Annotated in this window: 55 protein-coding genes (1 of these 55 running past the window's edge); 14 read left to right on the top strand and 41 right to left on the bottom strand. The window is 46.7% G+C overall.

Translation table 11 applies throughout. The annotated features are described in order from the left end of the window. The 13 genes from ACUTVW_RS22255 to ACUTVW_RS22195 all read right to left on the bottom strand — a co-directional run. On the bottom strand, positions 1 to 287 hold the 5' end (the start) of the coding sequence (locus ACUTVW_RS22255) for an ABC transporter substrate-binding protein (protein ID WP_445647841.1). 1,399 nt of this gene lie to the left of the window's left edge; only the first 287 of its 1,686 coding nucleotides appear in the window; its start codon is at positions 285 to 287; its stop codon lies off the left edge, out of view. Between the two features lie 162 nt (positions 288 to 449). After that, a complete protein-coding gene (locus ACUTVW_RS22250) occupies positions 450 to 2,147 on the bottom strand; it encodes an ABC transporter substrate-binding protein (RefSeq protein WP_445647770.1) in 1,698 nt (565 codons plus the stop codon). Between the two features lie 397 nt (positions 2,148 to 2,544). Then, on the bottom strand, positions 2,545 to 4,233 hold the full coding sequence (locus tag ACUTVW_RS22245; RefSeq protein ID WP_445647769.1) for an ABC transporter substrate-binding protein: 1,689 nt from the start codon (positions 4,231 to 4,233) through the stop codon (positions 2,545 to 2,547). A 209-nt stretch (positions 4,234 to 4,442) separates the two neighbouring features. Continuing rightward, positions 4,443 to 5,345 carry a carbohydrate ABC transporter permease gene (locus ACUTVW_RS22240; RefSeq protein ID WP_445647768.1) on the bottom strand — a complete coding sequence of 301 codons (903 nt, stop codon included), beginning with the start codon at positions 5,343 to 5,345 and terminating at the stop codon, positions 4,443 to 4,445. Positions 5,346 to 5,360: 15 nt separating this feature from the next. After that, positions 5,361 to 6,344 carry an ABC transporter permease gene (locus tag ACUTVW_RS22235; RefSeq protein ID WP_445647767.1) on the bottom strand — a complete coding sequence of 328 codons (984 nt, stop codon included), beginning with the start codon at positions 6,342 to 6,344 and terminating at the stop codon, positions 5,361 to 5,363. A gap of 291 nt (positions 6,345 to 6,635) precedes the next feature. After that, positions 6,636 to 9,644, bottom strand: coding sequence for a glycoside hydrolase family 2 protein (locus tag ACUTVW_RS22230; protein WP_445647766.1), 3,009 nt, complete (start codon positions 9,642 to 9,644; stop codon positions 6,636 to 6,638). A 170-nt stretch (positions 9,645 to 9,814) separates the two neighbouring features. Beyond that, positions 9,815 to 11,422 carry a response regulator gene (locus tag ACUTVW_RS22225; RefSeq protein WP_445647765.1) on the bottom strand — a complete coding sequence of 536 codons (1,608 nt, stop codon included), beginning with the start codon at positions 11,420 to 11,422 and terminating at the stop codon, positions 9,815 to 9,817. Further along, entirely contained in the window at positions 11,415 to 13,205 is a 1,791-nt protein-coding gene (locus ACUTVW_RS22220) for a sensor histidine kinase (protein ID WP_445647764.1), read from the bottom strand. The genes ACUTVW_RS22225 and ACUTVW_RS22220 overlap by 8 nt, the downstream gene beginning before the upstream one ends. Positions 13,206 to 13,463: 258 nt before the next feature. Next, complete coding sequence (locus tag ACUTVW_RS22215) at positions 13,464 to 13,886, bottom strand: OsmC family protein (protein WP_445647763.1); 423 nt, start codon at positions 13,884 to 13,886, stop codon at positions 13,464 to 13,466. A 75-nt stretch (positions 13,887 to 13,961) separates the two neighbouring features. Then, positions 13,962 to 14,708 (bottom strand): amino acid ABC transporter ATP-binding protein, encoded by a 747-nt coding sequence (locus ACUTVW_RS22210; RefSeq protein ID WP_445647762.1) that lies wholly within the window; start codon positions 14,706 to 14,708, stop codon positions 13,962 to 13,964. 16 nt (positions 14,709 to 14,724) lie between these two features. After that, positions 14,725 to 15,369 (bottom strand): amino acid ABC transporter permease, encoded by a 645-nt coding sequence (locus ACUTVW_RS22205; RefSeq protein WP_123065900.1) that lies wholly within the window; start codon positions 15,367 to 15,369, stop codon positions 14,725 to 14,727. 31 nt (positions 15,370 to 15,400) lie between these two features. Then, entirely contained in the window at positions 15,401 to 16,261 is an 861-nt protein-coding gene (locus ACUTVW_RS22200; RefSeq protein ID WP_445647761.1) for a transporter substrate-binding domain-containing protein, read from the bottom strand. 143 nt (positions 16,262 to 16,404) lie between these two features. Next, on the bottom strand, positions 16,405 to 17,037 hold the full coding sequence (locus tag ACUTVW_RS22195; RefSeq protein WP_445647760.1) for a TetR/AcrR family transcriptional regulator: 633 nt from the start codon (positions 17,035 to 17,037) through the stop codon (positions 16,405 to 16,407). Positions 17,038 to 17,281: 244 nt separating this feature from the next. On the opposite strand from ACUTVW_RS22195, the gene ACUTVW_RS22190 reads away from it, so the two are divergent. Continuing rightward, complete coding sequence (locus ACUTVW_RS22190; RefSeq protein WP_445647840.1) at positions 17,282 to 18,070, top strand: undecaprenyl-diphosphate phosphatase; 789 nt, start codon at positions 17,282 to 17,284, stop codon at positions 18,068 to 18,070. A gap of 624 nt (positions 18,071 to 18,694) precedes the next feature. Here ACUTVW_RS22190 and ACUTVW_RS22185 read toward each other — a convergent pair. The 5 genes from ACUTVW_RS22185 to ACUTVW_RS22165 form a co-directional block, all read right to left on the bottom strand. Next, positions 18,695 to 19,021 (bottom strand): thioredoxin family protein, encoded by a 327-nt coding sequence (locus tag ACUTVW_RS22185; RefSeq protein ID WP_445647759.1) that lies wholly within the window; start codon positions 19,019 to 19,021, stop codon positions 18,695 to 18,697. Positions 19,022 to 19,167: 146 nt separating this feature from the next. Continuing rightward, positions 19,168 to 20,076 carry an aldo/keto reductase gene (locus ACUTVW_RS22180; RefSeq protein WP_445647839.1) on the bottom strand — a complete coding sequence of 303 codons (909 nt, stop codon included), beginning with the start codon at positions 20,074 to 20,076 and terminating at the stop codon, positions 19,168 to 19,170. Between the two features lie 207 nt (positions 20,077 to 20,283). Beyond that, positions 20,284 to 20,463, bottom strand: a complete 180-nt coding sequence (locus tag ACUTVW_RS22175) for a hypothetical protein (RefSeq protein WP_434749363.1) — start codon at positions 20,461 to 20,463, stop codon at positions 20,284 to 20,286. A gap of 328 nt (positions 20,464 to 20,791) precedes the next feature. After that, a complete protein-coding gene (gpmA, locus tag ACUTVW_RS22170) occupies positions 20,792 to 21,535 on the bottom strand; it encodes a 2,3-diphosphoglycerate-dependent phosphoglycerate mutase (protein WP_445647758.1) in 744 nt (247 codons plus the stop codon). Between the two features lie 158 nt (positions 21,536 to 21,693). Beyond that, on the bottom strand, positions 21,694 to 22,251 hold the full coding sequence (locus ACUTVW_RS22165) for a DUF420 domain-containing protein (RefSeq protein WP_445647838.1): 558 nt from the start codon (positions 22,249 to 22,251) through the stop codon (positions 21,694 to 21,696). A gap of 408 nt (positions 22,252 to 22,659) precedes the next feature. Between ACUTVW_RS22165 and ACUTVW_RS22160 the strand changes: the two genes are divergently transcribed. From ACUTVW_RS22160 to ACUTVW_RS22150, 3 genes are all read left to right on the top strand, one after another. Next, entirely contained in the window at positions 22,660 to 23,850 is a 1,191-nt protein-coding gene (locus ACUTVW_RS22160) for a cation:proton antiporter (RefSeq protein WP_445647757.1), read from the top strand. A 283-nt stretch (positions 23,851 to 24,133) separates the two neighbouring features. After that, the gene (locus ACUTVW_RS22155) at positions 24,134 to 24,796 is read left to right on the top strand and encodes a transcriptional regulator (RefSeq protein ID WP_445647756.1); all 663 of its coding nucleotides are present in this window, start codon (positions 24,134 to 24,136) and stop codon (positions 24,794 to 24,796) included. Positions 24,797 to 24,903: 107 nt separating this feature from the next. Further along, complete coding sequence (locus ACUTVW_RS22150; RefSeq protein ID WP_445647755.1) at positions 24,904 to 25,179, top strand: hypothetical protein; 276 nt, start codon at positions 24,904 to 24,906, stop codon at positions 25,177 to 25,179. Positions 25,180 to 26,255: 1,076 nt separating this feature from the next. Here the strand turns inward: ACUTVW_RS22150 and ACUTVW_RS22145 are convergent. The 6 genes from ACUTVW_RS22145 to ACUTVW_RS22120 all read right to left on the bottom strand — a co-directional run bounded on the left by ACUTVW_RS22145 (position 26,256) and on the right by ACUTVW_RS22120 (position 31,887). After that, positions 26,256 to 26,741 (bottom strand): DedA family protein, encoded by a 486-nt coding sequence (locus ACUTVW_RS22145; RefSeq protein WP_445647754.1) that lies wholly within the window; start codon positions 26,739 to 26,741, stop codon positions 26,256 to 26,258. 14 nt (positions 26,742 to 26,755) lie between these two features. Further along, positions 26,756 to 27,301, bottom strand: coding sequence for a CDP-diacylglycerol--serine O-phosphatidyltransferase (gene pssA, locus ACUTVW_RS22140; protein ID WP_445647753.1), 546 nt, complete (start codon positions 27,299 to 27,301; stop codon positions 26,756 to 26,758). A gap of 21 nt (positions 27,302 to 27,322) precedes the next feature. Then, entirely contained in the window at positions 27,323 to 29,086 is a 1,764-nt protein-coding gene (locus ACUTVW_RS22135) for a sensor histidine kinase (protein WP_445647752.1), read from the bottom strand. Continuing rightward, positions 29,083 to 29,763: a response regulator transcription factor gene (locus tag ACUTVW_RS22130; RefSeq protein WP_434749356.1), complete on the bottom strand. Its 681-nt coding sequence runs from the start codon at positions 29,761 to 29,763 to the stop codon at positions 29,083 to 29,085. Before ACUTVW_RS22130 ends, ACUTVW_RS22135 begins: the two co-directional genes overlap by 4 nt. Before the next feature lie 259 nt (positions 29,764 to 30,022). Then, positions 30,023 to 30,835 (bottom strand): bifunctional hydroxymethylpyrimidine kinase/phosphomethylpyrimidine kinase, encoded by an 813-nt coding sequence (thiD, locus tag ACUTVW_RS22125; RefSeq protein WP_445647751.1) that lies wholly within the window; start codon positions 30,833 to 30,835, stop codon positions 30,023 to 30,025. Positions 30,836 to 31,044: 209 nt separating this feature from the next. Next, positions 31,045 to 31,887, bottom strand: coding sequence for a DegV family protein (locus tag ACUTVW_RS22120; RefSeq protein WP_445647750.1), 843 nt, complete (start codon positions 31,885 to 31,887; stop codon positions 31,045 to 31,047). A 304-nt stretch (positions 31,888 to 32,191) separates the two neighbouring features. Here ACUTVW_RS22120 and ACUTVW_RS22115 point away from each other — a divergent pair, with 304 nt between their 5' ends. The 4 genes from ACUTVW_RS22115 (at position 32,192) to ACUTVW_RS22100 (ending at position 35,715) form a co-directional block, all read left to right on the top strand. Beyond that, entirely contained in the window at positions 32,192 to 32,968 is a 777-nt protein-coding gene (locus ACUTVW_RS22115) for an ABC transporter permease (RefSeq protein WP_445647749.1), read from the top strand. Continuing rightward, entirely contained in the window at positions 32,965 to 33,765 is an 801-nt protein-coding gene (locus ACUTVW_RS22110) for an ABC transporter permease (RefSeq protein ID WP_445647748.1), read from the top strand. The genes ACUTVW_RS22115 and ACUTVW_RS22110 overlap by 4 nt, the downstream gene beginning before the upstream one ends. 34 nt (positions 33,766 to 33,799) lie before the next feature. After that, positions 33,800 to 34,768 (top strand): ABC transporter ATP-binding protein, encoded by a 969-nt coding sequence (locus ACUTVW_RS22105; protein ID WP_445647837.1) that lies wholly within the window; start codon positions 33,800 to 33,802, stop codon positions 34,766 to 34,768. A 269-nt stretch (positions 34,769 to 35,037) separates the two neighbouring features. Continuing rightward, positions 35,038 to 35,715, top strand: coding sequence for a deacylase (locus tag ACUTVW_RS22100; RefSeq protein ID WP_445647747.1), 678 nt, complete (start codon positions 35,038 to 35,040; stop codon positions 35,713 to 35,715). Between the two features lie 126 nt (positions 35,716 to 35,841). Here ACUTVW_RS22100 and ACUTVW_RS22095 read toward each other — a convergent pair whose 3' ends face one another. The 6 genes from ACUTVW_RS22095 to ACUTVW_RS22070 form a co-directional block, all read right to left on the bottom strand. Continuing rightward, positions 35,842 to 36,345, bottom strand: coding sequence for an SMI1/KNR4 family protein (locus ACUTVW_RS22095; protein WP_445647746.1), 504 nt, complete (start codon positions 36,343 to 36,345; stop codon positions 35,842 to 35,844). 110 nt (positions 36,346 to 36,455) lie between these two features. Next, the gene (locus ACUTVW_RS22090) at positions 36,456 to 36,857 is read right to left on the bottom strand and encodes a MerR family transcriptional regulator (RefSeq protein WP_445647745.1); all 402 of its coding nucleotides are present in this window, start codon (positions 36,855 to 36,857) and stop codon (positions 36,456 to 36,458) included. 24 nt (positions 36,858 to 36,881) lie between these two features. Continuing rightward, positions 36,882 to 38,378 carry an alpha/beta hydrolase family protein gene (locus tag ACUTVW_RS22085; protein WP_445647744.1) on the bottom strand — a complete coding sequence of 499 codons (1,497 nt, stop codon included), beginning with the start codon at positions 38,376 to 38,378 and terminating at the stop codon, positions 36,882 to 36,884. A gap of 88 nt (positions 38,379 to 38,466) precedes the next feature. Next, positions 38,467 to 38,910, bottom strand: a complete 444-nt coding sequence (locus ACUTVW_RS22080) for a FixH family protein (protein WP_445647743.1) — start codon at positions 38,908 to 38,910, stop codon at positions 38,467 to 38,469. A 68-nt stretch (positions 38,911 to 38,978) separates the two neighbouring features. Further along, a complete protein-coding gene (locus ACUTVW_RS22075; protein WP_434749347.1) occupies positions 38,979 to 39,431 on the bottom strand; it encodes a disulfide oxidoreductase in 453 nt (150 codons plus the stop codon). A gap of 238 nt (positions 39,432 to 39,669) precedes the next feature. Beyond that, a complete protein-coding gene (locus ACUTVW_RS22070) occupies positions 39,670 to 41,304 on the bottom strand; it encodes a copper amine oxidase N-terminal domain-containing protein (RefSeq protein WP_445647836.1) in 1,635 nt (544 codons plus the stop codon). A 395-nt stretch (positions 41,305 to 41,699) separates the two neighbouring features. Here ACUTVW_RS22070 and ACUTVW_RS22065 point away from each other — a divergent pair, with 395 nt between their 5' ends. After that, a complete protein-coding gene (locus ACUTVW_RS22065; protein WP_311278476.1) occupies positions 41,700 to 41,906 on the top strand; it encodes a hypothetical protein in 207 nt (68 codons plus the stop codon). A gap of 397 nt (positions 41,907 to 42,303) precedes the next feature. After that, positions 42,304 to 43,410, top strand: a complete 1,107-nt coding sequence (locus ACUTVW_RS22060; RefSeq protein ID WP_445647742.1) for a stalk domain-containing protein — start codon at positions 42,304 to 42,306, stop codon at positions 43,408 to 43,410. 144 nt (positions 43,411 to 43,554) lie between these two features. Here ACUTVW_RS22060 and ACUTVW_RS22055 read toward each other — a convergent pair whose 3' ends face one another. Together ACUTVW_RS22055 and ACUTVW_RS22050 are read right to left on the bottom strand one after the other, a co-directional pair. Further along, the gene (locus ACUTVW_RS22055) at positions 43,555 to 44,604 is read right to left on the bottom strand and encodes a hypothetical protein (protein ID WP_445647741.1); all 1,050 of its coding nucleotides are present in this window, start codon (positions 44,602 to 44,604) and stop codon (positions 43,555 to 43,557) included. 105 nt (positions 44,605 to 44,709) lie between these two features. Continuing rightward, entirely contained in the window at positions 44,710 to 46,458 is a 1,749-nt protein-coding gene (locus tag ACUTVW_RS22050) for a DUF6138 family protein (protein WP_445647740.1), read from the bottom strand. A gap of 452 nt (positions 46,459 to 46,910) precedes the next feature. On the opposite strand from ACUTVW_RS22050, the gene ACUTVW_RS22045 reads away from it, so the two are divergent. Further along, entirely contained in the window at positions 46,911 to 47,192 is a 282-nt protein-coding gene (locus ACUTVW_RS22045) for a hypothetical protein (protein WP_445647739.1), read from the top strand. Here ACUTVW_RS22045 and ACUTVW_RS22040 read toward each other — a convergent pair. The 6 genes from ACUTVW_RS22040 to ACUTVW_RS22015 all read right to left on the bottom strand — a co-directional run bounded on the left by ACUTVW_RS22040 (position 47,164) and on the right by ACUTVW_RS22015 (position 51,447). Next, entirely contained in the window at positions 47,164 to 47,352 is a 189-nt protein-coding gene (locus ACUTVW_RS22040) for a Spo0E family sporulation regulatory protein-aspartic acid phosphatase (RefSeq protein ID WP_445647738.1), read from the bottom strand. The genes ACUTVW_RS22045 and ACUTVW_RS22040 overlap by 29 nt on opposite strands. A gap of 245 nt (positions 47,353 to 47,597) precedes the next feature. Further along, positions 47,598 to 48,641, bottom strand: a complete 1,044-nt coding sequence (locus tag ACUTVW_RS22035) for a hypothetical protein (protein WP_445647737.1) — start codon at positions 48,639 to 48,641, stop codon at positions 47,598 to 47,600. 66 nt (positions 48,642 to 48,707) lie between these two features. Further along, entirely contained in the window at positions 48,708 to 49,706 is a 999-nt protein-coding gene (locus ACUTVW_RS22030; protein ID WP_445647736.1) for a hypothetical protein, read from the bottom strand. Continuing rightward, positions 49,699 to 50,616 (bottom strand): helix-turn-helix transcriptional regulator, encoded by a 918-nt coding sequence (locus ACUTVW_RS22025; protein ID WP_445647835.1) that lies wholly within the window; start codon positions 50,614 to 50,616, stop codon positions 49,699 to 49,701. Before ACUTVW_RS22025 ends, ACUTVW_RS22030 begins: the two co-directional genes overlap by 8 nt. Positions 50,617 to 50,752: 136 nt before the next feature. Next, a complete protein-coding gene (locus tag ACUTVW_RS22020; RefSeq protein WP_445647735.1) occupies positions 50,753 to 50,947 on the bottom strand; it encodes a hypothetical protein in 195 nt (64 codons plus the stop codon). Between the two features lie 173 nt (positions 50,948 to 51,120). Next, a complete protein-coding gene (locus tag ACUTVW_RS22015) occupies positions 51,121 to 51,447 on the bottom strand; it encodes an ArsR/SmtB family transcription factor (RefSeq protein WP_445647734.1) in 327 nt (108 codons plus the stop codon). A gap of 202 nt (positions 51,448 to 51,649) precedes the next feature. Here ACUTVW_RS22015 and ACUTVW_RS22010 point away from each other — a divergent pair, with 202 nt between their 5' ends. Next, on the top strand, positions 51,650 to 53,020 hold the full coding sequence (locus ACUTVW_RS22010; RefSeq protein ID WP_445647733.1) for an MFS transporter: 1,371 nt from the start codon (positions 51,650 to 51,652) through the stop codon (positions 53,018 to 53,020). 145 nt (positions 53,021 to 53,165) lie between these two features. Here the strand turns inward: ACUTVW_RS22010 and ACUTVW_RS22005 are convergent, their stop codons facing one another. The 3 genes from ACUTVW_RS22005 to ACUTVW_RS21995 all read right to left on the bottom strand — a co-directional run bounded on the left by ACUTVW_RS22005 (position 53,166) and on the right by ACUTVW_RS21995 (position 55,171). After that, positions 53,166 to 53,618 carry a nuclear transport factor 2 family protein gene (locus ACUTVW_RS22005; protein WP_445647732.1) on the bottom strand — a complete coding sequence of 151 codons (453 nt, stop codon included), beginning with the start codon at positions 53,616 to 53,618 and terminating at the stop codon, positions 53,166 to 53,168. Positions 53,619 to 53,789: 171 nt separating this feature from the next. Beyond that, positions 53,790 to 54,197: an Rrf2 family transcriptional regulator gene (locus ACUTVW_RS22000; protein WP_445647731.1), complete on the bottom strand. Its 408-nt coding sequence runs from the start codon at positions 54,195 to 54,197 to the stop codon at positions 53,790 to 53,792. A 134-nt stretch (positions 54,198 to 54,331) separates the two neighbouring features. Continuing rightward, positions 54,332 to 55,171, bottom strand: coding sequence for a helix-turn-helix domain-containing protein (locus ACUTVW_RS21995; RefSeq protein ID WP_445647730.1), 840 nt, complete (start codon positions 55,169 to 55,171; stop codon positions 54,332 to 54,334). Positions 55,172 to 55,288: 117 nt separating this feature from the next. Here ACUTVW_RS21995 and ACUTVW_RS21990 point away from each other — a divergent pair, with 117 nt between their 5' ends. Together ACUTVW_RS21990 and ACUTVW_RS21985 are read left to right on the top strand one after the other, a co-directional pair. Next, positions 55,289 to 56,293: a Gfo/Idh/MocA family protein gene (locus ACUTVW_RS21990; RefSeq protein WP_445647729.1), complete on the top strand. Its 1,005-nt coding sequence runs from the start codon at positions 55,289 to 55,291 to the stop codon at positions 56,291 to 56,293. A gap of 194 nt (positions 56,294 to 56,487) precedes the next feature. Beyond that, a complete protein-coding gene (locus ACUTVW_RS21985; protein WP_445647728.1) occupies positions 56,488 to 57,438 on the top strand; it encodes an aldo/keto reductase in 951 nt (316 codons plus the stop codon). Positions 57,439 to 57,671: the final 233 nt, after the last annotated feature.

Below are 57,671 nucleotides of genomic sequence, written 5' to 3'. Positions count from 1 at the left end.
TAATCGCCGCTGGCCGCCATCAGCGCAACCTTCTGGTCACCGCCATTGTTGACATCATACTCTGCTTCAATGGTAACGCCTGTTTGCTTCGTAATCTCTTTGCCCACTGTATCCTGCATGTTGTTCCAGGTTGGACTTGGGTCCGCACCAAAGAACGAGATCGTAATCGGGTCGGTACCACTGGATTCGGTAGTCTCTTTGCTACCGGAGTTACCGCATCCAGCCGTAACCAACATTGCACTAGCCAACATTAACATTGCAAACGTCTTAGGTGTCTTAGCTGTCATTCTGGCTTTCATTTTACCTCTCATTTGTCTATCTCCCCTATTTATGAAGGTTTTATCTGTATAACAGGCTCGGGGCCTGTGAATACCACGTCTTATTTAAGTGAAACTTATTCATGAATTTTGATCAGAATATATGCTTCAATCGATATATTGTACTGAAACTTATTTCACATCTTTACCTGTCCAGAGGGATACACGATCTTTGATCCAGACGGTATATTGTTTTTCCATCTCCACTGCGCCTGCTTTATCCAGTTCAGCAAGCAGTCCGTCATAGAGACTGTCAAATTGATCCGGCTTCGCCAAGATTGCTTCCGGAATACGTTTGCGAATAATATCCTGTGTTTTTTGGAAGGTTACGTTGTATTCGGTATCGGAAGGCACTGGCATGTTAAAGGCTGCCCCCCAATCCTTCAGTGTTAACTTATCCTCAGATGGGAAGAAATCTTTCCAAGTCGTAATGCCATATGCTTTCAACGTCTCTTTCTCCGCTGCTGTATATCCAGCCTGAATCTGTTCAGGGAAGTTCGTAGTGTAGTAGTTATCTGTGGAATCTTTCATACCATCACCATATCTGGCACTAAAAATGTTATACAGTCCAACTCCAGATTCTTTCATGAACGCGGAGTTATCGTTAATTTTACGCTCCTGCACATCATCTGGTACGATGCGTTTTCCATTCTCTACTTTGTAGTGCTGGTTCTCAACACCCCAGTACCGCAGGAGCTGACCTTCATCGGAGGCAAGCCAATCCATAAATTTGATGATTCGAACCGGATCTTTCGCAGTTTTTGTGATCCCGATGCCATAACCGTCAAAACCTGTGGGTTGGAACGTGTGATCCACAATATCCTTGTTTAGTGAAACAGAGAAGTGAGCATATGTGCTCTCGCCATTGTTTTTGGACTTCAAAGCATTCTCTGCTGCGCTGTAGTTCCATTCCTGGTCAATCAGACCGAGAACCCGGCCACTCGCAATTTTGGATTTATATTGGTCATCCTTCTGAACAAACGTATCTTTATCCAAGAGACCTTCGTTGTACATTTTGTTCAACCAACGGAAGTATTCTTTTTCCTCTGGACGTTTGTAATGCAGCTTTGCTTCATATGTTTCCGGATCAATATAGTATTCACCATCGTCCGGTGCACCTGTTGCCTGGAAGGCCGGGTTTGTAACCGTAATCATAATCTTCCAGTCATCCGCATTCAGCGTCAGCGGAATGGTAGGCTGTCCATCAATGGTTGGATGTTTTTCATAGTAAGTTCGCAGCACATTCTCATAATCTTCAAGGGTTTTCACTTCAGGGTAACCCAGTTCTTTCAACACTTTCTGCTGAATCTCAAATCCGCCGGTAGCATCGAATGCTACGTTACCTACACCCATATTAGTTGGAATCGTATAGATCTTCTGATCTTCCGTGCTGTATTTCAGACGGTTCATCTGGTCGCCATAGATTTTTTTCAAGTTGGGAGCATGCTCCTCAATCAGATCAGTCAGATCAAGCATTGCACCTGCATCCACCAGCTTCGACAGGTTTCCTTTAGGATAGATAATATCAGGGTAATCACCACTCGCAGCCATGAGAGGAATCTTCTGGTCGCCGCCGTTATTTACATCAAATTCAGCTTCAAGCGTAACACCCGTTGCCTTCGTGATCTCTTGCCCGACAGCATCCTTCATGTTGTTCCAGTTTGGACTCGCATCTGCTCCAAAGAATGTAAAGGTGATTGGCGTTGTTGTATCCCCCGTGTCCACCGGTTTTTCTTCAGCTGATTTTCCTCCGCTGCTGCATCCTGCTGTAACCGCAAGAGCGCTGGCTAACAAAAGCATTGCAAATGTTTTTGGTGTTCTGCCCTTCATGTATAATCCCCCTTTTGGATAAAATGAAGCTGTGTATTTGTACAACAGGGCTCGCCTGCTCATACCATGTTCGGGTGAATCCAATCTTCATGTCAGATCCAATGACATTAAAAGCGCTTACTTAATTCCCAGTTAATAAGGGATCCAAATCTGACCTAACCATACTTTGTTTACTCCCAAGTTGATTCCGTTTCTTCCCTTGAGATGAGCTGTTCAATAGTGTACAAGTTATTGTAAGTGCTTTCACAGTTGAATCATAATGGTTAAGAAAACCCTTGTCAATAGCTAATTACTAAAATCTAAAACGGTTTCTCTAAAACGTTTTCGGTATAAAACAAACCCGGTATTCCGGGTTCTATTTTATTTTTCAAATGGACATGTCTGTACGACTTCAACCCTAATCAGCGTTCCACAAACGAACACGATTTTGAATCAATATGCTATATTGTTTTTCCATTTTTTCTGCTCCTGCCTGGTTCAGTTCAGCGATCATGCCGTCATAAATGGCATCAAACTTCTCGGGTGAGCTTAAGACAGCTTCGGGAATCCGTTTGCGGATAATATCCTGTGTTTTCTGGAAAATAACATTATAGTCTGAGTCCCCTGGTGTAGGCATGTTATAAGCAACTCCCCAAGGTTTAACCGGGAATTCCTCTTCACTCGGGAACAGATCCTTCCATGTTAACGCCCCATATGCCTGAAGGGTCTCCTTCTCGGCTTGAGTATAGGAAGCTTCAATCTGCTCTGGGAAATTTGTCGTGTAATAATTGTCCGTAGAGTCTTTCACGCCATCTCCATAATGTCCGGACATATTTTTATATAGTCCGATGCCAGACTCTTTTTGGAACGCGGAAGCATGGTTTGTTTTCCGATCTTGAACCGCTGCCGAAATGACACGCTTGCCATTCTTGATCTCATAGTGCTTGCCTTCGATGCCCCAGTTCATCAGAATCTGACCTTCTTCGGAAGCTAAATAATCAAAGAACTGGATGGTACGCACCGGATCAGGGTTTGAAGTCGTAATTCCTACCCCCCAGCCGGATACAAATCCCGTGTCCTGAAAAGAATGATCTTTCAACTCCTCGGACAGTGTCACCGGGAAATGAGAATACGCGGCCTCCGCCCTGCCCGACGATTTCAATACGTCCTCTGCATCGGCATACCCCCAATCCTGATCAATGACGCCCAGTACGCGTCCGCTTGCAATCTTGGATTTATACTGATCCGATTTCTGCACAAAGCTTTCCTGATCCAGCAAATCTTCGTTGTACATATGATTCAACCAGCGGAAGTACTCTTTCTCCTCCGGGCGCTTGTAATGCAGCTTCGCTTCATAGGTTTCCGGGTGAATGTAGTACTCGCCGTCATCCGGCGCACCTGTCGCCAGAAAAGCTGGATTCGTGACCGTGATCATAATTCGCCAGTTGTCCGCATCCAGCGTTAACGGAATGGTCGGCTGGCCATCCGTCATTGGATGTTTATCACTGTATGTTCGTAGTACATTTTCATAGTCTTGAAGTGTACGAACCTCAGGGTATCCTAATTCCTTCAGCACACGATGCTGAATACCGAATCCGCCTCCAGCGTCAAAATACTTCTGATCCACCGCATAATACGTTGGCAGCACATAAATGGCCTGATCTTCGTTACTGTATTTCAAACGATCCATGTAATGGCCATATAGCTTCTTCAGGTTGGGAGCATGCTGTTCGATGAGGTCAGTCAGGTCCAGCATCGCCCCAGCATCCACCAGTTTGCTAAGCTCACCCTTCGGTGACACGATATCTGGATAATCCCGGCTTGCTGCCATCAGGGAAATTCTGTCCTGTCCCCCGCTAACGGCAAATTCACCGTTCAGGGTAATGCCTGTTTTGGCTGTAATAACCTTGCCTACTTCATCCTTCATGCTATTCCAGTTCAGACTCGGATCAACACTGAAAAAATCAAATGTAAGTGGTGATGGTGCATCCCGTACTCCGCTTTTATCCGTAAGTGACGTTTTACCGCCAACACCTCCATCGCAAGCTGTAAGCAAAAGTAAAGCCAGAACCGGCGCCAGTGTGACCTTCCATTTGAAACTGGACATAATGGTAATCCTCCCTATTTCATACGTCTGTCTTATACGGAACGATCTGTTCCTCTCTATAGCTTCACGAATGTCCTCTGCTGCCGCGACCGACACTCTTACCTGTGACCGTGTAGCAGCAGTATGGATATCCTGAGCTCATCTATATAAGCACTTTATTATAGGTGTACAATCCATTATTAAGCCAGTCTTTACCTCTGGATATAGGTCTATGCTTTTACGGCTCCAAGCGTCATCCCGCCAACAAAGTACTTTTGCAGGAACGGATATACAATCAGAATCGGAACTGTGACTACAATTGTAATTGCCATTTTGATCGATTCCGGAGAGATCTGTGTCATTTGCTGTGCCATATCATTCGCATTTCGTCCGGCTCCCGAACCTTGTTGTGTACTTTGCAGTACTTTCATCAACTCATATTGCAACGTCGTCAGGTGTGCTTTCGAACCGTTATACAGGTACGTATCAAACCACGCATTCCATTGACCCACTGCCAGAAACAAAGCAATTGTTGCGAGTACCGGCTTGCAAAGCGGCAAAATGATGCGGTAATAGATTTTAAAATCATTTGCACCGTCCAGCTTGGCTGATTCCTGCAAGGCATAAGGCAGACCGTCAATGAATGAACGGATGATAAATACGTTCCAGGCACTGATCATGCCAGGCAATACATACACCCAGAATGTACCGATCAGGTTCAGGTCACGCATCAGGATGTATACCGGAATCAGACCACCCGAGAAATACATCGTCAGCGCCAGAGTTGTAGATACAAATTTCCGAAGACCAAAATCGGGTCTGCTCAGCGTAAATGCAATCATGGATGAACTGATCAGTCCAAGCAGTGTACCTACAAGGGTACGCATAATGGAGATTTTCAAACCTTGGAGCAAACCTTCATACTGAAAGATCGTCTGATAGTTCTGTAATGTAAATTCACGAGGCCATAAGTAAATTCCGCCACGTACCGTATCCGCCGAGTTATTAAGCGAAATCGCCAGTACGTTAAGGAATGGATAGAGTGTTACAACCAGCACCAGGGTCATCGCGAGGATATTGAATATATCGAACACCTTATCGCCCCGTGTAGCATTGAATGCTTTGTTCGCCATAATGTCTCCCCCTCCCTACATGATGCTTTCTTTGGTGAATTTTTTGAACAAACCGTTGGCCGTAAACAGAAGGATGATACTGACAACAGAGTTGAATATACCTATCGCTGTACCATACGAGAATCGACCCATATTCAAACCGTAATTGAGTGCGTACAGATCAAGGACTTCCGAGTAATCCAGGACCAGACTGTTCTGTAGCAAAAATTGTTTCTCAAAACCGATGCTGATCAGATGTCCGATGGACATAATGAACAATACGGAGATGGTTGTGCGAATACCTGGCAGCGTAATATGCCACATCTGTCTGAAGCGGTTTGCACCGTCTACCCGGGATGCTTCATACAGCTCCTGGTCGATACCTGTGATTGCCGCCAGATAGATGATCGCATTCCAGCCCGTTTCCTTCCACATATCTGAAGCGGTTACAATGTACCAGAACAGATTACCCTTCGCCATAAATTGAATCGGCTGATCAATAATATTGAGACCGATTAACAAATCGTTGATAATTCCACCATCAGTGGACAGCATTTTGGTAATAATCCCTGCAACGACGACCCAGGATACAAAGTGAGGAAGGTACGATACGGTCTGCACAGCCCGCTTGAAGAACATACCTTTCATTTCGTTCAGAAGGATGGCGAAGAGAATAGGCACGATAAAACCAACAACTAGTCCCATCAAGCTCATTGCAAGTGTATTTCGAAGCACCAGATAGAACCGATCATCACTGAACAATTCTACAAAGTGTTTAAATCCAACCCAATCCTGTTCACCAAACGATCTGGCAGGTTTATAGTTTTGAAAAGCCATCGTCCATCCCCATAGCGGAAGATAGTTAAATACAAAAACCCAAGCAACGAATGGCAATGACATAAGATAAAGATACTTCTGCTGTTTCATTCTGTCCCAAACTCCGTTGCGCCTTGGCTTCAATGGCGGTTTGGAATCACTGCCTCTTTTCGCGGAAGCGGATTTCTTTGTTAGCGTTTCCATCTCCGTTCCCCCTCCTCTGTTTTTATAAAATAATCATAATCGATAGAGCGTTTTCAAAATACCATCTGGATTTTAGAGAAAATCATATAAAAATTAGATATATCCCGCTGAAATCAGACATTTAGCCGTTAAAATTAGAGATAATCTAAGCTTATTAACAATAAAAAATCTATATAAAGGTTTATTTTACTTTTTAAGGATAAATACGAAAACGTTTTTTAGAAATCGTTCACCTCACTTTTTACGCAGCAAAAAAGAGACCTTCACAGGTCTCTCGATGCATCCCATTGATCACAAAGTAAATTGAATGGGTTGAAGTTTGAAAATGCCTAACAGCTCGGCAGAAGTAACGGAGCTTTCTGGCTGAAATCGCTCTCCGCGGACATAAGACAACATCTCTTGAAAAAGAAAAGCAGCTTCCGGACGTTTCATTAAGGCTGTATCGGTAAAAGGAAAAGAGGTCACCAGCATGCGGCCCTTTCCAGCTCTCGCCTCAAAGGCATAAGCCAGCCGTTTCGCCCGGTGAAAATGATCTACCACCTCGATCAGCGGTGTAACTTCCTGCATGGTATCCAGGCATATGGCTGGCGTACCATTCACAAGATGATACCAGTGCCAGTCCGAAGCTCCATCCTGTGGAAAGGCTCCGAGAAGAGCCGTTTCTCTCTCCATGTGCATGCCCATCGTAGCGCCCGGCTGGGTAGCAAACATGAGATAATTCCAGAACACCGGCAGGTACTTCGTTTCCACCGAATCATACAGATCCGCTGCAGTTGGCATAAGCCAAACCCTACCGCCATTCAAGAGAACATCCAGCACATTGGAAGTTAGTGACTTCACGATCAACAGGTCATGCTGACCTTGATTTAACAACCGAAAGCCATCCACATGATCTGCACAATCATGATACGATTCGACCAACAGAGGCTCTAACTCCTTTACCGTATTCCAGATACGCTTCATATCTCCATGACGTTCGCTCTCCACCTGCATCAGCGGGAAAAACCAACCATGCCAACCATTCTGAGCCGCCGTAACGACTGCCTCACGATTAGATGATCGCGCGATGGAATGACCAGAGCTACCGGGATGAATCGAATCATTCACATTCTGGCAACGCAGCTCGGCCTCCACTCGAAAAGCAGATACACTCTCGACAGGTGCGTTGACCTTCACACTTCCAAGAGACATGACCGAACCACACGGGATATCCCCGCAGCTCCATCCTCCTTCAACAAGGACTACTTCATCCATAACCATTCTCCAGTGAATGGCAGCATTCTTTAAGACCGCTTTACCGTAATGGGATATACGCACATCGATTTCAATGGGTTCTCCCGCATAGTACGTGCGCTCTCGCGAACTCAGAAGAAGAACTATATCAGCGTTAAATTGTTTCACTTCATCCGGTGTAGTTATTCCTTTATCCTCCCAAAAGACATCCAGAAAACCTGTGGTCGCATGCCCCTGCCCCGGAAAATCACGAATATCCAGCAGCTGAATACCCGCTGCATCTGAAGTACGTCGCACTCGCTCCATCGCTTCTTTAAGCGATCGCATCAGATGTGTGGCCGTTGCCTGCTGATATTGTTCCAGCTTGGCTATCATGCCTTTACGTGTAAGCGACTCTTCGACAGAATCTAACCATGTGGGACGAAGGACACCCGTATACTTCTCTCGTTCCTGCGGACGTACATACATCGTAAATTGCGCATGTTCATGCCCGATCACCGGATGTGATGCAAGCCTTGTAACCGCATGATAATCCAGCGTAGTATCCGGCACAGCCGACAAAACGGATTCCAGCGGGGGATGCCAGTTAAATGACTGAATAAAATAATCGGCCTCTCTTCCTTGAGGTGGAAGCTGTCCAAATCCGGTATTATCCGTATACAGCCTGGACGGGTCTTTTTCCCGCGCTCTTGCGATCAGCATATTCAGTTCAGGGTGCCCGTTCGCACCAATCAACTCATTGCCCAGTGAGAATAGAACAAAGGAAGGATAACGATGCAATGCCTCCAGCAGCCGATCCAGTTCCTGTGTCAGATATGTCTGGATTTCAGGAGGAGCTGATACATCCCGCTTCTCATAAAAGCGTGACCAGTGCGGTAGCTCCGCCTGTACAAGCATCCCCTCTTCATCGGCAGCCTCCCAGAACGGTTCCGGTGGACTCCACCCGTGTAATCGCACATGGTTGAAGCCGTAAGACTTGGCCATGCGAAACTGCTTCTTATAATGCTCGTAATCCCAGACCGGATATCCCGTAAGCGGAAAAATGCAACAGTCCACATATCCACGCAGAAAGACCGGCGTTTCATTCAGGAGAAGCTGTTTTCCCATTGCTGCAAAAGATCGCATGCCAAACCGCTGCTCCACCCGGTCAAGCTCCTGTTCACCTTCCTGCAGTCGAATCACGGCCCGATATAAGGCCGGGTTCTCATCGCTCCACAAGACGACGGGGCTCGATGCACCCAGTGCAATGTGGCATGACGTAATAACCTGGTCTGCCTTCACCCTGTCACTCCCGATATGGTCATCACACCCTGCGCTTACACTGTTTCCCTCACAATAGATATGATGATGCTCGCGTTGGAGCCATGTGCCGTCTGGATGTTGGATATCAATCAGCAAGTGTAGCGATGCTGTTGAGACTGGAATAGGAGTTCTCACCGTGCACTGAACGGCTATCGTTCCATCGGCAAGATCAGGTTCAATACCCACAGTATGTATCCGTCTCACCGGTAGCCTTTCCAGATAAGCTCCTCCTGTGATACCTCCCCAGGCCGTAGCCGTATGCAAAGAATGGATGTGGCTGCCCGCGAGAGGAAGCTTCATCGAATTATCGACCCAAATCTCCACACGGTTGATCTTCCCTGGCTTTACCCAATCCGTTACATCCCACGTCTGTTCTGTAAGCAGACTGTCCCTTTCGCCTGCTTCATTCCCATTGAACCAGAGCCTTGATGTCCAGCGTACCCCTTGCAGTCTAAATACATAGTGCCCGTTCTGTGTATCAGGGGGGATATCCATATCCTGAGCATACCAGGCTGATCCCTCATACTCACGAGTTTTGGTCCATGTGTCGATTCTGGCATACTCTGGTGTTTCTCCGTACCCCTGCTCTTCCCATGACCCCGGAACCTGAATTGTATTCCATAAGGCATCATCCTGGTGTGGAGGGCTGCATGGCGCAGCGTTCCGTCGTTCTCTTGGTTCTCCAGTCGGCTCAGCTAATTGAAACTGCCAGGTACCGTTCAAATTCACCGTATAACGTACATCAGCTAGATCCGTCCGATTCATATCCTGCAGCCATCCCTTCATCTGGACTCTTGTACTTTGTACAGTCAGTCTAAGGTGTAAGGCATTCATAAAACATTGTTTATTCCAGGAAGTGCTTGGATTATATTAAGATCATCCCCGTAGATGGTTCGATAAATAATGTAGTCGGTAACTCCCCGGAACACCGTGGGTTATTCATCTTCGTTGTCATCATGATTCGTTTCCCTCGTAAGAGATTGCGTTCTGGATTGTTTATATGCCGAAGGGGATTCGCCTACGTATTTCTTGAATTTACCGTGAAAATAGTCCACATTGGCATAACCTACTCTGGATGCCACCTGATGAACCTTCAACCCTTCATCAAGTAATTCTTTTGCTTTTTCGATCCGAACTTTATCCAGAAAAGCATTAAAAGATTCGCCAGTATGATTCTTGAACAATTTTCCAAGATAGCTGCTGTTGTAATTAAATACCTCAGCCAGAACCTCTAACTTCAGATTCTCGCCCGGATTGCGCTGAATGAATTCAATCATCTGTTTCATCACCGTGTCCGTGCTGCCTCCGCCCATACGCTGAATCAGACGATTCAGGTGCTCCGTCGCCATTACTTTAAGATCAGCCATCGTCAACTGATGGTATACTTCATTAATCAGCACGGAGTGCTCCTGCATAATGGATTGCATATGTTGATTAGCTGCCGCGAGTTTGTTGAATGCGAGCGAAAACACCTGAGAGAATACGGTCTTGATTGCCTGCTCTGTCCAGTGATACGGAATCAGACGTTCCTGCATCTCTTCAAGTACACGCATGACCGATTCATTGCTGCGTATATCCAGGGCGTAATATAACTTGTCCGCCAACTCAACTTCGTCAGGCTCCTGTACTCCGTCTGCTTCGATTATCCTTCCGTCTCTTTCCGTACTTGTGGGAGAAAGACGCGCTTCATCCCAGCGTTTGATCCGTTGCTCTGTAAACAGAAAACGTTCTGCAAGCAGGCTGCTCGCCTGTGTGTAAGATCTGGCAATCTCCGCTGTAGACTGTACCGGTTCTCCAGCAGCAGCGTACATGTGCACATTCCATTCTGCAAGTAATGTTTGCAATTCACCATAGAGACTCTGTGCTGAGGAATTCTGGATAACCGCTTCTTTAATTAATAGCCCCAAACCGGAATGATATGAAAATACGATACCTCTTTCCTTCTGATCAAAGGTTTCAATCAGTTTGCGCTTCATCTCATTGCCCCGCTGCAGATCAAGCGCAGCATGAATCTCCAGCAAAATGACTTGATACTGCGGCCAGTGAAGTCCAAGACTGTCCTCTTCTTTGCTCCCTGTACCTTGCAAAGAGTCGTACAGTAGCGCTTCAATCTGATGTTCTCTGTATACTGTATCTTCACCCGCATAGCGAGTCTGCGTTTCACGTTCCTGATGAAGCTGCACCGCAATGCGTTCCAGTTCAGCGATAATCTCTTCTTCATCCACCGGTTTCAGCAGATAACCATCCACGCCGAAGCTGATCGCTTTTTTGGCGTAATCAAAGTCAGCATAACCACTCAAAATCAGAAAATGCGCCTCCGGTTCATGCTGACGGATCTCTTCGATGACTTCCAGGCCATTCATGCCTGGCATCCGTATATCAATAATGGTCAGGTCCGGCTTCATTTCGTTGAAACACGCGATCGCCTCGCGCCCACTTCCGGCTGTAGCCATGACCTGGAAGCGGTATTTTTCCCAATCGATAATCGTGGTCAGTCCCTCGCGAATGCTTGGTTCATCGTCTACCAACAATACTTTATACATGCTGGTTCCCTCCTGCTGGTAAGGTGAAAGAAACCTCCGTTCCTTCCCCATACACACTGTTGATCTGTAATCCCGCATTTTCTCCGTACGTCAAAGTCAAACGCTGATGCACATTCCGTATCCCAATCCGGCTCTTCTCCTGTTCTTCAGGGCCGCTGACAAATTGCATTACCTCTGCAAGCCGTTCCGGCGTGATGCCCGCCCCATCATCTTTCACTCGAACCTGAACCAGTCCGTCCTTCATAACAATGTGAATATGCACCTGCACAGTTCCTTCTTTATTTTCTAGTCCATGCACAATCGCATTCTCCACAATCGGCTGTATGATCAACGGCGGAATATACATCTTCTCCACCTCAGGATCGAGAAGTATCTCAAACGCCAGCCGATCTCCATACCTAAATTTCTGAATTTCGAGATAGGAACGTACCATCTCCAGTTCTGCCCGGAAGGTCGTTTTGCCGCTGCCAATCTCCAGACTTTTCCGCATCAGCTTGCCTAGCAGCCTGACAATATTCGCAATCTCGGCTTCTCCCTTGATATGTGCCTTCATGCGAATGGATTCAAGTGCATTAAACAAAAAGTGAGGATTAATCTGACTAGCCATCATTTTCAGTTTAATCTCTTTCTGGGCGATTTCCAATTGGTTGTTCTGTTCTGTTGTTTCGACCACCTGGGACATTAGCTCATTAATACTTTTCACCATGTAATTGAACTGGCGCGACAATTGTCCAATCTCATCGTTCCCGTCAATGCGCGAAGTGACATTCAAATCCCCAAGAGCCAGCTTGTTCAGATGTTTACTGAGCCGGAGCAGCCGGTTCGAGGTGAGGAAAGAAATGATATACACCAGCAGCAGCGCAATCACCAGCACCAAGGTAATAAAAATCATGCCGATCTGGCTAATCCGGTTGGCATCTTTGACAATATTTTTGGTAGCAAACACCGTGATGACCTTCAGTTTATTAAAGCTTGACCCCGGCCCCAGTTCATCAATCACAATATTGGAGGGTTCACCCTGAAAATCAGCTTCAATAGTGCCTTTGGGTTGACTCTGCAGGTCGACGCCGAAATCCAGTTCGTCCAGCGTTTTGCCGACCAGTTCGGTATTTTTTGCTGCCACAACATACCCTTGCTCATCCGTAATCAACGTCTCGAATTGCTCCTGTCGCAACAAACCGTTGAGTTCTTCCTGATTGATTACAATCATCAGTACCCCTTCGGTCTTATATTCGGCAAAAGGAACCTTGCGCACCAGACTTAACCGGTGAACCGGATTGTCTTCGTTGCCAGGGATATAAAACCAGCCAATGCTCGTTGTTTCGAGCGCTTTCTTGTACCAATAACTCTCCTTGGTTCGCTCATTGACCGGAATAAACTCCAAATTGTTGATTAATGTCGGGTTGGTTGAGTAAAAACGAATACCCGCAATTTCTCGGTATAGCCGCCTGTATTCCTGAAAATCTTTATACGCGAGGTAAGCTGAGGTCAGCTCCACCACACTCTTATACTGCCGATTTACGATCTCCTTGAGATCGGTATTAAACATAAGCAGATTAGATATGTCGGTAGGCACACGCAGCATGGTTGCCGTCTGGCTTTTGATTTTATCCACATTGATGATCGTCTGTCCAATGGCATTATCCAGCGCTTGCTGACGAAAATAACTGGTGACCGCCAAGCCGATAATCAGCACTGGAATCATGACAACAAGCACATAGGAAATAAGCAATTTATGCTTTAATTTCAGATCATTTGATATTCGAATCAGCCGTTTTAACATATCTGCACCTTCCGTCATCTGTATAAGCGCTTACAACTTTCGATCATCCAAAGCAGGTCATTCTCACCTGCGCATCCATCATACCATATAAATGCAGCGTACAATTTGACATTAAAAAGGAGATATAGAACGGAGTTGTTACAGGCGTCTAGGTTCCTAATCAAAAAAATATGCAGATGCCAAAAAGGCACTCCCCTGATTGGGAATGCCTTCATATTCGCTTTAACATGTTTTCGATGTAAAAGTTCACGTTGTATCTTAAGGACGAGGTGTGCTTGCGCCGTTAAGAATCAGCTTCGGATGGATATCTGCGCTGAGTGATGCAGAAACCGCGCAGTATTTCTCTTCGGCCATTTGGATGGCTTTCCAGATTCGGTAATCCGGGATATCGCCGTCTACTTTGAAAATCAAGTCGATGGACGTAAAACCTTTGGGCATCTCCTCGCTGCGTGTACCTTGCGCTTCAATCTCAATCGAATCGATCTTGTCCAGAAAAGCATCCAGAATCATCGTAATGTCGATTCCCATACAGCCGCCAAGCCCAGCGAGTAACAATTCCATCGGCGTAGCTCCTTGGCTGTCACCGCCATATGCCGCTGTGGCATCCATGCCTACCGCATACCCTGAAGGTCCTTCGGAGGTAAACGCGCGTTTTCCCTTCCATACTGTTGTTACATTCATGGTGTTTCCCTTCTTTCTATATAGTGTTTACACATACACTCCGATTACAGAATAACCTTCCCATCGCTGGGGAGCCTAAAATTCGGTAATCTGCCGCAGGAACTGGCGTGTGCGCTCTTGCTCCGGATGTTCGAAAAAAGCTACCGGGCTTGCTGTCTCCACAATGGAACCGTCCGCCATAAAGACAATTTTGTTCGCCACATTCCGGGCAAATTTCAGCTCATGTGTCACGACTAGCATCGTCATGCCTTCCTGCGCCAACTCCTTCATGACCGACAGCACCTCTCCGACCAGTTCGGGGTCAAGGGCTGAAGTCGGTTCGTCAAACAGCATCACTTCCGGCTCCATCGCCAGTGCCCGCGCAATCGCTACGCGCTGCTGCTGTCCACCTGATAAACGGGAAGGATAAGCGTCCTGCTTGTCCGACAGACCCACACGATCCAACAATAGCCGTCCGCGCTCGGCGGCTTCGTCCCGTTTTATTTTTTTCACCGTCACAAGACCTTCCATTACATTGCCAAGCACCGTCTTATGGGGATACAGGTTGAACTGCTGGAACACCATGCCGGTCTGACGACGAATCTCCAGCACCCTGGCACGCTGAACGCGCAGCGGATCTGCACTGTTCACCACAATGCCGTTCACTTCAATCTGTCCGCCGGACAACTGCTCTAACCCATTAAGACAGCGAAGCAGTGTACTTTTGCCTGAACCGCTAGGCCCTAGCAGGACAACAATATCTTTCGCATCAACGTGCATATCGATATTGGTGAGCACTTCATGATTTTGAAAACGTTTCGTTAATCCAGTTGTTGTAATCACCCGGTTCTCTCCCCCTTTAGTAAGCTCGGGCAAGCCGGCGCTCCACTTGTTCCAGAATGGCCGAGAAGCCGATACTCATAATCCAATAGATCACGCCGATTGCCAGATAAAATGGCATGTTCAGCGCATACTGCGACACCAGAAGCTGTGCAGAACGCAGCAACTCCGTAACGCCAATAGCCGCCACCAGTGATGTTTCCTTGAGCATACCAATAAAGGTATTGCCCATCGGTGGAATGGCAATGCGTACGGCTTGCGGGAAAATAATACGTCTCATCGCCTGAGCCGGCGTCATGCCCGTAGCGTATGCCGCTTCCGTTTGCCCTTTAGGCACCGCTTGAATCGCACCGCGGAACGTTTCCGATAGGAACGCCCCCGCGTTCAGACTGAGACCCAGACAAGCGGCCGTTAGTGACCCGAGAGTTACGCCGTAGTCTACAAGCCCGTAATAGATAACGAATAATTGCACGAGAAGCGGGGTTCCCCGCATGATGGATACATAAAATCTGGCGATCAGCCTTAACCACATCGGCCCTTTAAGCCGGGCAATAGCTACAAGCACCCCGATAATAAAGGCAAAAAACATGGAGATCACCGTAACATAAAGCGTATAATAAGCCCCCTTCAGAAAGAAGGGGATATTCTCGAATATCAGTTCCATGGATCAAACTTCCCTTCGCCTTGCTGGTTCATTATTGCGCAGGCTCTTCACCAAACCACTTTTTGAAAATGGTATTGTACGTGCCGTCATCCTTCATGCCTTTCAATGCATCGTTCAGTGCAGATACAAGCTCAGGGTTGTCCTTGCGTACTGCGATACCTGCCTGGTCACTCTTGATTGCTTCGCCAACAGCTTTAATTTTGAATCCATTGGCATCCACAATCGGTTTCAACGCATACAGGTTGTTGATCGTTGCATCGATCCGTCCTGCGTTCAGGTCTTTCAAGGATGAGATAACATCATCATACGTTTTGATTGTAAAATCTCCGACTTTGGGCAGCACTTCGTTACGCAGGTATGTTTCATCATTCGTGCCCAAACCTACACCGATCGTTTTGCCTTTGAAATCTTCCAGTTTCGTAATATCGTTGTTGTCTTCTTTGACAATGATTTTGACCTGGTTGGTGATGTACGGATCACTGAAATCCAGTACCTTTTTACGATCGTCCGTAATCGTCATTTGGCTGATAATCGCATCCAGCTTTTTCGCTTGCAAACTTGGTGTCAGACCCGAGAACTCCTGAGATACAAATTCAACCTTAACTCCGAGACGCTTCGCTACTTCACGTGCGATATCCGCATCAAATCCGTCCATTTCTTTCTTATCATTCAGGAAGTTATATGGACGATACGTACCCATCATACCGACTTTGATCACACCTGCTGATTTGATCTGTTCCAGTTCGTTGCCACCAGACTGTGCTGAATTGTTCGTATTGCCATTCTCTGCCGCTGGTTTGCTGCCGCAAGCACTTAGTACGAGCACAACCATGAGCAGAATTGCGGTGAAAGACCACCCTTTGCGAATTTTACTTCCATATGTGTTATTCATGACGTTAACTTCCTCTCATTCATCGTATGTTCTCTTGGTGATTCCATTATTCCCTGTGACTGGCTTAATCATGTGAAGAAGTGTGAATGTCTATCTATCTGCCTCTTTTGCCTGAAAAATAAAACCTTCGACCTTGCCGACTTTTATGTGCCGAGCAGGCCGTAAAACTCAAAACTCGCCGCTTCAGCTGCCAATTCAGCAGCATTCATCTCCGCGAACCGGCTGTGCAGTTCCTCTGAACCGAACAACCAGCGTGAGATCATACCCTCGATCATGCTAACAAGTAATGCCGCACGGAGGGGCACATTCATGTCTGCCGGCAACATCCCCAGTTCGATAGCTCGCTTCATGTTGTGGCGGAACGCTGTCTCCACCGCATTACGAGTCTCCTCAACCAGTCGCTGGACGGAATCTTCGGTCACAATACCTTTAAGTAACAACTCCATGAAATACCGGTTCTGTGCAGCAAAGGTGAACAAAGCAGTGAATAGCTTCTCCGATGCCCCTACCATATCCTCAACCGATCCGGCATCCTTACGGTATCCTTGCCCTATGGCTTCCAGTAGTTGCTCTCTACCTGTTAACAAAATCTCGGAGGCAATGGCTTCCTTACTTTTGAAGTGCCAATAAAAGGTTCCTTGGGCAACTCCGGCTTCGCGAACAATATCAGAGATTTTGGTCTGATGATACCCCTGGGTTGCGAAACGTTCCATCGCTATGCGAATAATTTGGTCCCGGCGTTCTTCTCCGGGTTCCAAACCGCTATGTTTAGCCATTCTTCAAACCCTCCCGATTGATCAGTCAGTCAGTTAATGTATATCCTATTGGATAACTCGGTTTTTGTCAATATAGTTTTAAACCATGGGTTACAAGCATAGAGTTGAAGTGAGGGACCATTCTGAGCATAATAGAGGATAGTCTTGTTCGAAAGAACAGACATCGTCATAGCAGGACAGGCCATATCGCTTGTCGTCTGCATCTCAAGGAGGAAGAGAATTGGACTTTATATCATCCATTATTATGGGCATCATCGAGGGTTTGACTGAGTTTTTGCCCGTGTCCTCTACCGGACACATGATTCTGACAGCTCACTTGCTGGGTCTATCAGAGGACAACGAGTCAGTCAAAACGTTTGAGGTGGTTGTCCAGCTTGGTGCTGTACTGGCTGTTGTTGTACTGTACTGGAACAAATTCATTGATATGTTTCGCTTCACTGGAGGCAAAAGGCCGTATTCCCGCCGCCTCAATCTGGGACATATTATTCTGGCGATGGTTCCTGCTGTCGTCATCGGACTCGTGTTCCGGGACTGGATCAAGGCTCACTTGTTTGGTCCGCAAACCGTACTGTACAGCCTTGTGATCGGTGGTATATTGATGATCGTAGCTGAACGCTGGAGCCATAAAGGCTCACGTATTACCACACATGACGTTGACGATATCACCTACAAACAGGCGTTTGCTGTGGGGATGTTTCAGATTTTGGCGTTGTGGCCAGGCTTCTCCCGTTCAGGCTCTACGATCTCGGGCGGCTTGTTTGCCGGAATCAGCCGGGTAGCTGCGGCAGAGTTCACCTTCCTCGTGTCCGTTCCAATCATGATTGGTGCCACGGGATATGACCTGTACAAAAGCATCGATCATCTGAATAGCGATGATTTTCTCATCTTTGCAATCGGCTTTATCGCTGCGTTCATCGTTGCCATGCTGGCAATCAAGACGTTCCTGTCCATTCTGAAAAGATTGAGTCTGACCGTCTTTGCTGTGTACCGTTTTGTTCTCGCAGCTGTATTTTTCGTGATCCTGATGATGTAATTCTTATCAACATCAAACAGATCAGTTGTATTAAACAGAAATAGCGGCTCTGCTTCCGTACGGAAGACAGTGCCGCTATTTTAGTATGTTTCATTATGTACATGTAATCATAGAAATTCTATAGCATATTTAAAAATTCGATGTTATTCCCATCGGCCAGCCTGTATGCTCCGCTGCCTTTTTCGCTCTTTAAGTCTCCCGAGCCATCGATATCTGTTCAACTTCTGTTTATGTAACATTTGCTTGACACCGATCATCAGTAAATGATATCTGCGGTCATTGTTATGGCTTAGCTGGTGCATTTCCTCCAAAATCTCTCTGCTCATGCGCCTCTTGTTCACTCCAATATTCAGTTTGTTCTATCAGTATAACGGAACAGTACTGAACAAATTCTAAACAAGATTTTTCCTGCTGCTGTCCAAACAATTGTAATGCCGTTTCCTCCTAGGAGAATCCATCACCATCAATCTGATTGCTGGACTGGTTGATTATTGCAAGCATTCTGCTTGTAAACCTCTAGTCAAAAAGAAGTAAACTTGTTAAACTGTAACGCCATCGAAGCGATTACAATTCAAAAACCCCTGCTTTGTCCTAAGACAGGCAGGGGTTTTGCTAAGCATCGGCTTACACTTTGGATTCAAGCGTCTCCAGATACTCAGAGATTTGTGCAGGTGTTTTTGCCCATTTGCTGTGAAGATGGGCAAGCTTTTGTCCATTTTGGAACACAAGCAGGCTTGGAATGCCACGTACACCGTTCTCTTCAGCAAATGGCTGGAACTTTTCCGCATCCAGTGCATAGAACGATTTGTCGCTATGCTGTTCCATAACGTCACCGATGAATCGATCCAGGTTTTTGCAGTCCGGACACCAGTTTGTATCAAATTTAATGACCGTTAAACCGTCGGAGTTAATCAGGTCGCGGTATTGCTGTTCACTTTGAATTCTTTCCATATAAGTTTCTCTCCTTATGTCGTTTTATTATTGGTTGTTCATTGGGGTAGAAATGGTTCATGGTTCAGGCTACTCATCTTGCTACAACTGTTGCCTGTCTTTATTGTACTTCAAATAGTTACATTTGAAAACAGGTAACCCTTCCTTCAGCGATGTTGCGTATAACGGTTGGCAGGACTCTGCTCCCTTATGGCCTGAATCTCGGCGGTAGTGAGCGGGGCTGACGAAGCAGCAGCAATGTTATGCAGCAATTGTGTTCTGGAGCTTGCCCCGGGCACGACAGCAGCAACAGCAGGGTGCGCAAGCGCATAACGGATTGCCGTCTGTGCCATACTGCGATCATCCGTGACCAGTCCGGCCAGACCTTGGCGAATATGATGCAACTGCTCTGGCGTATAGCCCAAATATCCTTTATCCGCCTTCGCTGTTCCTGATTCTGCCAGTACACCACTGGCAACCGGGCCGCGAGCGATGACGCTGATTTCTTTTTGCTCAAGTAAAGGTAATACGTCCTCTTCAGCCCGGCGATCCAACACACTGTATTGGTTCATCACGCTGACAATGGATGATTTCTCTACATACTCCCGAATCACGTTAGGACGAATGGAAGAGATGCCATAGTATCGGATAAGTCCTTCCTTCTTCAACTCCTCAAACGCTTCAATGGTCTCAGCGATTGGATCATCCAGCGTGCCTCCGTGCAATTGATACAGATCAATATAATCGGTCTGCAACCGTTTGAGGCTCTCCTGCACAGCCTGCTTGATATAGGCTTTGGACGGGTCCCATGACAGGCCTTCCTTGCCAGGAATACGGCGGTTCCCCACCTTCGTCGCCAGAATCACTTGATCCCGGCGCCCTTTGATCGCTTGTCCCACGATCTCTTCGTTCCGTCCAGCATCATACAGATCGGCTGTGTCCAGCAAGTTAACTCCCATATCCAGCGCTTCGTGAATCAGTTCCACCGCAGGTTTGACTTCCGTTCCAAGCGACATACAGCCCAGTCCGATCTCTCCCACCATTAATTCGGATGTGCCCAAACGATTGTTTCTCATGGTTATGTTCAAACGACCATTTTCCATAAGTGCATCTCCTCTCCATACGTTCTGCAAGTATCCATTGTATCATTCTTCCTGGAAAAAATCGCATAGGCGCTCAATGCCAATCACGTGCGGGCAGCATATCAGAAAAACCCGGAACAACCGTCCCAGGCTCTGTTAGTTATTTTATTACTTTTCACGATTACTTTTCACGGCCTTGCCTTAATTCTTCCACTCTCTGTTATTAACCTCCACCCGTGGGGTAGCGGTACGAGATGATGATCCGTTCTTTTTCACCATATTGGATACCGTGCTAATGACCTTGTCTCGGGCCTGCTTATTCCTCATTAAATACGTCACGCCAGCTCCAATCGCCGTCATGAGCAATTTGCGTTTCGACATGTAACTCTCCTCCTTCTGGATTCATGTACATCGTGTCTTGTTTGAGTTTTACCCGATCTAGCGCAAACGAAACGATCCCAAGGCTTGCCTTCGAAAAAATAAATCGTTTCCCCCATCAGGTACAACCCTGATGTCAGGTTCAGCAGTACAAAAAAGATGATTACCGAATGAACTAACATTCGGCAATCATCCTGATTCTTAAATATTGTGCTCCATTACGCGAACCTATATAAGCTATCTCATGATTTCTTTGACGCCATATAAACTTATTACGCATCATGTGATTTCCTACCGTTTAACGAGATGTTTGAGGTCTGCGGGTTCGTCATCAATCGGATGGTCGAGCTACGTGGCTCATCTCTTCGTGTTTGTAGGTGGAGCCATCGGCGGTCAGATAAAAATGACCGGTCGGGTGCAGATCTTCGTTCAACTCATAGACAAGCGGAATGCCGGTCGGGATGTTGAGCGCCATCACGTCTGCTTCGGACAATTGGTCCAGATGCATGACAAGTGAACGGAGCGTATTCCCATGCGCGGAGATCAGTACTCTTTTTCCCGCCGAAACCATCGGTTTAATCTCTGCATCCCAGTATTCCAGCACTCGTTTGGACGTATCCATCAAATTCTCGGTACGCGGGATCGTGCAGCCAAGGCGTTTGTACTTGTCCAGATCTTGCACATACCTGTCGTCATTCTCATCCAGAGGTGGTGGGGAAATGTTTATCGAACGTCTCCATTCATGAACCTGGTCTTCCCCGTATTTCAAAGCTGTTTGCTGCTTGTTCAGCCCTTGCAGCGCTCCATAGTGCCGCTCATTCAGCTTCCACGTCTTCTCAATGGGAATCCACATCAAGTCCATCTCATCCAGCGCAATATCCAGTGTACGAATGGAACGTTTTAATACCGAGGCATAGGCACAGTCAAAATCAAACCCCTGCTCTTTCAGGATTTTCCCGGCCTTGCGCGCTTCACCGTACCCATCCTCCGTCAGATCCACGTCCGTCCAACCGGTAAACCGGTTTTCCACGTTCCACATGCTCTGTCCATGGCGAATCAACACTATTCTGTACATCACGTGACCCTCCTTCCTTGGATACATTACCCTTAGAACCAGCGAACTTATACACCATTAGCCGCATGCATAATGAATGGATCCAGCTCATTCCAGGCCATTATCAGCTTAGTCAAAACAACATTCATCCCACGAAACATTGATGGTATGAAATGAAATCAATAATACGGTGCCATCATCAGGTAAACGACTACACCTGTAGAGCTGACATACAGCCAGATCGGCATAGTCCAGCGTGCAATTTTACGGTGCTTCTGCAACTGGTTTGTCCAGCCCCATACTAACGTAAATAGCGCAAGCGGCACGATCAGCGCAGCCAGAATACTGTGTGTAATCAAAATAAAGAAATAGATCGAACGAATGATACCCTCGCCGCCAAACTTGGACGTTTCCGGAGAAAGATAATGGAACGTCAGATACGTCACCAGGAACAGGAGCGTCGTTGAAAATGCCGCCAAAATAAAGCGCTTGTGCAGCTTGACGTTACGTTTAATGATCGCGATTAGCGCAGCAAGCAAAAAGATAAAGGTGAAGCTGTTAAACACGGCGTTAAAGCGCGGCAACACGGTAATGTCGAACGTCACCTCACCTTTGTAACCGATTGATGGTGCGAAGAACAATAACAAGATGATAACGTTAGCAAGAATGGAGATGGTAATAATAATACCTGCGAAATTTTTATTACTGGTCGGGGTCGCCCGATTGGACGTGTTCAGTTCCCCTGTATCCTTTTTAGCCAATGCAAAATCCTCCTCATATCCTAACTTTCTGTGTTCTATATCATTATATCGCGGCAATTCAGGGCTGTTAAGTGACAACACTCTGAACAAAAATAAGCTGCCTTTACGTATAAATGCCCGTTTAGAGCCTTTTTCATCCTTCTTCACCCCAGCCCTATTTTACCTGAGTCTGCAGATGTGGTATAATTAATTCACTTAATTACATACGCATCGACTATGGAGGAGCCTGTCACCAAGGGTCCCTCTTTGTCTTTTACAGGCATGGAACGGTAACTTGTTATCGTTGTTCCATGCCTTTTGTCTTTTCCAGGCTGGCTGGGACGGGTTGTTTCCCCCTGGAAAGGATATTCTAAGTACGTTGCGATCTGAGAGGAGAAATCGTCTGTGGAATTTATTTTAGCACTTGTCCTTATTTTGATTTTCACTAAACTGGCCGGTGATCTGTCTGTCCGGTTAGGTCAACCATCCGTGCTCGGAAAACTGATTGTGGGTGTTATTCTCGGGCCTGCCCTGCTGGGCTGGGTTGAAAAAACTGATTTTGTACATTACATGGCCGAGATCGGCGTATTGCTGCTCATGTTCATCGCCGGTCTGGAAACCGACCTGGAGCAATTAAAGAAGAACTGGAAGTCCGCTTTCGCTGTCGCGGTGGGCGGGGTTATTTTACCTTTTATCGGAGGATACGGTTCGGCTGTTGCCTTTGGCATGTCGCAGACACATGCGCTGTTCTTTGGTCTGTTATTCTGCGCCACATCCGTAAGCATTTCGGTGCAAACGTTGAAGGATATGGATCAGCTTAGTTCCCGTGAGGGCACAACCATTTTAGGGGCAGCCGTAGTCGATGATGTGCTCGTCGTTGTTCTGCTGGCGGTGATGATGAGTGTGCTTGGAACAGGTGGCGGAGACGTTTCGATTGGCTGGCTCATAGGTAAAAAGCTGTTGTTCTTTGTCATCATTATTGCAGCAAGCTGGCTGCTTGTACCACGGATTATGAAATGGATGGCTCCGCTGCGTGTAACGGAAACCGTGATTACGGCTGGACTCATCATCTGCTTTGGTTTCTCCTACTTCGCGGAATGGATGGGTGTTGCAGGGATTATCGGCGCATTTGCGGCGGGTATAGCCGTGTCTCAAACCGGCTTCAAACATGAGGTGGAGCAAAAGGTTGAACCGATTGCGTACAGCATCTTTGTGCCTGTCTTTTTCGTCAGCATCGGACTGAATGTAACCTTTGAGGGTGTTGGCTCACAGCTTGGTCTGATCGTTGTCATAAGCATCGTTGCCATTGTGACCAAGATTCTTGGCGGAGGAGTTGGTGCCCGGCTGACAGGTTTTGACCGTCCTTCTTCGATAGCTATTGGTGCGGGCATGATCTCCAGAGGCGAAGTTGCCCTTATTATTGCCTCGACTGGACTTGCGTCCGGTTTACTTGATGCTGAATATTTTACCAGCGTTGTGATCATGGTAATCGTCACCACACTGGTTACACCCCCACTGCTCAAAATCACGTTTGCCCGTAAGAAAGGGGAACAACGTGTGGAACAAGGGATTGAAGATTCACATCGGAACGAGTGAGCAGCAGACGCTAAGCGGGAGTAGCATCTAAACTGGGTCTGAGTTATACTTGGTTTAGTATTTGACCAGAACAGAATTGGTACAGAAACTTCAAAAAAATATACAAATCGAATGAAAATCTAATAAAATAAGTCACTACATCAGTGAATTATTAATCAGTTGAGTCGTGAAGCACACGCCGCTTTGTCCATTTTTCCAACCTCCCAATCATGGAGGCAGGAAAGATTGGGCAAAGCGGCTTTTTACATTTTTTTATCTAACTTGGTAAGGAGAATGTATCGTCATGAGCACAATAAATCAAAATTTTGATGAGGCATATGAAGAATGGATGAAAGCGCTGATCGCCAAGGAAACCAATCCAAGGGTTCGTTCGCGAATCGAACAGGGTCTTGAACACGGTACATTGGAGTTTTTGCGTTCCGTCTGGTTCCCCGTCATGAAAAATTTCAACCATCTGCATCCGGAATGGGAAGTTCGGGATTTTCACAACGGCTATCGCTACCTGGATCTTGCCTACTTACCAGGTAACGGTGTAAAGGGCGGTATTGAGATTCAGGGTTACGGGCCTCACGCCCGTGATCTGGATGTGAGACGTTTCAAAGATCTATGCTGGCGGCATTGTCTACTAACATTGGATGATTGGACTTTTCTTCCAATTGCTTATCTCTCCATCAAAGACGAGCCAAAACAGTGCCAGCAACTCGTGCTGGCTTTCATGGGGAAGTTTATGGCGGCAGATGCACCAGCATCCTTGAACTGGTTGGATGCTGAGGCCGTCCGGTATGCTAGACGTATAATTCGGCCGTTTACACCTCTGGAGCTCGCAACACATCTGCGTATCTCTGACGTCCACACAAGACGGGTTCTCCGCAGCCTGTTGGACCAACAAATAATATATGTCGCGAGCGGCAATCAGCGGTATCGAACTTATGCTCTACGAGCGTAAAACGAGTAAGTGTATGTGCCTCGGACGTGTCTCGAATGTGCAGTCTTAGTTCCTGAGTGCAGTGTTAGCACGTGTCCCACACATAGTGAATGTGATTCCGTGGTGCAGTGGTTGGACATACTTGGCAAACGTTGTCCCACGGCGTAGTAGTCGGAGGTGCTTGGCAAACGTTGTCCCACGGCGTAGTAGTCGGAGGTGCTTGGCAAACGTTGTCCCGCGGTGTAGTAGTCGGAGGTGCTTGGCAAACGTTGTCCCGCGGTGTAGTAGTCGGAGGTGCTTGGCAAACGTTGTCCCGCGGTGTAGTAGTCGGATGTGCTTGGCAAACGTTGTCCCGCGGTGTAATGATTGCATTTGATCCCGTAACCGTGGGTAGGTGGATGTAGCATCACAGTATTTATGTATTATATGATTACTTTCCCGTGGCTGATTTATGAGTGAATGTGGCTCCGATGTGTCACGTTACACGTGTCTTCTTAGGCGTGAACGTTTCTCCACAATGTTCTTAGGTACTCATACTCCCTATGTGCATTGCATATAACCAAATGTGACTCTCTGGTGGTACAGCCCGATCTGCCGCTGATGACTGAATATGGTCTCAAAGTGTTTTAGCTGTTGATTACGAAGCAGCCGCAGTCTTATGCGAAATTTATGAGCAGCAATTTTCTAACGATCACCAGAGACGCTATTTGGCGTATATTACACCTTTTTATTTTCTAACGATCTCAGGAGAGCTTATTTCGGTCATTTGGTGGGAAAACAGGTCTATTTCTTGTATTTTTGCTGAAATAAGCTCTCTGGTGATCGTTAGAATTCCAGACAGCTCAAAACCGTGCAAATAAGCTCATCTGTGATCGTTAGAATTATTGAGGAGGAGTTTTACATCTAATTGGTCTATTCCAGTGGCTCTCTCGTTGATTATTGAAATGGAATTGGCTTGTAATGGACTCGCTGTGAAGTTTGCTGATCTAGGGTGGGCTTAGCATAGAATAAAGACGGAATTGGTATAGTTCTGATGTGCTTTTGGTTTACTTCTTGGTTTGGTTCTAGTGTGCTTCTGGTTTGGTTCTTAGTGTGTTTCTTGGTGCGCTTATGGCGTACTTCCGATGTGCTTCTGATGCGCTGTTGATGTACTTTGGCGTGCTTGTAGATGGTTCTGGTTTGATTCTGGTTCGCATCTGATATGCTTCTGTCGTGCTTTGGCGTGATTCTAGTTGGGTTGCGGATTGGTTCTGGTGTGGTTCTTGCCTAGTTCTGGCTTGCTTGCTTCTGACATGCTGCTGATGTGCTTCTGGCCTAGTTCTGATGTGCTTCTGGTTTGGTTCTGGTGTGGCTCTGCTATTGCTGCTACTTTTCTCAGAAAATACACAGCAAAAAAAGACCATCTTAAACGTAAAGAGGTCTTCAATCCTAAGATGTATTTAGAAATTAGTCTGTCCGTCTGCCACTAAGGTTGTCCAATCTAGGTTAACACACCCACATAGAAACCAATCGAGATAAATACGACACACCAAGCAAAGGCACCAATACCGGATACAATAACATATCTGCTCATCGCCATACGGCTCATGCCGGAGAAGCAGCACATCAGATGACGAATACCTGGAATAAAATAACCGAGAATAATGGACCAGGATCCATATTTCAGAAACCATGTCTCCACCCTGCTGAATCGCTTGGCGTTTACGCCGATCCATTTGCCATATTTATCAAACAGAGGCCTGCCTGCTTTTCTGCCGATCGTATAACTCAACAGTCCTCCTGTAAACGCCCCGCCAAAGCTAACTAAAATGGACGCGGAATAATTCAGAACCGAGATGGAGGCGAGATAACCAACAAAGGTCATCAGCACCTCATCCGGAATTGGCATCCCAATGACACCAAGAGCGAGTATACCATATATTGCAAAATACCCATATTGACCAATAATCTCTTTAGCAATTTCCATAAGTGACTCGCTCCTTATTTCGGTTCCACAATATCCTTCTCATGAGAGGGCAGTATTTGCTTCAATGAAGGGAATCGGATTTGACTAACCATGAGACCGGATAACACAATAATAACGATATACGCTACACCTTGATTAAAATAAGGACTCCACAGGGCGAAGAAAGACATCAGCCCGCCTGCAAATGTAATTGGCATACCGACAAAACCGCTAACCGGTGTTTTCTGGCAGTTATAACGTGCAAGACGCAAAGCTCCACACACCGGGAATAGTGCCGTCAGTGCCATACCGATTATCCCAACTTCAGTCATCGAATTGAGGTACAAAATCAGCACGGGTGCTGTCCCGAAGGAGACTACATCGGCGAGGGAGTCTAGTGCCTTGCCAAATTCCCCTTCGCAATGTAGCTTGCGTGCTGCATATCCATCAAACAAATCAAAGAACATCGCAACCCATATCATGGTCACAGCCAAGGCAAACTCCCCATGAATCGCCATAATGACCGCAAGCATCCCCGAACTTAAATTCCCCAAGGTTAAAATGGATGGTAAAGACTTCATAAAATTTAACTTCCTTTCATACTAGGCTTTAGGAAATGTAATATAAAAACGTACGCCATCCGGTGTATTCTCCACACCATAACCACATCCGTGCAGATCCAGAATCTGTTTCGCAATGGCCAGGCCTAGCCCGGTCCCTCCCATTTTGCGATTGCGCGAGCGCTCTACACGATAGAATCTCTCCCATATATATTGACGTTCGTCCTCTGCTATGTGTTCGCCTTTATTTTCAATCGTGACGTGAACACAACCTTCGTGCCTGTTAATCTCAATCATTATATCGGTTTTCGGAACCGCGTGGCGTATAGCATTCATCATAATATTGTAAAATACTTGCTCCAGCTTGCTTCGATCCCCTTCAATGGTCTGCTCCGTTGTGGAGACCAGCACCACTTCAAGTCCTTTATCTTTCAACTGAGGCCCAAGACGCCCAGCAATATCTTCAATCATATCCGCCAGAGCAACCGCTCCGATATTCAGTTGAATCGCAGCAGATTCCAGTCTGACCAGATCCAGCATTTCCTCAACCATGGTTTCCATCTTGATGGCTTCGTCTACAATGACTTCAATATAGCGTTCCCGTTTGCTTTCGCTCACACCGTCTTTTAGCCCTTCGGAATAACCCTTGATAATACTGATCGGAGTCTTGAGTTCATGAGAAGCATCGGCAAAAAACTTACGCTGACGCTGTTCAATCTGCTGCTTCAATTCCATATCGGTACGCATCTGATCATTGGCCTGCTTAAGCTCTTCCAGCGTCTGCCCCAGTGTGCCTGATAAAGCATTCAGACTATCAGAAAGGCTTCCAATCTCATCCTTGCGCCGGATCGATGATCTCACCGTGAAATCCAGCGTGGACATCTTTTTCGCCACATGGTTCAAAGCGATTAAAGGCTTGGTTATGATTTTGGACAGTAACAGCGCGAGCAGCAGAATAAGTACAAAGGCACCTATACCAAAGTATCCATAAAATAAACGAGTAGCTTCATTCGCTTCCCGCACCTCCTGCAGGGAAGTGAGCGAGAAAATCAACTGCTGCTCCGCACCTGCACGGTGCACAGGAGCAATGGTAATGATATTACGCACTCCGCTCCAGCTTTCCGTCCATTCTTCATTAATCATTTTGCCATTAGACAGTTTTTGCTGATCTTCTGACGACAACGGGAATCGACTGTCCAGAGCCTGCACGAGCAGACCTTGTCTCTGACTCCAGGTAGAAAGGTCCGGCAGCACAACCTCCGTTAGAACTCCCGTCCATTCCTGCACAGGTAACAGCGATTCTTGAAAAGTTTCTGTGCCCCATGCAGCAGAAGCTGCATTTTGAATTTTGAAGGGATACACCGTAGGTTCTGTTTTTCCCTGATCGCTGGAAGACCCTTTTACGGTCAGCTTTTGTCCAAATTTGAGATGCGACCTGATCCAGCCTGCGTTTTCACTATTAATGAACAGCGACAACGATACCTTCACACGTTTGCCGTCTTCCTGAAGAAGCGTGATATGAAAGGGATCATCTACCAGCTTGCCTGTGTTCGTTAATATAATGAGATGGGACTGATTTTGTCGCATGAATCTACCCATTTCCTTCGCAAGCTGCATATCACTCCAGTGACTGTCAGAGTATTGCTGTTCAAACTTGGATAGCTTTTTTTTCATACTGGTAATCTTCTGATGCTGGTAAAAATCGGGGAACCAGATCAGCTGGGCAAGCACCGTTGTCCCATATAACAGGACCACAAATCCGGCCATGACCAGAAACAGCTTCATCGTTACGCCATTTCTTCTCATGCTTCTGCCTCAAAACGGTAGCCTGTGCCAATGACGGTACGAATGCACTTTGCTTCATCGCCCAGTTTACTACGGAGCTTCTTGATATGCGTATCTACCACACGGGAATCACCTTCAAAATCAAATCCCCATATCCGATTTAATATCGCTTCCCGGGATAAGACAATGCCAGCATTTCGAGCCAAATAGAGTAGCAGATCATACTCTTTTGGTGCAAGCTCTACCTCAATTCCGTTCCTCTCCAAACGTCTTGCCCAAGGATCGAGGGTAACTTCGCCAAAGCGAATGGCACCCTGCTCGCGCCCCACTGCACCTTCTACACGTTTCATCAGCGTCTCCGCTCGCGCAACCAGAACCCGGGGGCTGAACGGCTTGGTGACATAATCGTCTACGCCTAACTGGAATCCGTGAATCTTGTCATCATCCTCTGACCTTGCAGTGAGCATGATAATAGGTACGGCAGAAGTGGAGCGAATATGACCACATAATGTCCACCCATCCATTTCAGGCATTAATACATCCAGAATGACCAAATCCACCTGATGCAGAGCTAGCTGTTCCAGTGCCTGAACTCCATCCTCCGCTTCAATCACATTCCATTGTTCTTTTATAAAATAATCGGCCACAATCTCACGAATGCGGCTTTCGTCTTCTACCAGAAGCACGGTTCTGATCATGACCGACTCTCCTTCTCGATTTCTACACTTAATTTACCTGCCCCATGTGTCGTTCATGTGTCCTGGTATATCCAGATGAATCCAGTTTATACTCAGGAACCGGCTCCATCATATATACGATTAATATATACCAAAAGTTACTATTTTTTATCAAAATGAGCATAAAAAAAGCAGCCAACAGACAATATACGCTCTGTTGACCGCTCTTGAGATGTAATTCGGAATGTTTTTACCACAATCATATTCTGGTAACCTTTGATTAACGTTGATGCTCCAAACGATGTGCAACGTGCAGTGTAGGGCCAACAAAGCGGTTCAATGGGAACCCACCAGCAATCGCTTTGGTTACGAAAGCTTTACCTTCACGAACTGCCTCTTTCACGGAAAGACCACGAGCCAAACCGGCTGTAATTGCAGCAGATGTTGTGCATCCCGCACCATGTGTGTACCCGGAGCCGACAACATCAGCCTCGAACCACTCATAATTCGCCCCGTCATAGAGCAAGTCCATCGCTTTACCCGGGTTAATTACACCGCGATCCTTAATCAAAACATGTTTGGCACCATGAGCATGAATGGCGGCGGCTGCAGCTTCCATCTGTTCTTTGGAGCGAATCGGGCCACTCTTTGCCAATTGAGAAGCTTCGAACAGGTTTGGCGTTACGAGATCTGCACCTGGGAGCAAAAACTCAATCATGGCTTCCGTGTTTTCCGGCTGAAGTACTTCATCTGTACCTTTGCAAACCATAACCGGATCAATAACGATTTGTGGCAGACCACTGCGGCGAATATGTCTGGCAACAAGCTCGATGATATCCACTGAACCGAGCATGCCTGTCTTCATCGCATCAAAACCAATCCCGTCCAGAACGGTACGAAGCTGTGCTTCCACTACGTTCAACTCCACAGGAAAGACCTGGTGATCCCATGTCTCAGGTTCCATAGAAACAACCGTTGTAAGTACGGTCATCCCGTAGACACCCAATTCCTGGAATGTTTTCAAATCCGCTTGAATGCCTGCGCCACCGCTCGTATCCGAGCCAGCGATTGTTAATGTTTTTGGAATCGTCATGGTCTTTCTAATCTCCTTCGTGTCTCAGTTGACACTATCCTATCCCTTGTGGGTGCGGATGTCAATGGCATGTCAAGTCAAGCGGAGCATGGTTTTCAGCAAGAAACGAGTCATGTCTTCATTCCGATATTTGATCCGTAACAGATCTAGAAAAAAACTGACCAAGCAGACACTTGGACTTCAAGTGTGCTCCATCAGTTTTTAGGCGGTTATGCATGTTCACTGCGAATCCAGCACAATCCGATTGTACCCGATCCAGTATGAATGCTGACCACTGGAATAAACGGCATGATCTCTGTCTTCAAGCGAGGAAGCATTTCTGCGATCTGCTGTTTAATCGTATGGGCTTCATCATCATTGTTCGCATGCATAATACACACATGTTTAACCTTCTCCATGTCTTTCTTCAGCATATCGAGCATACGCTCTTTGGTACGTTTGAACGTCCGGATCTTCTCGTTTACCACCACTTTGCCTTCTTCAAACCGGAGCAACAGGTTTATTTTGAGCAGTTGGCTGATGATCAGCTGTGTTCCGCTCACACGTCCGCTACGGTGAAGATTCTGAAGACTGCCAGGGATCAGATAAAAAGACATGTTATCAATCATCTGTTCAATGCGGGTTTTAATCTCGGTAGCCGAGCATCCTTGCTTCTGCCATTCCAGGCCTTGCATAACCATCTCGCGAAGAGGATAGGCTCCTGCCTTTGAGTCAATTGCGGTAACCGTCACGCCTGCAATGTCCGCAGCCTGCATCGAGGTGTGGAGCGTTCCGCTAAGTTCCGTAGAGCAATGAATCGTAATAATCTCATCATACTTGTCCTTCAGTGACTCATACAGTTCAATAAATTCGCCAATCGGCGGCTGTGAACTGCTCGCGTGTGAAGAAGCTGCCAGTTTCTCATAAAAGGTATCCGACGAGATTTCCTCGGTTTCCCGGTAACATTCCTCGCCAAATACGATGCGCAGCGGCACGATATAGATATGATTTTGCTCCGCAAAAGCGGAATCGATTGTACTGGTGCTGTCGGTGACCCATGCAATTTTCTTCATGACATCCTTCTCTCTTGCCGGCTTTCGTGCTGGTATTCTACCAAACGTCAGGCACATGCCCGGCGGTTATTTTAAATTTGAATAAAAACAATTGTAAACGTTTGCGGTTTTACCTCTTGATTATAAAGGATTTGACCCCTACCTGTCTTGTGGCGCATTCATGAACAATCCTAAAATTCCAGTATTCTCTAAAAAAATGTCTTGCCTGTGAAGGGATAAATTGGTATGCTGTTGTCCTTCTCTCTTTTTCGCCTTGACTGAAGTGAACGGGTCCGCCGTTCAATCCACTTATCGGAGGTGTCATATGCTTTATTTTACGTTGGCTTCCAAAGCCTACGCCCGAAACCTGCACTACCGCGGGGCACACATGGTACATAACCTGGCAAGCGCCATGTTTGGTTACATGTACGCCTGTCTCTGGATCGGCATCGGGGCCGACCACCAGCTTGGAGAATACGGAGTTCAGGGGATGATCAGTTACATTGCGTTCACGCAAGCATCACTCTGGATTTCAGGCTTCCTGACCAATGGACTCGGCATTCCGCTTAGTGTCAGGACAGGGCAGATTGCACTGGATCTCATGCGTCCGGTACATCTGTTCACTCACCTGATGGCACGGGAATGGGGGCAGATCGCCTACCAGTTCGTGTACAAAAGCCTTCCAATTTATCTACTCTACTCCATCGTTTTTTCCCTGAAATGGCCTGCGGAGGCCGCCACAATAGGCTATGCCGTACTTGCACTTGCCGGCGCTGCATACTTGTCTATCTGCATGAACTATATCATCGGTGTCACATCCATGTGGACTACGGAGTCATCTTGGCTGCACTGGGCTAATCACGCCCTGATGAACTTATTGGCCGGTTTCTTCATCCCGCTGGAATGGCTGCCGGATTGGCTGGAACAACTAGCCTGGCTGTCCCCTTATCCTTTCTTGCTTTACGTCCCTACCCGAATTTACCTTGGTTTTGAAGATGGCTCCTTCCTGTGGGGAACCTTGCTTTGGTGTGTGTTCATGACCCTGCTCTGTCTTGCCATGACCAAAGTGTTACGTCGTAAAGTGGAGGTGCAGGGCGGATGAAGCCAATCTCATGGTTCCATTTATATAAAATACTCATTCGAACCAGCATCCGCAGCCGGATGCAGTACAAGTTCAATTTCGTGTTAGGGTCCATTCTCGCTGCACTCATTCAAATCTCCGAGTTTCTGATGGTTGCTCTAGTGCTCCACAAGTTCGGCGCAATCCAGGGTTGGTCGCTACATGAGATGGGTTATCTCTTTGCCATCATGACATTATCCAAAACGCTCTATCGTACATTCGGCAACGAGGTGCATCATCTGGAGAAATATTTGGTGGGTGGTGAGCTGGACCAACTGCTGACACGACCTATGCCTGTCCTGCTCGCACTGATGCCGCAGAATTTCCGCATCATGATTGGTGAAGTGCTTCAGGGCGGATCCATTCTTTGCTGGTCGCTGGCAGGTATGATGCACAGCGGGCAGATCGGCTGGACGGTTATTCCACTCTCCTTGTTCGTCATTGTGACCGGTGCCATCATTCTTTTTTCCATTGGACTCGCTACAGCGACTCTGGGTTTCTGGACAACACGTATTGAGGAACTACAGGTCATTACAGAAGATGCAGCCCGTACAGCAGCTCAATATCCGCTCACCCTCTATCCCAAATGGATGTCTGGTCTCCTGCTGACCGCCATCCCCGTCGGATTTGTAAACTATATTCCCTCTCTCTACCTGTTGCGCGGTGAAGGCGGCGCCTGGGTACTGGCAGTCATTGCTGCGGTGGCGGTGATATGTTTAGCCGCAAGTTTGCGGTTCTGGGCGTTCGGTATGACTAAATATCAAAGCACGGGTAGTTAAATGAATCAACGAAGGAGGCGAAATACACATGAATATGATTACAGCACGTAATCTGCAAAAACAATTCAAAACCCCTGTCGTGCGGGAAGGCCGCTTCTCAGGGGTACGCACCTTGTTTTCACGCCAGTATGTGACCAAAGAAGCGGTTCGTGATATCAGCTTTGATATCCGGCAAGGGGAATTTGTTGGTTACATCGGACCAAACGGGGCTGGCAAATCCACCACGATTAAAATGCTGACAGGCATTCTTCACCCCACCGAGGGTGAGGTACGACTTGGCGGAATGAATCCACATGAGGAACGACGCAGGACCGTCCGCAAGCTCGGCGTTGTCTTTGGTCAGCGAAGTCAGCTCTGGTGGGACTTACCTGTAAAAGATTCATATGATATTTTGGCAGAGATGTACTGTGTGAGTACGGAGGTCAAAAAGAAACGGCTGTCCCAGTTCGCTGAACTGCTGGATCTCGAATCCTTCTGGGCTACCCCGGTTCGCAAGCTCTCCCTAGGGCAACGCATGCGGGCAGATCTGGCGGCGGCCATGCTGCATGATCCTGAACTGCTTTTTCTCGATGAACCCACCATTGGACTCGACGTGAATGCAAAGCGAAATATTCGCCAGTTTTTGCGCACATTAAATGAAGAGTTTGGCAAAACCATTTTGCTCACCACCCACGACATGGATGATATCGAGCAGTTATGCAGCCGCGTCATGGTCATTAATCACGGACAGCTTACATATGACGGAACCATCGCCTCCCTTCGGGATACCATCGGTCTGCCTACACTGATCCGTGTCACCTTCCGTGGACGGGTTCAGCTGCCAGATGCATTGCCTTCCGCCATTCAGGTGACAAGTGTGGACAATCAGGTGCTCACTGCATTGGTGAACCGGAAGGAATGGCGTACGATGGACATTTTGAAGGAGCTGGAGCAGTGGGGAGAGATTGACGATATTGAGATGAAAGAACCGGACTTCGAGGATGTTATACACAAAGTCTATTGATTAGGGCGTGTCTGAAAACTCTGAAGAAAGCAGATTTTGCTGAATTTTCGCTCCAAGCAAGGAAGTTTTCTGCAGGTGTGCCGGGGCACGTCAAGGGAAACTGACGCAGCAGGGGGCGAAAAGGCGGTAAAAGATGCACTTCAGTAGGTTTCAAGACACGCCCTAGACCAGGGGTTGGCCTATTTTACGATGAAACGGGTTGCAAGGCTGTTCGAACGCCGTTACTGGAGAGAGGGACATGACGTACTCTAGTAACGGAGGTGAGGGTCATGCTTGTGACCAAACATATTCTTGCTGCACCCAGTCCCTATGCTACGCCTTATTACATCGTACGTGGAACGAATCCCGGGCCCATCATGATGATTACATCTGGAGTTCACGGCAATGAAACCGCCAGCATGGCCGCTGCACAGAAGCTTGCCGATGATTGTGCCTCGGGGCGGCATGTGATTCATCGCGGAACCTTGATTATTGTGCCGAGAGTCAACCAGCAGGCTTATGCGAAAAAAATCAGAGGCAAGCCCGACCTGAATCGTACTTTCCCTCGCCGCAAGTCCGGAAAAGCCAAGCATCCGCTGGCATCCGCCGTGTTCAAGCTTGCACGTGAGTATCAACCTGACTGGTGGCTTGATCTGCATGAAGCCAACGGTCTGTCACAGCTAAGTCCACGCGTGCTCGGACAAACGCTGATCACCAACCCCGGCAGCTCAAGCGTGCCGATCTGCCGCAGGGTTATTGAACGCATGAACCGTTCTATACCGGTGGGCAAGCATCATTTTAATCTGAAGCGGCATGAACTGCCGGGCTCTGCTCGGACAGCCGCTTCAAGGTTACTTCAAGCGAAGTCCGTTACCGTTGAAACATGCTGGAGCCTGAAGCGCGCTATGCGGATCAAGCATCAGACGGAGATTGTGCATCATTTTCTACGTGAAGCAGGCCTGACTTGAGCGAAAAAAACAAAAACCACCTCCAATGCAGAAACCCGATGATTGACATGGTGGTGTGCAATGGAGGTGGTTTTTTAGGTATCATCCATGCAGCATCACGGATTCAAGTATGTCCCGGACACCTTTTTAAAAAGTATATCGATCTGTTTTCCAATACCAGAATTTCTCTCCCTGAGAGATAATGAACCGCTCCAGCCATGTTTCGAAATTACTATTGAAAAGACCTGAAAACTCTACGGGATTCATACTTTCGCATAGTAATAAGTATTCTTCCTTGCCGGATTGCCACCGATCTAAATCGATCAATATTCGATCATCAAGAATGTTCGCCACAACAATCTTACGATCTGTTGGTTCGTTGTAATGTATGACATCTTGTACAGAGTACAAAAAAGTCTCTCCACCATATTCAGGATGCTCGAACAATGAGGCCCCATTACATATTTGTAGAAAGCTTATGTAGTCAGGAGGTAAGGAGACAGAAAAGAAATTTGAAATATCCTCAATCTTCTCCTGCGTTGCTCCAGGTTTCAGCCTATTTATAGACGTCATTTTCCCCGCAGAAGTAAATATTTCAATCTGGCCATCGTTTTGGTCAGACCATTCTTTGAACGCTTTGAATAACTCCATCCACACGGCTCCTTATCAGTAGATTGATTTGTGTTATCGATTTCGAAACAGAATTTCGGAAATCCTGTGCAACGTCTATCTCCAATAATAAATAGAAGAAGGAGCCGTGATTACGGCCCTTTCTTGTCCACTCTAAAAGACTGAATATAACTGTCGATATCGTCCTCTGGTGTAAGCAGCAGTACAGCCAGATGTTTCTGCATCTGCTCCAGATGATCGATGTGCTGTTGAATGTCGGCTATTCGTTCGCGGACCAGTGTTTTCAACGTATCTTTTTCCATATCTTCATTGCTCAGTAGCTCCAAGGTCTCCTGTATTTCCTTGAGAGAGTAACCGAGCATCTGCGCATCCTTGATGAATTTGATTTTGACCAGATAATCCTCGGTGTACACGCGATAGCCATTGGAGGATCGATGAGGAGTGGGAAGTATACCGCTGTCCTCATAATAACGAAGTGTTGCCATACTTACCCCCGTCTTTTTGGCAAGTTGACCTCTTGTCATAGTCCCCACACCCATCTCCCCCTTTTCTAAAAACTATTTCGTTTGTTCGTTACGTATCTTTGTATACTCATTATCATAAGCTGCTTCAGGGAATTTCTCCGAACTTCCATGTAGTAGCGGCTGTGGTTTTCCTTTCAGATAACGGTCAAAAAAGGCAAGTGCATAACTTCTCGTTATATCGATATTATGCTCCGCAGACATGTCTTTGGCAAACAAGCGTGGTGATATTAATGCAATATCGGTAAAGCTCTGATGGAAAAATCCATCCACGGTCAGATAATACGTATCATTCAGACTGTTATTCATAACATGTTTCAGATCGGGTTCAAATTCGGGATAGAATAACTTTTCATGCTCGGTAGGATTCGGTCCCAGACTTTTAGCTGTCTTGCCAGACATGATGTACATAAAAGGCTGTTTCAGCGACGACTTGGAGACACTGCCCCAGAATCCACCTTCCAGGCTGAGCCCTGCATGAAAACGTTCATCTTGTGCCAATGCTTCGGCTGTTGTCGCCCCGCCATACGAATGTCCCATAATGCCCGTGTGGCTCAGGTCAAGTCTGCCCTCCAGCACCTGATGCGGATCACTCACATTCCACTGTTCAAGCGTGTCGAGTACAAAACGTGCATCGGCTGCACGAATGCCCACTCCCTGTACATTATATTGATACAGTTCTTCCGAGGTTGCAAATTCTGGCCCGGCATCATAAGAAACCTTGTGACCATCCGGGAAAGTTACTCGAGCCGACGTATACGGATGATCCATCCCTACGACGATATAACCATGGCTGACCAGCTCCTCAACCGCAGTCATACTTTGAAAACGGGCAGACCGGACACCGGGAGAGAACAGGACAACTGGGTAAGAGTTGCTTGCATTAGACATCGCTGCACCTTTTACCACATGGGTCGGTATCGTATCCAGATAGCTGAATACTTGAGGCGGGATGCCAAACACCAGACTGATCGCTTCCCCCAATTCGGCAGGGTACGACTCCGGTTTAACCCCTTTTGCAGCCTCCGGATCAACCGGATACCATACATTAATCATCAGTTCCCGCTTGTCTCCAGCTTCAGGGGAAAGAGTCTCTTCACGGGATTCATCCACGATCCGCTGTGAAAATGTACCGATGGCGAATTGTCCCGTTGGTTCGGGCATTGTAAATGCCGGGAAATACCTCGTAAGCATTCCTGACCCAACACCGGAGAATGCAGCCAGAATGAGGATGAACAAGCTTCGAAGCCAAGTACGCCATGTTAACTTTTTCTTGTGTGGCGCCGAATCTATGCTTCCGACACTGCGAGTCCATTTAACCACTTGAATGATTAACAGGGTAAAGAGTACGAGCGCAACGATGTAAGATGGCAATAACATTACGCGCAGTGAATCCAAGATAGCGTGCAGCAGAAATGCGATGATCAAGGCAGTTAGCATACCTGTCGCAAGCTTCCGCCGTTTCGTATAAAACGGTAAACCTAGCGCCCCAGCTATCGTTACAAGTACGAAAATCCATTCGAATATTTTCATGATTTTCCCTCCAAATCTTGTTGTTACAACAAGAATAAACCTTGAAGTATACTTCAAGGTCAAGGATTAAGTTAACTCCATATGAAAATTATTCGACGGTTACCTTCGTACGTGGCATCGTATGCATTGCACCTGAAGTTACATGTGCCTGAACCACGTATACACCCGGCTCCTGAAATGTGTGTTTCACTTCATATATACCATCACCTACAGAGCTAGCCTTGACTGCTCCACGAGCCTCAAGCTCATCGGCACTCATCATGCCTTGTTCGATAGAAGGTGCTGCAGGTTCGTTCTGTTCGTTCCAGATTTGGAACTGTACATGATCTGCGTGATCTACAGGCTGGTCTCCCTGGGTCAGCTTGATCTGCAAAGCGACCTCTTCGTTCACCTTCGCCTGATCGGGTATCATCAGTTTCACTCGAATCATCTCTGGCATTTCACCTGAGGCGGACTGCTCCGTATAAGAGCAGCCAGAGAGGATGAAAATCAGTATGAGTAAAGGCGTAAACCAGCGAGCTTGTCCCTTCATCACCATTGGTCCTTTCTGCGTACGAGGATTTGGGAAGAACATTTAGATAAAAGATTTAAAAAGAACATTTAAATAGAAGATTTAGGTGTTTTACCGATTCCCCATAGCATCACGATAATGATGATAAATGCGATCAGAGCCAGCAGCGGAATCGTGATAAAACCAAACCAGTTCAAATAATCGGTGTAACATGGTACCTTGCCGCATGCCACCGCGTTGCCGGTAGCCGAGAAGATGCGCTGAATCGTTACGTGATACAAGGAAATGCCGCCCCCGATAAAGCTGAGCGGGAGCACGTACTTGGCAATTCCCACGTCATCCTTGAAGTACGCGATACCAAGCAGAATCGTTAACGGATACATAAAGATGCGCTGGAACCAGCACAGATCACATGGAAGAAACTGCTTAATTTCACTTAAATAAAGACTTCCCAAGGTTGCAATAACAGACACAGCCCAGGCGATAAACAATCGGGTATCTACGCTCCGTGCAGGCTTCTCTGAATTGGATGTTGCACTCATACCTCTGTCCTCCTCTTTCATTGTTCATTTTGAATGATTTTAGCATTACGTTGTATTCCTTGAGTTATTTGAATGCTTATGTAATTAACTACGCGATTAATTATACCAAATATTTGCTCTTTCAGGCGAATACAAAAAAGCTGCCACATGGGCAGCTTTTCAGTTTGAATGTGAGATTGATTATATCAACTTATCGAGTGTATTAGATCACAGGGTTGATTTTTTCGTTACGTTTCCCTTACATTGCTTTGGTCAGTGTAATAGAACCATCTTTCTGAGCCCATTTCACATCCCATTGCAGCAATTCAGCAATGAAACGCAGCGGTACTTGTGTACGTCCATCTTTGTTAACAAATACAGTGGAACCTACGTTTTTCTTCATACCGTTGACTTCCATGACCGTGTTGTTCACCCAGAATACGAGTGTATCATCACCAGCCATAACGGTAACTTGTTGCGCTTTTTTATCCCATTTCACCGTTGCGCCGATACCTTCACTCAGGAAACGCAGCGGGATGTATGTTGTGTTTTTCCAAAGCACAGGTGTGGTATCCATGTTCGTTGTTTTGTCGTTAATTTTCAGCATTTTGCTGTTCAGCTTCATCCATACGGTTGTCATGTCTGGCGCTGGTGCAGGCGTTGTTGGTGCTGTCTCTTGGAACTTGTCGTTGAACTGAGTCACAATCGCATTACCGAGCGCTTGACCTACCCCAAACATCACTTTGTAACCTTCGCGATTCGTGGTGTAAGAAGCATCATAGTTGCCTGCTGCATATTGATCCAGCACTTTTTGCACTTGATTTTCATGCGTTGTCAGCGCTTGTTGTCCTGCTTCTTTTGGCAGGTTGCCTGCTGTTGCGGAATCGAGGAATGTAGCAAACTCCGTTGTGAAGCCGTCGATCCGTTTTTGCACAGCTGCACGTGCGGTAGCATCATTATCTTTTACAGCTTTAACATAATCACTCTGAGCATTAACATGGTTAGTCACCCAGATTTTTTCGAACGCATTCGCTCCTTCATTACCATAAATAGAAGCAATCGCAGCTTTGAAGTCCGCTGTGTTTCCAGCTTCTGCGGTTACGAGGGCATTCGATGCCGCAGTGCGTCCATCATATTGCTCCTGCATTTGCAGAGCGGAAAGTGCAAAGTGTTCCGAAGCCAAATGGTTGAGTGCAGATCTCAGATCAGCTGCTTTGGTATCCGCTTTGGTGTTGTTGAACTTCTCGGGCATTTGTGTAGTGATTGCAGTGGAAAGTGCTTTACTTACGTCAAACATTTCCTTGAAACCTTCACGATAAGCTTTGTAAGCATCCGTGTAATCTCCGGCTACGTACTCATCAAATACTTTTTGCACGAGGTCTTCATGCACTTTCAATGCTTGTTTAGCAGCATTTTTAGGCAATTTGCCTTCTGTAGCCGTGCTCAGGAAGGTGGAGAATTCATCCACGAATCCGTTGATGTTATCCTGAGCTTGCTTGATGCCAGCCTGGTTACCCATCTTGGTTGCTTTCACCAGGTCATCGGTGTATTTGTTATGTGCACGGAAGATCCGTTCGAATTCTTTGGCACCCGCCTCACCGTAGAGGGAAGCAATCGCCGGTTGCATATCCAGTGCATTTTGGTCGAGTGCTTTGTAGGCTGCATCTGCATCTTTGGCTCCATCATAAGCTTTAGCCATAGCTGTCACCGCAAGAGCAAAGTGCTCGGACAACAGATGATCCAGATTCGCTCTCAGATCAGCTGCAGGTGTATTCACGGATGCTTTCATCATCGTCATGGAAGTGGAAGTCTGAGGTGCAGAAGCAGCTCCCGCGATTCCTGGCATTAACAGAGACAAGCTAAGTACTGGTGCAATAAATGTTTTCATTTTCATCTTCATTGTGTGTCACTCCTTAAGTATGTTTTTGGTTCCTTTGTTTCTTTGTCGTTGTCTTCATAGGGTGTAACGCACGGTTCTCCATTCTGGATCACTCCACAGACAAAAAAAATTACAGCTTTCAGTAAAGAAAGCCGCAAATGCTTGATACATCTATGTTTTTTCATTTAAAAAAAATTTAAAATTCTAGTGATCTGAGTCTAAAACATACACCTCAAACTGTAATATCGCGTATAGACTCAAGTCATTCTTCCATCTACATGTGCATGTAAATCCTTCAAATTCAGATCACACAAATTTCCTATATTTCTCAATAATAGCTTACATTGCGAGTAAACCTGAGATACAATAGAGTCAAACGCTCTCCATTGAATGGAAAAGGAGGTCAACTCATGACTTGGCTACCTTATGCATTGGTTATCGGCATCGCCTTATTCGGCGGAATTGCTACACTTATCATCGGGAATTCGAAAGCCAATCGCATCAGTAACCCCGAATATGATCGCCGTACACGGCAAAACCTGAGCAAGCTTACATATGTATACGTCGGCGCCGTGGTATTGGGCATAGGCGGGTTTGTCCTGTATTTGTACAATTGATTAGGTTCCGTGAACACTAAAGCAACATCTTCTTGAAAGTGGCAACTCTCCGCATGCCTTGCTGAATATACTCCACCATCGGGGAGGTAACTCCCCTCTCCCTGACTACGGTACCGTTTCTTCCACGTAGTACTGCAAATGATAAATCTCATGATTCAAATGAACATAAGACAACCCATTTCACGCAATTACCAGGTTGGAGAGATGCGTGCAGTGACTAGACGTGGAGCCTTTCTTCATTTACAGCCTGCTGCTTATTTCTTAGTTTTCGCAAAGATCGTTACATATGTTTACAAGTTGGAGATAATTCAGAATTATTCTGGATAAGTTCGGGGGGTAATATAAAGCCATAAGGAACAGCAAGACAACAAATAACCCCAACTTAAAGGAGAGATATATGATGAAAAAGAACATAAAGAAATCCGTAGCTACAATGATGGTACTTGGTATGACCTTAACAGGAGCAGCTGGTGTTTTTGCCGGTACACAACTGGAGAAAATTTCAGCCTACCTGAATCACGGAATCAGCTTTAACGTAGATGGTGCAGCATACACACCAACGGACGGCAATGGTAAAACACTTGCACCAATCACGTATAATAACTCGACTTATCTTCCAGTACGTGCGCTTGCCGATGCACTTCATGTGCCTGTAACGTACGATGGTGCAAAGAAACAAGTCATTATCGGTCAAACGAATAACAATCCATCTGCACTGACAAATGTAACCTATACCGCAGCACAGAAAGAAGCAATCCAAAAAGCTTTTGCTCAATTCGATGGCTTTGAGACAGCGTATGCTCCGCAACGGATGACTGCAGGTGATATGTTCAAAAGTGTTGCCGCTGGCGACGGTGTAAGCTTCATTTTCAACCATATGAAGGTGGATGTTTCTCCTAGAGACTATTCGGACGGTTACACGAGCAAAGAGGTTAAACTGTCCAACGGTGTTAGTGGAAAATGGTATACCCCAAGCGATATCGGCATGTTGACCTTCAAGCTGGATGATCGTTATGTCACCCTAAGCTCGCCAGATCATAAACTGTCCCAAGCACAGTTGCAACAAGTGGCTGTGTCTGTACAAAAAGTAAAAGGTGGTAACGATCAAGGCATTACTGCTTTTGAAAATGTAAACTACTCCAAACAGCAACTCGATAATATCCGTAAATCATTTGCTCAATTCGATGGCTTCACCACGGCTTATGCACCACAACATATGGTTGCGGGAGATGCATTCAAAAGTGTTGGTGCAGGCGGTGATGGTGTGAACTTTGTATTCAACCGCATGAATGTAACGGTATCTCCTAGAGACTATGCGTTCAGTTATGACGGCAACACGGTAAAACTGCCTAACGGCGTATCTGCGAAATGGTACACACCGGATAAAACCGACATGCTTACTTTCAAGCTGGATGATCGTTATGTCACACTTAGCTCGCCAAATAACCAATTGACGCGTACACAACTCGAGCAAATGGCTGTAGCTGTACAAAAAGTGAAATAACCTTTAGCTTCTATAGATAAGCACTAACCATACAACACATATCATCTCGGCTGATCCGTTCTCCAGACGTAAAAGCTGACCTGGTATGTGTTTTGTTTATGAAAAAGGCACAGCCGGGAGGCTGTACCTGGTGTTGAACGATTTTTATTCGCGATCTAATTCTACATCTGCCAGACGGATCACTCGGCGATAATACAGCGTGTCCATCAATTCCTCCCAATCCAGTTCATCTACACAAGCGTCCCGGAAAAATACCGAAGCAGAAGGAAGGAAACTAAGTAATGGCCCTGCTCCTCCACAGATCAGAGCCCCGCCATCTCCACCTTTTGGCATCACTTCTCCATCTGTACCCAGTGTAAGCTCATATTTGTATGGATCTCCGGCAAACTGTACACCGAAGAAGTTTGGCAGCTCCAGATCATAAAGGTGATGATCTTCTCCATCTGTTTCTGGTTCAACCGACGCTTGCTCAGACTGAACCGGTCTCTCCGGCTTACCCAAGTGCCTTAATCTCATCGTATAGTCAAAGCTATCCCCCCATGGGAATAACGTACGGCAGCCGCCTCCATATACGTACTCCCACTCATCTTCTGTCAACAAACTAAACCCGTCTGCTCTTTCTTCTCGTACAATGTCCTCCAACTCGATCCCTTCATTAAACCAGAGAATTCGCACCTCTCCTCTGTCTTGAATCAGTTTAAATTGCAGGTGAAGTTCGTATTCATTCAGCCCCGATTCCTTGAATTCGGCCAAGGCCTTAGGGAAATCTTCATGCTCCTGGGCAAACGCCTCTTCCTCGGTAACCTCAATCCACCCTAAGGGGATTGTCTTACATTCTACGAGCATGGGGCCGATGTTGACTTCTCTAACAGGTGACATCTGACTAGCCAAAAATGAATCGACATTCTGCACCCCATATTCACTAACGGTTTCATGTAGTTCCTCAGAAGTTTCCTCATCCATTCCGTTATGCCACTTTTCCCAGCCCAAAGTCACCTGATCACCTGGAACAAATACGAACCGCTCTTCATCGTGCATAAACACTCCGGTCTGAGTCCGCTGCCCATATCGTTCAAACGTTTGTAACCCCTCATACTTCATGCCTTCAGGCAACTGAGGCTCAATGCGGCGCATCCACTCCTGCTTGTCCTGTTCGGATAGACCTTGCCAGACATTTCTTGTTAATGCTTCCATCTCAATCCCACCTCTCATCACATCTCATCTCATCGTGTCTACTGCGTTATTTAATGGATCGCCAAGCTCGTTTATTTGAATGGGTTGAATTGGTAACAGAATCGTTTATTTGCCTGCGGCCTGTGACAATCCCAGTAATAATTCCTTTCGTTTCCCATCTGCTTTGCGGGCCAGCGCTACCAGCTTCTCCACCTTGCCAAAAATCGGGTAGAGCACACGCTGTGCATCATGCGATTCCAACTCCTCAACCTGTCCGAGCAGCCATTCAAGCTTCTCATCCTGCTCGAACTCCGGCAGCAACTTAAGCTTCAGTCCATCCGTTGAACGACGCAAGCCCTGTACAAGAACTGACACAGAGTTTACTGTCACCCCGTATTTTTCGGCAAACGCAGCGATAAACTTGTCCTGAATCATCTGATGTTCGTCATCGACCTGTCCCATGTAATCGTTAATCAGAGGGAAATACTGCTCACTCGAAAGTCCAAGCCCGAAGACAGCATAACTTCCCGGCATCCCACTTTTCTCCCCTTCTGTATCAGCATAAAACTCGAACTCCTGGATGGCAGCTCGTGCGTACTGCTCCAGAAGCGGATGCAGCTCAGGATATGCCAGAGCATTCGCAAAGAATCGATGTGTATCCGATTTGGCAAGTCCTTTAACTGGCAGGTACTGCTTTGCTTTGGATTTCAGTTTGATGTGATAGCTCTTGGGGAAACCCTGCTCGAGCAATCGAATAATAAAGGCTAGCGCCTGTTGATATGCTCCCGGTCCTTCCTGATGTATCTGAATCGTTATCCGTGCAAACACATCATTGGCCTGGCATTTCACCTGCTCCGTTTTTACATAAGTATCCTCCGGCTTATATGTACCGCTGCCCTCAGTCAACATACGTTCTGCCTGCTCACTGCCGAGCTGCTTGGCCAGTTCCAGAAATTTGAGCCCCCTTGGTTTGCTGTAACTGGGTTCGAAACGCAGAATCATCACCGCTGCATAGAGAAGCAGATCTATAGGGTGCGAATCCTCAGCCTGATCCTGATCCGGATCTATACCCATGTCCTTATCCTGATTTGTATCCTTAATCTGTCCACCCAGCTTCTGACCTGGCTTCAACGTATATTCATTTTCTCGATAATCTGAAACCTGCACGTCAAAAAACTGCGGTAAAAATTGCTTCTCTGCCCATAGCGTCAAAGCATAAATAATCGTATGGCGATGCTCTGCAAGAGCGTCCTTCCGCTCCCGATTTAACGTTTGAATCTGTTCATATTGTCTAATGATCCATGGCGAATCCAGAGATGGAAACAACACAGGATCAAGCAAATGTTTTGCCAAAAAAGTCGTTTCAAGTGGCTTGGTCGGGTGTACGCCTTGCTCCAGTCTTTGCTCCGTATACGTGCGAATTCGTTCCAAAAGCAGCTGTCTTTTCTCTTCATTGACGTACTCCAGCAGCGTTAACTTTAGCATGCCGTTACTTGTGGGGAACTTGCCTCGGAAGGTAAAGCGATAATCAATCAGCGGTGTATCTGCCCAGTCAGCTAATTTTTCCTGAATCACCTCAACCAGCCTCGGCTGAACTTCGGTGCGCACCATTTCTTCTGTAAACCGGATGGTTTGCGTGGATAGAGATCCCTCATCCCATCCCATATCCAGGCTATCTACAATCGTTCTTCCCGGCTTGTACAGAACAAAGATATCATCAAATATGCCCATCTGCAGTTTCGTTCGTTGGATCGTCTGCTCTAAATCGGTACGTGCCGCCTGCTCGTTAAACCATTCGTTTATGGCCTGAATCATTTCTTCCAAAGCCTGCTCCACTGCTTCTTTCACTTTATCTCCTGCCTTCCCGTAATCCATGTTGTATGTATTCCTGTTCTAAAACCCTGACGCTTCTATTCCAAACGGCTCAACAACCTGTTTATTACATGGTAAAAATACGGATTAACGTTCGTAATCCACCTATATTTTACACGTTCGACCACACTCGCAACAATAAGACTTATGCACGGTTGTTCCTCTCTTGATTCCGATTACGTGTCCCCTCTCTACCGTGAAACTTCGGAGAAAGCGCAAAAAAACACCGAAATGGGGTATTAGCAGCCTCGTTTCGGTGTATTTGTGAAATGGATTGTTTCCTTGTCGGACTTTTGTACGATTACATGAAGACTAAACGCCTATGATTTAGGAAAAGAGAAATCATTCATGATATAAAATATTTAGACCATGTATTATATATCTATCCCCAAATTTTAACAGGCGTTATATAATGTAAATAGATATTGCATGCCATACTTATGAAGGAGGATACAATGATGAAGTTGACAGAACAAGGTGTGTTAGTGCTTGAAGAAAAGGATATTGACTATATGCACTGCTACCGGGATCGAGATGGAATAAGGTTTGATGACTCATTTCTCTCTTTCTTAGAATCTCACAATATGACACTGTCTGAAGGTGATGTCCGAACGATTCACTTTCAGTTTGATGAAGAAGAGATGCCGCTCTACGAAGAACGCGAACGACTTGTTTCGGAGGTTCAGTCAGCCGTTCGTACACTTGACCCTAACTATGATGGTTCGTTTGTGAAATGAAGCGTTTGGCATCGTTATATTCATTAATTAATTCATCCAGCACCATCGACTGACGAATGACTTCTGGATGTTGCAGATTCGTATATTGGTTTGCTATCTGGTAAAGTCTCTGCCTTGCGTTTTCGATACATTCCTGAAGGGTTTCCGGGTTCCGTACCATCGTTCTGCCCCCATTCATTCCTTGAATTCAACATCCAAATAAGACCATATATTATAATATTCGGAATGAAGTAGGGTTCAGATTACCTTTATTTAAAATTTCATGTATTTTTTTATTAAAAACAAAAATTCACCCTGCCCACGAAGCAGCAAAATATATAAAAAAACACCAGATCGGCTCATCGCCATTCTGGTGTTTAACATGTCATTTGATCTATAGCAATGTTGATGTAAAGCGGCTTAGCATTATCTGAGCCCAATATCCGAGGAGCGATTGTTTATCGTTTCGGGAAAGGCTTGTTTAATTGCATCAATCGCTGTCTGTTCCGCATCCCCCGCACTTTGAATAAGTTCACTAACTCGCTGTACACTTTCCGGTTCTCGTACATCCCACGCCGTGGAATCATCCAGCACTTCAATAATCGATCTATAGATATCCGCAAGTTTTGTGTATCGCATGATCACTTGATTCATATACGGCGATAAATGCTCAAGTGTTTTGACATATAAAGCGATATCCCCTCTTGTATACGCATAATAGCGAAGCACCGTTGTCGCTTGATCGCTCTCATAATTTCCAGACTGCAAAACGTCCGCGATAGCGGTGTATGCGGCAGCACCGCAAGCGTAATCCTGCCCTGGCAGCATATAGTCGTGCGTTTCCCATTTGTATACGGCCTGTAATAACGATTCCTTGCATACCTCCCACATATCGATGGATTGGTGAGCTTCCAACACTTGATAATACCAGTATGGAGAACTGTTCCGGCCTACTAACGTATAGGGTAAACGAAGCACTTCAGGATCATCCCCTGTGCAAAAAAACAATACTTCCTCGTCATCATCGTATCCGACAACAACAACAAATTGATCATGCCACAGCACAGCCCCTGTCCCGCGGTCAATGGAAGCCTTAATATCAAGCACTGCTTGCTTCTGATAAAGGGGGAAGGTCGGTTCAAAGGAAAATCCGGCAGCCTGACTCGCTGTCACTCCGATGAAATCAGCAGCAACAAAATTTTCTGCCATCCAGTTATACGCCGAGATGGACTCTGTCGTCAGACGACGATCAACCACGAAACGAAAAAGACCTGCCGTCATGCCTGCAATCATATATCGCGGAAGATGTGTCCACTTTTTGTGTTGCAAAATAGCATATAACGCATCTACATAGGAGCCTGTTTGGTTTCGCCATATATCTGTGCTTGGATGACTTGGGTTATCCGAGTTACCATGAGGCGGCGGTTGAGTCGAATCAGCCAAATCAGCCAAGAATCTCATTCTCTTCATTTATAAACCCTCATCCCTGCTTCGATTCTGCCTGCCTTTCTTATCACCCATCCCTCTGCCCCACTTCTACCGTGCGGAGTGTGTGCCCCAGCGGGGTATAGTAAATCGTTTACGATCCGGATATCGAACGGATATCTGCCGAAAAGAATCAACCGCCTGCTCTTCTAGCAGCTTCGCATCCTGGAGCAACTGTGCAAGGCACTCATTGGCATCCGCTCGCAGCACAAGCCGTCTTTCATCCTGTACCAGATATTCTCTCATCTGTCCGATCAGATCAGCAAGCCGTTCATAACAAATCGATGCCTGTTCCAGTTCAGTCCACAATCCGCGAACATCATGTAAATACATTTGAATTTCAGTACGCGATTGACAATATGAATCCAGAAGATAGGCTGCTCCTGATGCATCGTAATCTCCAGAGTACAGTGCTTCAATCCAAACGTCATATGCCAGACGGCCGGAAGCTATATTTTGATCAGGTAACAAACGGTATGGAATATCCCAATCTTCAATCGCCAGCCGCAAAGACTCGAGCACCATCTCCTGCTCTGTACGCTGCACATGATCACCAAAGATCTGACAGTACCAGAAACCGGTGAAATTCAATCCGAAATTATCATACAGTAAAATATGCGGCTCTTTGCTCCAGCCATCCTGCACATAAAAGACCCGATCTGCATCATCGTATCCATAAATGACACCAAACTCGGGAATCCAGTAGATGACACCTTTGCCTTCATCCAGACTGCGTCTGACCCAGTTCACGGCATCTTGCTGATAATAAACAAATGTCGGATGGCGACTGCGTCCCCCATCATATATGGTAAATAGGCCGAGATTATCGATCCCTCCTTGATGCGACACTCCCCACTGTCCGTAAGCCGTTACGGACATCGGAAGTAATCTCTTATGAACCGATAATTTAAAGGCCATGCCGGTATAACCTGCAAGCATATACTTCTCACCCTTGAATTGACCTGTATGCGTCAAAATCGCATGTAAACTGTCCACATAGGATTTCGACTCCCGTTTCATGCCTAGGTGCTCCAGCATTTTTTCAGCCAAGATGTTCTCCCCCGTTCGTTCCCCTGCTCAGCCGTTGTGTAATATCTTCTGTCCGCTGCATAAGCTTACGTCTGAGCCAGCCCGGGGAAAGCAGTTCCTCCCATTCCGCTGCATACAGGTGTTGCAAGAATACGTCAGCATCATAAAATTCAATAAAACAAACTTGCCCTTTTTGTTCTCGAATTCGGTACCCTTGCCACAGTTCAGATCCTTGCACTTCCCGAAAACGAATCTCTGCCACGAACGGTTTGCGAACAGGCAGTGTATCCTCCCAATTGCTGATCCATGCATCCTGACGGCATTCGAAGTGTTCATCCAAGAGCGTCAGCTGCACGATGCTCTCCAGCCGAATCGCTGTCTGTTGCAGCGGGTCTGTCTCATACCCCACTACGTAGTCTGCATTGTACTGCGAGGTCATCTTTACAGGACAAAAGGTCATCTGGTGCTCCCCCTCGTGATCCTTGTAATAAATATGTACCTTTCTTGCATCATCGATGGCATGGTTCAACAATTCAAACCATTGAAGCTGCTTCGGCTGTGCTGTAAACACCGGGAACTGCTGTTGATCAGACGGATGCTCCTCCATTGTAAAACGTTCCAGCAAATGCGCTACCCGCTTCACCGCATCCGATTGATCATAGGTATAATGCCGATACCGATGAGCCAGATATTTCAGAACACGCTGCTCCTCATCCGTCATATATAAATGCGGCAGGCGGAATGTCTGGTCCTCGTAGCAATACCCGCGATACTTGGCTACATACATCAACGGAGCTCGAAGAGTATTCAACATATATTCAATATCACGCTGCGCCTGGCGCCGAGAGATTTCAAATTGACGCGCCAAACCACCGCTGTTCGGAAAACGCCCGCTTCGAATCTGTTCATCAAACCAATGAATCCGATGCATGTTGCTCAAGCGATTCTCCCCCTGACTGATTCCAACGTTTATTCCTGTATTATATCAAAAGGATAGCCTGTTCCGAAGAACAGGCTATATAGGCTTTCCGTATGACTTTTACTTACACGAATTGTCTGTCTCTGCTCTACACTTGCGCTTCTGCCAGATCCACTCTGGACTGCACCGCTTTGGAGCATTTTTTGCACACTTTCAGACTCGTACCATCTGTTTTCGTCTGCGTATACAACAATTTGATTCGTGTACTCTTGCATATTGGACATGTTCCCCGACCTCTGGACGGAAGACTCCATAGAACGCGACCTCTTTTCGTTTTAGCCAATGATTGTGAACCTCTTTTCGATAGGGTTTGTGTGTTCACCATCATTATAGGGGCGCTGGCACGACACAGAATGTCGCATCAGGAGCAATCTTTTATTAAGTGAATATGGAGTCATTCATATGCTTCTATCCAAAAATAAAAAATGCCCCTTCTTCATAAGGAAGAAAGGACATTCATTCGGACGAACCTGCACTTGTCTGCGCCGCAGCTTGGAGAAGAGGTTGTAGCAACCCTGGGAATCGCACTTCCAGATCCTCAGACCGCAGTGTAATAAAATGCTGTGTTCCCTGTACTCGGACTCGGATCACCCCCGCCTCCCGTAAGGTACGGATATGGTGCGACATCGTCGATTTCACAACGCGAGCATGAAAATGACTGCATGGCTGTTCCCCGCTTCTGGCGGCTTCGGCCACAATTCCCAGCCGGGTTGGATCGCTGAGCGCATATAGCACGGAGGAAAGCTCAATATCCGCCGCTTGCGGATGATGTAAAATTTTCATAAGGCAGTCTCCTTTTTAATACTATGCATTGTATTCTAACATACATCCATGATATATTTCTAATGTTCGACACCAATCGAACTTATAAATTTCGCATGTATCCCTTGTGTGAAGCACAGGGGCTGACATCATACACCATTTTGCAAATGTTACACACCGTTTCTGAAATGTTGCGAAATACACATCACGATAGGAGGTTTTTATGAACAACACGGCTACTACTGCAACTCCGATGGAACGGACAGGCATACAGGAAGGATTAATTGTGGCGTTGCTTGGATTCACCGTTGTGCTCGTTGTAATGAACACGATGATGTTTAATCTGGCTCTGCCCAAAATTGCGGCTGAATTCAAGCTGACCTCTGTTGCTTCTTCCTGGATTGTTACGGGTTATTCCATCGTATTTGCGATTTCATCGATTACGTTCTCCCGTTTATCCGATTTTGTGCCGATACGCACCCTGTTTACTACGGGACTTACCCTGCTTGGAGGCGCGTCTGTCTTGGGTTTCTTCAGTGACCATTTCATTGTGCTGCTCATTGCGCGTCTGGTTCAGGCGGCAGGTGCAGCTTCCGTTCCGGGACTTGCGATTGTGCTAATCACCCGATACATCCCGAATGATCGCCGGGGGAAATCCATGGCCGTTATTATGTCCGCCAGTTCGCTAGGTCTGGGACTCGGTCCGGTACTGGGCGGCAGCATTACACAGTTTTTAGGATGGCATGATCTGTTTATCGTCACAGGTTTAGCCCTATTTTTGATTCCTGTTTTTTATAAACTGTTACCACGAGAAACGCCGCAAAAAGGTTCCTTCGACCTGCTCGGCGCGTTCTTGCTTGCCATCGGTACAACCGGGATTCTGTTATTCCTGACTTCTCGTCAGGTCGCTACACTCATTATTGGGGTAACCGCACTGCTGCTGTTCTGGTTCCGCATTCGCCGCGCAGCTGATCCGTTTGTGCAACCTGCACTCTTCAAAGACAAAAAATATATGATTCTCAGCTCGCTCGGGATTGTATCGTACATTAATAACTTCGCTACATTGTTCCTGTTACCGCAGGTTTTGGCACATCTCTACGGACTGACACCCGCACATTCGGGACTTGTGATTTTCCCGGGTGCACTCATATCTATGCTGCTGTCCAACCGCATCGGGCGCATGATTGACCGTCACGGCAATACGTTGCTGCTGAAGTTTGCACCCTGGCTGCTCCTGGCGGCTGCCGGACTTTTCGCTCTGTTTGCAGATCAAAGCATCTATGCGATCATGGTTGTATACATGCTGCTCAGCGTTGGTTTCTCTTCCTTGACGACCAGCGTATCCAACGAATTGTCGGGCAATCTGTCCATGGATCAAGTCGGGGCAGGTATGGGACTGTTCCAGCTCAGTCAATTTTTCAGCGGTGCATTCAGCGTAGCCGTAACCGGGGTTGCTTTGACCGCGATGCAGAACATTCAGCTATCTTCGGCCTACAGCTTTATTTTCTGGGGCATGACCGCAGTCGGCCTCGCATCGGTTATCTTTTCGCAAATCTATCTGAGAATGCAGTCACGGAAACATAAGGTGGCCTAATTCTGATGTATTTCCCTAATCAGAAGATACTGTCGCAGGACAATACCTTCTGATTTTTTTATTTTTCGATACAAAATATTAAAAATAAAAGAAGAGCCCGATCATGATCAGGCTCTCCAAGAAAAAAATTTTAATATAGCGATGCTTATTCAAACAGATCCAGTCGCAGACGTTTCAAGCTGGTGTGCTTAATGCGCCACTGTCCATCGATTTTGACAAATGTTTCGTGATAATGGCCAAACCCATGAAAGGATTTGTTTTCATTGCCTTCAGGGAATGTCACCCAGTCCTCCATCGGAGAAATCACCTTTGCTTCGGTGTCGGATACAAACTCCACTTCTGCACTATGTACATGATGCACAGTTACTGCCGGATCTACAAGGTCACGGAACACTTGTACAATCGTTTCACGTCCATTCAAAACCGGAATCGGATTACCTTCCGTGCTGAAGTCCGCAACAGCATCGGGGGCAAATACATCACCCAGCTCATCCCATGCTTTCGTATCAATGTAGCGGCAGTAACGCGCCTTGGTATTTCTAATATTTTCGAGTGCCAGCAACTGCTCAAGTTCCGTCATCGTTGTCGTTTGGCTCATGTGCATTCCCTCCAGAGATGTAAATGTGATTAAGTATGTATATGTAGTATCTTCCTTATTGTAACATCGCCCTTCTGTCAGGCACAACGCCACCCCAAGTGAGAAATCCAATATTATTACCCAATCTTACTGGAATAGAAGCAGACCAGAGCCACACTAGAACGATAAAGACTATAGCGAATGAGCTTCCCTCATCTGGGATGCCAGCTCGGACATTTTTTTATGATGCAGGAAACGTTCCATCTCTTCCTCCGCCTGAACCATAACCTGCTGGATCAGACACGATGCATTATGATTTTGCGAGCATTCAAATAAAGAAGCCTTGCCTTCGATGGCATGAATGATTTCCAGAAAAGAAGGATCAGGATTCCTGCGGCTCAACCGATAACCGCCATTGGCACCGGATGTGGATTCAATCATGCCAGCCTTGACCAGTTTGGTTAATATTTTCGATAAATAAGTTGGGGATACTTTCTGAAACTCAGCCAGTTGATGCACGCTGATCAGCTGTTCTGGCGCGGTGCTAACCAGATATAACATCGTATGCAGAGCATAGTTGGTCGCTTTGGAATACTTCATGAGTGGACACCTCATATATACGGATTTAATTTATCCATAATAGACCTGATTGATGGCTCTGTCAAACAAATGCACAGGAGAGAGTCGGCAAGGCAGATCGTTAGTTGGAAGTTTGCTTCATCGATTTTTCTTCCTTATTTATGGTATAGCCCCCGGTAATCCGTAGGTGTCATGCCCTCATGTGCCATGAACTGGCGGTTAAAATAGCTGGCATTGGGATAACCTGCTTCCTCTGCAATCTGCCCGATGTTCGCCGACGGACGTTCAAGAAGCCATTGCTTCGCCATCTGCAACCGTGAACGGGTGATAAACTCCATCGGAGTCATCTCGACGGCATTTTTGAATATTTTGCAAAAATAATACGTACTCACCCCTGCGCGATTGGCCCAGTCCTGTAATAGAAAAGGCTCACACGCCTCTTGCTGCATTTGTGGTAAAAGAGAAAGCACCCGGCTCTCCGTTTTGCTCGTGTTACGTGTGTTCTTAAGCGGCACGGCATGTTGTACGAATTCCGCCAGCAAAGCATAGGTCAACGTGGATAACTGGGCTGGACGAAGCATCCGGTTCTGTTCCGCCTCTTCAAGCAGCGCCAGATGAGCTTCTTCCCAGGAAGTGCGCTGTCTCAGGGTCCATAACAGATTGCGGTGCAAGCCCCGCTCCAGCATATAATCATGCAGCCGTTCCCCGTAAAAATGAACCCAGCGTACGTCCCACGGCTCATCTTCGCTACTATAATAATGCTGCCGCTGATGTGGAAAATAGAGCACCGCTTGACCCGCCCGAAGCTCGTGCACCACACCATCCGCCTCCACATACCCTTTACCTGCTGCAACATAGTGAATGTTGAAATTATTAAGCACCCCTGCCTCACGTAATACAGCGTGCTGGGTATGATCCGTATAATGTCCGACAGATTCCGGGTAACAGAAATAAGGGATATCCTGCAGGGTCAGCAATACCGTTTGTCTCATCATGTTGATTCACCCCATTAAACAATATTGTGTTAAACATATTCAATATATTATCATTTTAATTCACTCACCTATTTATTATAATCACAATATACATTCAAACACAGGAGGAAACAAGTTATGAATTCTGTTCAAAAGTTACGCTGGGGTATCCTTGGCAGCGCCAACATTGCAATAGGTTCCGTCATTCCTGGCTTACAGCAATCGGAATTAAACGAAGTTACCGCTATTGCCAGCCGGGACCTCGATAAAGCACAGCAAACGGCTGATAAACTTGGTATTGAAAAGGCTTACGGTAGCTATGAAGCAATCTTGGAAGATGATTCAATTGATGCCGTTTACATTCCACTGCCGAATCATCTGCACCGGGAATGGACGATCCGCGCAGCACAGGCTGGAAAACATATTTTATGCGAAAAGCCACTTGCTCTGACGGAAAAAGAAGCACTAGAGATGGTTCAGGCGTGTGCGGATGCGGGTGTGCATCTGGCCGAAGCATTTATGTATCGCCATCACCCGCGTTATGACCAGATTCGGGAAATTATCGCTAGTGGCGAGATTGGTGAAATCCGCGGCATTCACAGTACGTTTTCGTTTAACAATTCCGGTTCGTCCGGCAACGTACGTTTCCGCAAAGAATGGGGCGGCGGCGCCCTGTACGATATCGGCTGTTACTCCATCAGTGCTGCCCGTCTCCTGCTGGGACAGGAACCGAAAGCGGCAACTGTCATTGGCATGTTCTCCCCAGAGCATGATCAGGTAGATATGATGGCTTCCGGATTACTTGAATTCGACAACCATGTCGGCGTTACATTCGACAGCAGCATGTGGGCCGCTTTTCGTAATACGCTAGAGGTGCTTGGATCTGACGGTATTATTGAAGTACCTTCGGCTTACATTGCTAATCTGGACAACAGCTCTAACTTCTACGTTACTGCAGGCGGTGAACGCCGTGAGGTTGAGGTGCAGCAGGTGAACCATTATGCGTTGCAGGGAGATGATATGGCTCGTGCGGCGCTTCAGGGTAAAGAGTTACGTTTCGCTCCTTCCGATGCGGCAGCCAACATGAAAGTACTCGAAGCTTGTCTTCGCTCCGCAGAAGAACGTACACGAATTACGCTATAAGGCGAGAATTAGGTACCATGTGCTCAACAAGGTTGAGCGCGGTAGCACAAAGCGCTGTAGAACAATTCAAGACACTGAGATGTACTACTAGATCCAACATGTAGCAGTTAATCGTGATTCTACATTCTGACTCTTTATTTCGAATGAACACTCCCAAATGAATTTCACCTTATATATGAGAGGATGGTTTATCTATGGAATATATTGAAATCGCCGGTGCTGGCAAAAAAGTCTCCCGATTAATCAAAGGAACAGACTATTTCTTCCATGATACCTATGAGAAAGCTGCGACAAATCTGGATGCATTCCTGGCTATTGGCGGCAACACGGTAGATACAGCGCACATCTATTGCGGCGGACAGAGCGAAGAGGTTCTCGGACGTTACATGAAGGAACGTGGCAATCGCGACCAGATGGTCATCCTCACGAAAGGGGCACACCATGACCAAAACGGCCCTCGCGTGAATGCCGACGCCATTCGCAGTGACCTGACCGATAGTCTGGAGCGGTTGCAGACGGATCATGTTGAACTTTATGCATTACATCGGGATGATCCCAACATGCCTGTGGCTGCCATTCTGGAGGCACTGAACGAACATATCGAGTCTGGCAAAATCGGCGCCATCGGCGCCTCCAACTGGACCTGGCAGCGGTTAGAAGAAGCTAACGCTTATGCCGCCTCCCACGGTCTCAAAGGATTCACGTTCAGCAGCCCGAACCTCAGTCTCGCCAAAGCGAACGAGCCATTCTGGGCAGGCTGTGTGTCGGCGGACGCCGAAACGCTCGCATGGCATGAGCAGAGCGGGCTGCCGCTCCTGTCCTGGTCTTCCCAGGCTCGCGGTTTCTTCACCGGACGTTTCACGCCTGAAGTACGCGACAATGCTGACCTGGTGCGTGTATTCTACAGTGATGGCAACTGGGAACGACTGCGTCGTGCCGGGGAATTGGCGGAATCGAAGAAAACAACGGCGATTCAGATTGCGTTAGCCTATGTATTGAATCAGTCCTTCCCGACCTGCGCATTGATCGGGGCACAAAATCAGGCAGAATTGCTTTCCTGTGACGAAGGTTCACGCATTACGCTGACTTCGGAAGAGATTGCCTGGATCGATCTGGCGAGTGAGGTTAAACCGGCAGGTGTATAAGTTTTAGTTCTGAAATTTTAAAAGCTTTACATTCGCTAAACATAAAATACACACAGTTCTTTGCATAATAGAATAAACCATAAACGACCAAATCAAAATAACGGGATCGAGGCAGAGAAACTTCTACCTTGGTCCCTTTTTGGGGATAGCTATATGTAGCGGAACATTAGCTCGGGTCTGCTGTATTGGCAATATTACCCCGCACCCGCACCCGCACCCGCACCCGCACCCGC

The sequence above is a fragment of the Paenibacillus sp. TSA_86.1 genome, assembly GCF_052691815.1.
Note: the sequence above shows the minus strand (reverse complement) of the source record. Positions and strands in the feature narration are given on the sequence as shown.

What these genes read in the sequence shown, in the direction of transcription:
- ACUTVW_RS22220 (WP_445647764.1), bottom strand. Translation starts at nt 13,205, where the DNA reads ATGTTAAAACGGCTGATTCGAATATCAAATGATCTGAAATTAAAGCAT.
- ACUTVW_RS22205 (WP_123065900.1), bottom strand. Translation starts at nt 15,369, where the DNA reads ATGGAACTGATATTCGAGAATATCCCCTTCTTTCTGAAGGGGGCTTAT.
- ACUTVW_RS22120 (WP_445647750.1), bottom strand. Translation starts at nt 31,887, where the DNA reads ATGAAGAAAATTGCATGGGTCACCGACAGCACCAGTACAATCGATTCC.
- ACUTVW_RS22100 (WP_445647747.1), top strand. Translation starts at nt 35,038, where the DNA reads ATGCTTGTGACCAAACATATTCTTGCTGCACCCAGTCCCTATGCTACG.
- ACUTVW_RS22065 (WP_311278476.1), top strand. Translation starts at nt 41,700, where the DNA reads ATGACTTGGCTACCTTATGCATTGGTTATCGGCATCGCCTTATTCGGC.
- ACUTVW_RS22135 (WP_445647752.1), bottom strand. Translation starts at nt 29,086, where the DNA reads ATGAGAAGAAATGGCGTAACGATGAAGCTGTTTCTGGTCATGGCCGGA.
- pssA (WP_445647753.1), bottom strand. Translation starts at nt 27,301, where the DNA reads ATGAAGTCTTTACCATCCATTTTAACCTTGGGGAATTTAAGTTCGGGG.
- ACUTVW_RS22235 (WP_445647767.1), bottom strand. Translation starts at nt 6,344, where the DNA reads ATGGAAACGCTAACAAAGAAATCCGCTTCCGCGAAAAGAGGCAGTGAT.
- ACUTVW_RS22215 (WP_445647763.1), bottom strand. Translation starts at nt 13,886, where the DNA reads ATGAATGTAACAACAGTATGGAAGGGAAAACGCGCGTTTACCTCCGAA.
- ACUTVW_RS22070 (WP_445647836.1), bottom strand. Translation starts at nt 41,304, where the DNA reads ATGAAAATGAAAACATTTATTGCACCAGTACTTAGCTTGTCTCTGTTA.
- ACUTVW_RS22000 (WP_445647731.1), bottom strand. Translation starts at nt 54,197, where the DNA reads ATGAAGTATTCCAAAGCGACCAACTATGCTCTGCATACGATGTTATAT.
- ACUTVW_RS21985 (WP_445647728.1), top strand. Translation starts at nt 56,488, where the DNA reads ATGGAATATATTGAAATCGCCGGTGCTGGCAAAAAAGTCTCCCGATTA.
- ACUTVW_RS22115 (WP_445647749.1), top strand. Translation starts at nt 32,192, where the DNA reads ATGCTTTATTTTACGTTGGCTTCCAAAGCCTACGCCCGAAACCTGCAC.
- ACUTVW_RS22060 (WP_445647742.1), top strand. Translation starts at nt 42,304, where the DNA reads ATGATGAAAAAGAACATAAAGAAATCCGTAGCTACAATGATGGTACTT.
- ACUTVW_RS22040 (WP_445647738.1), bottom strand. Translation starts at nt 47,352, where the DNA reads ATGGTACGGAACCCGGAAACCCTTCAGGAATGTATCGAAAACGCAAGG.
- ACUTVW_RS22225 (WP_445647765.1), bottom strand. Translation starts at nt 11,422, where the DNA reads ATGTATAAAGTATTGTTGGTAGACGATGAACCAAGCATTCGCGAGGGA.
- ACUTVW_RS21995 (WP_445647730.1), bottom strand. Translation starts at nt 55,171, where the DNA reads ATGATGAGACAAACGGTATTGCTGACCCTGCAGGATATCCCTTATTTC.
- ACUTVW_RS22080 (WP_445647743.1), bottom strand. Translation starts at nt 38,910, where the DNA reads ATGAAGGGACAAGCTCGCTGGTTTACGCCTTTACTCATACTGATTTTC.
- ACUTVW_RS22035 (WP_445647737.1), bottom strand. Translation starts at nt 48,641, where the DNA reads ATGAAGAGAATGAGATTCTTGGCTGATTTGGCTGATTCGACTCAACCG.
- ACUTVW_RS22245 (WP_445647769.1), bottom strand. Translation starts at nt 4,233, where the DNA reads ATGTCCAGTTTCAAATGGAAGGTCACACTGGCGCCGGTTCTGGCTTTA.
- ACUTVW_RS22130 (WP_434749356.1), bottom strand. Translation starts at nt 29,763, where the DNA reads ATGATCAGAACCGTGCTTCTGGTAGAAGACGAAAGCCGCATTCGTGAG.
- ACUTVW_RS22190 (WP_445647840.1), top strand. Translation starts at nt 17,282, where the DNA reads ATGGGCATCATCGAGGGTTTGACTGAGTTTTTGCCCGTGTCCTCTACC.
- ACUTVW_RS22025 (WP_445647835.1), bottom strand. Translation starts at nt 50,616, where the DNA reads ATGCATCGGATTCATTGGTTTGATGAACAGATTCGAAGCGGGCGTTTT.
- ACUTVW_RS22110 (WP_445647748.1), top strand. Translation starts at nt 32,965, where the DNA reads ATGAAGCCAATCTCATGGTTCCATTTATATAAAATACTCATTCGAACC.
- ACUTVW_RS22005 (WP_445647732.1), bottom strand. Translation starts at nt 53,618, where the DNA reads ATGAGCCAAACGACAACGATGACGGAACTTGAGCAGTTGCTGGCACTC.
- ACUTVW_RS22015 (WP_445647734.1), bottom strand. Translation starts at nt 51,447, where the DNA reads ATGAAAATTTTACATCATCCGCAAGCGGCGGATATTGAGCTTTCCTCC.
- ACUTVW_RS22075 (WP_434749347.1), bottom strand. Translation starts at nt 39,431, where the DNA reads ATGAGTGCAACATCCAATTCAGAGAAGCCTGCACGGAGCGTAGATACC.
- ACUTVW_RS22200 (WP_445647761.1), bottom strand. Translation starts at nt 16,261, where the DNA reads ATGAATAACACATATGGAAGTAAAATTCGCAAAGGGTGGTCTTTCACC.
- ACUTVW_RS22095 (WP_445647746.1), bottom strand. Translation starts at nt 36,345, where the DNA reads ATGGAGTTATTCAAAGCGTTCAAAGAATGGTCTGACCAAAACGATGGC.
- ACUTVW_RS22085 (WP_445647744.1), bottom strand. Translation starts at nt 38,378, where the DNA reads ATGAAAATATTCGAATGGATTTTCGTACTTGTAACGATAGCTGGGGCG.
- ACUTVW_RS22175 (WP_434749363.1), bottom strand. Translation starts at nt 20,463, where the DNA reads ATGTCGAAACGCAAATTGCTCATGACGGCGATTGGAGCTGGCGTGACG.
- ACUTVW_RS22010 (WP_445647733.1), top strand. Translation starts at nt 51,650, where the DNA reads ATGAACAACACGGCTACTACTGCAACTCCGATGGAACGGACAGGCATA.
- ACUTVW_RS21990 (WP_445647729.1), top strand. Translation starts at nt 55,289, where the DNA reads ATGAATTCTGTTCAAAAGTTACGCTGGGGTATCCTTGGCAGCGCCAAC.
- thiD (WP_445647751.1), bottom strand. Translation starts at nt 30,835, where the DNA reads ATGACGATTCCAAAAACATTAACAATCGCTGGCTCGGATACGAGCGGT.
- ACUTVW_RS22180 (WP_445647839.1), bottom strand. Translation starts at nt 20,076, where the DNA reads ATGAGAAACAATCGTTTGGGCACATCCGAATTAATGGTGGGAGAGATC.
- ACUTVW_RS22230 (WP_445647766.1), bottom strand. Translation starts at nt 9,644, where the DNA reads ATGAATCGGACGGATCTAGCTGATGTACGTTATACGGTGAATTTGAAC.
- gpmA (WP_445647758.1), bottom strand. Translation starts at nt 21,535, where the DNA reads ATGTACAGAATAGTGTTGATTCGCCATGGACAGAGCATGTGGAACGTG.
- ACUTVW_RS22195 (WP_445647760.1), bottom strand. Translation starts at nt 17,037, where the DNA reads ATGGCTAAACATAGCGGTTTGGAACCCGGAGAAGAACGCCGGGACCAA.
- ACUTVW_RS22240 (WP_445647768.1), bottom strand. Translation starts at nt 5,345, where the DNA reads ATGGCGAACAAAGCATTCAATGCTACACGGGGCGATAAGGTGTTCGAT.
- ACUTVW_RS22250 (WP_445647770.1), bottom strand. Translation starts at nt 2,147, where the DNA reads ATGAAGGGCAGAACACCAAAAACATTTGCAATGCTTTTGTTAGCCAGC.
- ACUTVW_RS22155 (WP_445647756.1), top strand. Translation starts at nt 24,134, where the DNA reads ATGAGCACAATAAATCAAAATTTTGATGAGGCATATGAAGAATGGATG.
- ACUTVW_RS22050 (WP_445647740.1), bottom strand. Translation starts at nt 46,458, where the DNA reads ATGGATTACGGGAAGGCAGGAGATAAAGTGAAAGAAGCAGTGGAGCAG.
- ACUTVW_RS22145 (WP_445647754.1), bottom strand. Translation starts at nt 26,741, where the DNA reads ATGGAAATTGCTAAAGAGATTATTGGTCAATATGGGTATTTTGCAATA.
- ACUTVW_RS22055 (WP_445647741.1), bottom strand. Translation starts at nt 44,604, where the DNA reads ATGGAAGCATTAACAAGAAATGTCTGGCAAGGTCTATCCGAACAGGAC.
- ACUTVW_RS22185 (WP_445647759.1), bottom strand. Translation starts at nt 19,021, where the DNA reads ATGGAAAGAATTCAAAGTGAACAGCAATACCGCGACCTGATTAACTCC.
- ACUTVW_RS22045 (WP_445647739.1), top strand. Translation starts at nt 46,911, where the DNA reads ATGATGAAGTTGACAGAACAAGGTGTGTTAGTGCTTGAAGAAAAGGAT.
- ACUTVW_RS22105 (WP_445647837.1), top strand. Translation starts at nt 33,800, where the DNA reads ATGATTACAGCACGTAATCTGCAAAAACAATTCAAAACCCCTGTCGTG.